This is a genomic window from Burkholderia sp. AU32262 (assembly GCF_020419985.1).
GTDB classification, from domain to species: domain Bacteria; phylum Pseudomonadota; class Gammaproteobacteria; order Burkholderiales; family Burkholderiaceae; genus Burkholderia; species Burkholderia semiarida.
This window is the reverse complement of record NZ_JAIZRS010000023.1, coordinates 57,265-114,284: the sequence shown is the minus strand read 5'-3', so window position 1 is coordinate 114,284 and position 57,020 is coordinate 57,265. Positions and strand designations below refer to the sequence as shown.

General features: G+C 68.8%; 47 protein-coding genes and 3 pseudogenes (1 of these 50 running past the window's edge). 26 read left to right on the top strand and 24 right to left on the bottom strand.

Annotated elements, in window-relative coordinates; translation table 11 throughout:
* From LGN10_RS25265 to LGN10_RS25235, 7 genes are all read right to left on the bottom strand, one after another.
* On the bottom strand, positions 1 to 9,842 hold the 5' portion of the coding sequence (locus tag LGN10_RS25265) for an LWXIA domain-containing protein (RefSeq protein ID WP_226225372.1). Its footprint begins 3,697 nt before the window's first position; only the first 9,842 of its 13,539 coding nucleotides appear in the window; the start codon lies at positions 9,840 to 9,842; its stop codon lies beyond the left edge, outside the window.
* A 276-nt stretch (positions 9,843 to 10,118) separates the two neighbouring features.
* Positions 10,119 to 10,901, bottom strand: a complete 783-nt coding sequence (locus LGN10_RS25260; RefSeq protein WP_059585109.1) for a lytic transglycosylase domain-containing protein — start codon at positions 10,899 to 10,901, stop codon at positions 10,119 to 10,121.
* Positions 10,901 to 11,575 carry a type III secretion system export apparatus subunit SctR gene (gene sctR, locus LGN10_RS25255; protein ID WP_059584725.1) on the bottom strand — a complete coding sequence of 225 codons (675 nt, stop codon included), beginning with the start codon at positions 11,573 to 11,575 and terminating at the stop codon, positions 10,901 to 10,903. Before sctR ends, LGN10_RS25260 begins: the two co-directional genes overlap by 1 nt.
* Positions 11,576 to 11,578: 3 nt before the next feature.
* Complete coding sequence (sctQ, locus tag LGN10_RS25250) at positions 11,579 to 12,736, bottom strand: type III secretion system cytoplasmic ring protein SctQ (protein WP_226225371.1); 1,158 nt, start codon at positions 12,734 to 12,736, stop codon at positions 11,579 to 11,581.
* Positions 12,737 to 13,127: 391 nt separating this feature from the next.
* Positions 13,128 to 13,526 (bottom strand): winged helix-turn-helix domain-containing protein, encoded by a 399-nt coding sequence (locus LGN10_RS25245; RefSeq protein WP_059639757.1) that lies wholly within the window; start codon positions 13,524 to 13,526, stop codon positions 13,128 to 13,130.
* Positions 13,527 to 13,974: 448 nt separating this feature from the next.
* A complete protein-coding gene (locus tag LGN10_RS25240; protein ID WP_059584730.1) occupies positions 13,975 to 16,185 on the bottom strand; it encodes a xanthine dehydrogenase family protein molybdopterin-binding subunit in 2,211 nt (736 codons plus the stop codon).
* Between the two features lie 2 nt (positions 16,186 to 16,187).
* Positions 16,188 to 16,649, bottom strand: coding sequence for a (2Fe-2S)-binding protein (locus tag LGN10_RS25235; protein WP_006480868.1), 462 nt, complete (start codon positions 16,647 to 16,649; stop codon positions 16,188 to 16,190).
* A gap of 180 nt (positions 16,650 to 16,829) precedes the next feature.
* Between LGN10_RS25235 and LGN10_RS25230 the strand changes: the two genes are divergently transcribed.
* The 5 genes from LGN10_RS25230 to LGN10_RS25210 all read left to right on the top strand — a co-directional run bounded on the left by LGN10_RS25230 (position 16,830) and on the right by LGN10_RS25210 (position 21,009).
* A complete protein-coding gene (locus tag LGN10_RS25230) occupies positions 16,830 to 17,753 on the top strand; it encodes an AraC family transcriptional regulator (RefSeq protein WP_226225370.1) in 924 nt (307 codons plus the stop codon).
* A gap of 1,243 nt (positions 17,754 to 18,996) precedes the next feature.
* Positions 18,997 to 19,266, top strand: a complete 270-nt coding sequence (locus LGN10_RS25225) for a hypothetical protein (protein ID WP_179231784.1) — start codon at positions 18,997 to 18,999, stop codon at positions 19,264 to 19,266.
* Between the two features lie 363 nt (positions 19,267 to 19,629).
* Complete coding sequence (locus tag LGN10_RS25220) at positions 19,630 to 19,953, top strand: hypothetical protein (RefSeq protein WP_059585110.1); 324 nt, start codon at positions 19,630 to 19,632, stop codon at positions 19,951 to 19,953.
* A gap of 111 nt (positions 19,954 to 20,064) precedes the next feature.
* Positions 20,065 to 20,655, top strand: a complete 591-nt coding sequence (locus LGN10_RS25215) for a hypothetical protein (protein ID WP_059584733.1) — start codon at positions 20,065 to 20,067, stop codon at positions 20,653 to 20,655.
* A gap of 72 nt (positions 20,656 to 20,727) precedes the next feature.
* The gene (locus LGN10_RS25210) at positions 20,728 to 21,009 is read left to right on the top strand and encodes a hypothetical protein (RefSeq protein WP_226225369.1); all 282 of its coding nucleotides are present in this window, start codon (positions 20,728 to 20,730) and stop codon (positions 21,007 to 21,009) included.
* Here the strand turns inward: LGN10_RS25210 and LGN10_RS33755 are convergent.
* Complete coding sequence (locus tag LGN10_RS33755; RefSeq protein WP_226093905.1) at positions 20,993 to 21,304, bottom strand: hypothetical protein; 312 nt, start codon at positions 21,302 to 21,304, stop codon at positions 20,993 to 20,995. The two genes, LGN10_RS25210 and LGN10_RS33755, sit on opposite strands and share 17 nt — an antisense overlap.
* Here LGN10_RS33755 and LGN10_RS25200 point away from each other — a divergent pair.
* From LGN10_RS25200 to LGN10_RS25185, 4 genes are all read left to right on the top strand, one after another.
* Entirely contained in the window at positions 21,294 to 22,682 is a 1,389-nt protein-coding gene (locus tag LGN10_RS25200) for a chemotaxis protein CheA (RefSeq protein WP_226225368.1), read from the top strand. The genes LGN10_RS33755 and LGN10_RS25200 overlap by 11 nt on opposite strands.
* Before the next feature lie 154 nt (positions 22,683 to 22,836).
* Positions 22,837 to 23,421, top strand: a complete 585-nt coding sequence (locus LGN10_RS25195) for a hypothetical protein (RefSeq protein ID WP_059584737.1) — start codon at positions 22,837 to 22,839, stop codon at positions 23,419 to 23,421.
* Positions 23,422 to 23,585: 164 nt separating this feature from the next.
* A complete protein-coding gene (locus LGN10_RS25190; RefSeq protein ID WP_373453017.1) occupies positions 23,586 to 24,953 on the top strand; it encodes a sigma-54 dependent transcriptional regulator in 1,368 nt (455 codons plus the stop codon).
* A 126-nt stretch (positions 24,954 to 25,079) separates the two neighbouring features.
* Positions 25,080 to 25,586 carry a hypothetical protein gene (locus LGN10_RS25185; protein ID WP_059639752.1) on the top strand — a complete coding sequence of 169 codons (507 nt, stop codon included), beginning with the start codon at positions 25,080 to 25,082 and terminating at the stop codon, positions 25,584 to 25,586.
* 27 nt (positions 25,587 to 25,613) lie between these two features.
* Here the strand turns inward: LGN10_RS25185 and LGN10_RS25180 are convergent, their stop codons facing one another.
* Complete coding sequence (locus LGN10_RS25180; RefSeq protein ID WP_059584743.1) at positions 25,614 to 26,105, bottom strand: hypothetical protein; 492 nt, start codon at positions 26,103 to 26,105, stop codon at positions 25,614 to 25,616.
* A gap of 377 nt (positions 26,106 to 26,482) precedes the next feature.
* Between LGN10_RS25180 and LGN10_RS25175 the strand changes: the two genes are divergently transcribed.
* On the top strand, positions 26,483 to 27,160 hold the full coding sequence (locus LGN10_RS25175) for a response regulator transcription factor (RefSeq protein ID WP_059585111.1): 678 nt from the start codon (positions 26,483 to 26,485) through the stop codon (positions 27,158 to 27,160).
* Between the two features lie 18 nt (positions 27,161 to 27,178).
* Here the strand turns inward: LGN10_RS25175 and LGN10_RS25170 are convergent, their stop codons facing one another.
* A complete protein-coding gene (locus LGN10_RS25170) occupies positions 27,179 to 28,732 on the bottom strand; it encodes a methyl-accepting chemotaxis protein (RefSeq protein WP_089465672.1) in 1,554 nt (517 codons plus the stop codon).
* A gap of 246 nt (positions 28,733 to 28,978) precedes the next feature.
* Here LGN10_RS25170 and panE point away from each other — a divergent pair, with 246 nt between their 5' ends.
* The 8 genes from panE (at position 28,979) to LGN10_RS25130 (ending at position 38,252) form a co-directional block, all read left to right on the top strand.
* The gene (gene panE / locus LGN10_RS25165) at positions 28,979 to 29,926 is read left to right on the top strand and encodes a 2-dehydropantoate 2-reductase (protein ID WP_099317659.1); all 948 of its coding nucleotides are present in this window, start codon (positions 28,979 to 28,981) and stop codon (positions 29,924 to 29,926) included.
* 251 nt (positions 29,927 to 30,177) lie between these two features.
* Positions 30,178 to 31,137, top strand: coding sequence for an AraC family transcriptional regulator (locus tag LGN10_RS25160; protein ID WP_059639749.1), 960 nt, complete (start codon positions 30,178 to 30,180; stop codon positions 31,135 to 31,137).
* A gap of 120 nt (positions 31,138 to 31,257) precedes the next feature.
* On the top strand, positions 31,258 to 32,202 hold the full coding sequence (locus LGN10_RS25155) for a substrate-binding domain-containing protein (protein ID WP_089465670.1): 945 nt from the start codon (positions 31,258 to 31,260) through the stop codon (positions 32,200 to 32,202).
* Between the two features lie 5 nt (positions 32,203 to 32,207).
* Entirely contained in the window at positions 32,208 to 33,785 is a 1,578-nt protein-coding gene (locus tag LGN10_RS25150; protein WP_413227162.1) for a sugar ABC transporter ATP-binding protein, read from the top strand.
* Complete coding sequence (locus LGN10_RS25145) at positions 33,772 to 34,785, top strand: ABC transporter permease (protein WP_059584751.1); 1,014 nt, start codon at positions 33,772 to 33,774, stop codon at positions 34,783 to 34,785. The genes LGN10_RS25150 and LGN10_RS25145 overlap by 14 nt, the downstream gene beginning before the upstream one ends.
* 46 nt (positions 34,786 to 34,831) lie before the next feature.
* On the top strand, positions 34,832 to 35,920 hold the full coding sequence (locus LGN10_RS25140; protein WP_059584753.1) for an alcohol dehydrogenase catalytic domain-containing protein: 1,089 nt from the start codon (positions 34,832 to 34,834) through the stop codon (positions 35,918 to 35,920).
* A gap of 29 nt (positions 35,921 to 35,949) precedes the next feature.
* Positions 35,950 to 37,497 carry an FGGY-family carbohydrate kinase gene (locus LGN10_RS25135; protein WP_226225366.1) on the top strand — a complete coding sequence of 516 codons (1,548 nt, stop codon included), beginning with the start codon at positions 35,950 to 35,952 and terminating at the stop codon, positions 37,495 to 37,497.
* Complete coding sequence (locus tag LGN10_RS25130; protein WP_226225364.1) at positions 37,494 to 38,252, top strand: SDR family oxidoreductase; 759 nt, start codon at positions 37,494 to 37,496, stop codon at positions 38,250 to 38,252. Before LGN10_RS25135 ends, LGN10_RS25130 begins: the two co-directional genes overlap by 4 nt.
* 49 nt (positions 38,253 to 38,301) lie before the next feature.
* Here the strand turns inward: LGN10_RS25130 and LGN10_RS25125 are convergent, their stop codons facing one another.
* The 8 genes from LGN10_RS25125 to LGN10_RS25090 form a co-directional block, all read right to left on the bottom strand.
* Positions 38,302 to 38,442, bottom strand: coding sequence for a hypothetical protein (locus LGN10_RS25125; protein ID WP_012339712.1), 141 nt, complete (start codon positions 38,440 to 38,442; stop codon positions 38,302 to 38,304).
* A 171-nt stretch (positions 38,443 to 38,613) separates the two neighbouring features.
* The gene (locus LGN10_RS25120) at positions 38,614 to 39,198 is read right to left on the bottom strand and encodes an NTP transferase domain-containing protein (RefSeq protein WP_059584758.1); all 585 of its coding nucleotides are present in this window, start codon (positions 39,196 to 39,198) and stop codon (positions 38,614 to 38,616) included.
* A 102-nt stretch (positions 39,199 to 39,300) separates the two neighbouring features.
* Complete coding sequence (locus tag LGN10_RS25115) at positions 39,301 to 39,543, bottom strand: M15 family metallopeptidase (RefSeq protein WP_124859897.1); 243 nt, start codon at positions 39,541 to 39,543, stop codon at positions 39,301 to 39,303.
* A 133-nt stretch (positions 39,544 to 39,676) separates the two neighbouring features.
* Positions 39,677 to 40,072, bottom strand: coding sequence for a type II toxin-antitoxin system VapC family toxin (locus LGN10_RS25110; RefSeq protein ID WP_059585115.1), 396 nt, complete (start codon positions 40,070 to 40,072; stop codon positions 39,677 to 39,679).
* Positions 40,069 to 40,308, bottom strand: coding sequence for a type II toxin-antitoxin system Phd/YefM family antitoxin (locus tag LGN10_RS25105; RefSeq protein WP_021158157.1), 240 nt, complete (start codon positions 40,306 to 40,308; stop codon positions 40,069 to 40,071). The genes LGN10_RS25110 and LGN10_RS25105 overlap by 4 nt, the downstream gene beginning before the upstream one ends.
* 85 nt (positions 40,309 to 40,393) lie before the next feature.
* Entirely contained in the window at positions 40,394 to 41,077 is a 684-nt protein-coding gene (locus LGN10_RS25100) for a Fe2+-dependent dioxygenase (protein ID WP_226225362.1), read from the bottom strand.
* The gene (locus LGN10_RS25095; protein WP_226225360.1) at positions 41,074 to 41,829 is read right to left on the bottom strand and encodes a tetratricopeptide repeat protein; all 756 of its coding nucleotides are present in this window, start codon (positions 41,827 to 41,829) and stop codon (positions 41,074 to 41,076) included. Before LGN10_RS25095 ends, LGN10_RS25100 begins: the two co-directional genes overlap by 4 nt.
* Positions 41,830 to 41,832: 3 nt before the next feature.
* Positions 41,833 to 44,076 carry a TonB-dependent receptor gene (locus LGN10_RS25090; protein WP_226093909.1) on the bottom strand — a complete coding sequence of 748 codons (2,244 nt, stop codon included), beginning with the start codon at positions 44,074 to 44,076 and terminating at the stop codon, positions 41,833 to 41,835.
* A 176-nt stretch (positions 44,077 to 44,252) separates the two neighbouring features.
* Here LGN10_RS25090 and LGN10_RS25085 point away from each other — a divergent pair.
* A pseudogene (locus tag LGN10_RS25085) lies at positions 44,253 to 44,477 on the top strand (hypothetical protein); the annotation flags it as partial.
* Between the two features lie 71 nt (positions 44,478 to 44,548).
* On the opposite strand, the gene LGN10_RS25080 reads toward LGN10_RS25085, so the two are convergent.
* Positions 44,549 to 45,844 carry an aspartate carbamoyltransferase gene (locus LGN10_RS25080; RefSeq protein ID WP_059584768.1) on the bottom strand — a complete coding sequence of 432 codons (1,296 nt, stop codon included), beginning with the start codon at positions 45,842 to 45,844 and terminating at the stop codon, positions 44,549 to 44,551.
* Positions 45,845 to 46,075: 231 nt separating this feature from the next.
* Between LGN10_RS25080 and LGN10_RS25075 the strand changes: the two genes are divergently transcribed.
* Entirely contained in the window at positions 46,076 to 46,210 is a 135-nt protein-coding gene (locus LGN10_RS25075) for an entericidin A/B family lipoprotein (RefSeq protein WP_006485835.1), read from the top strand.
* Between the two features lie 94 nt (positions 46,211 to 46,304).
* On the opposite strand, the pseudogene LGN10_RS25070 reads toward LGN10_RS25075, so the two are convergent.
* The 3 genes and pseudogenes from LGN10_RS25070 to LGN10_RS25060 form a co-directional block, all read right to left on the bottom strand.
* A pseudogene (locus LGN10_RS25070) lies at positions 46,305 to 46,852 on the bottom strand (permease).
* Between the two features lie 201 nt (positions 46,853 to 47,053).
* Complete coding sequence (locus tag LGN10_RS25065; protein WP_226225355.1) at positions 47,054 to 47,986, bottom strand: DMT family transporter; 933 nt, start codon at positions 47,984 to 47,986, stop codon at positions 47,054 to 47,056.
* A gap of 184 nt (positions 47,987 to 48,170) precedes the next feature.
* Positions 48,171 to 48,965 (bottom strand): AraC family transcriptional regulator, encoded by a 795-nt coding sequence (locus LGN10_RS25060; RefSeq protein WP_226225353.1) that lies wholly within the window; start codon positions 48,963 to 48,965, stop codon positions 48,171 to 48,173.
* Between the two features lie 170 nt (positions 48,966 to 49,135).
* Between LGN10_RS25060 and LGN10_RS25055 the strand changes: the two genes are divergently transcribed.
* Both LGN10_RS25055 and LGN10_RS25050 read left to right on the top strand, forming a co-directional pair.
* A complete protein-coding gene (locus tag LGN10_RS25055; protein WP_226225351.1) occupies positions 49,136 to 49,969 on the top strand; it encodes a molybdenum cofactor biosynthesis F family protein in 834 nt (277 codons plus the stop codon).
* A pseudogene (locus LGN10_RS25050) lies at positions 49,966 to 50,776 on the top strand (SDR family oxidoreductase). Before LGN10_RS25055 ends, LGN10_RS25050 begins: the two are co-directional and overlap by 4 nt.
* 95 nt (positions 50,777 to 50,871) lie before the next feature.
* Here LGN10_RS25050 and LGN10_RS25045 read toward each other — a convergent pair.
* Positions 50,872 to 51,564, bottom strand: coding sequence for a dihydrodipicolinate reductase C-terminal domain-containing protein (locus tag LGN10_RS25045; protein WP_226225349.1), 693 nt, complete (start codon positions 51,562 to 51,564; stop codon positions 50,872 to 50,874).
* Between the two features lie 334 nt (positions 51,565 to 51,898).
* Between LGN10_RS25045 and LGN10_RS25040 the strand changes: the two genes are divergently transcribed.
* The 4 genes from LGN10_RS25040 to creD all read left to right on the top strand — a co-directional run bounded on the left by LGN10_RS25040 (position 51,899) and on the right by creD (position 56,473).
* The gene (locus tag LGN10_RS25040) at positions 51,899 to 52,612 is read left to right on the top strand and encodes an SDR family NAD(P)-dependent oxidoreductase (RefSeq protein ID WP_226225347.1); all 714 of its coding nucleotides are present in this window, start codon (positions 51,899 to 51,901) and stop codon (positions 52,610 to 52,612) included.
* 162 nt (positions 52,613 to 52,774) lie between these two features.
* Positions 52,775 to 53,488, top strand: coding sequence for a two-component system response regulator CreB (creB, locus tag LGN10_RS25035; RefSeq protein WP_099317649.1), 714 nt, complete (start codon positions 52,775 to 52,777; stop codon positions 53,486 to 53,488).
* A gap of 15 nt (positions 53,489 to 53,503) precedes the next feature.
* Positions 53,504 to 54,973 (top strand): two-component system sensor histidine kinase CreC, encoded by a 1,470-nt coding sequence (gene creC, locus LGN10_RS25030; RefSeq protein ID WP_226093915.1) that lies wholly within the window; start codon positions 53,504 to 53,506, stop codon positions 54,971 to 54,973.
* Between the two features lie 105 nt (positions 54,974 to 55,078).
* On the top strand, positions 55,079 to 56,473 hold the full coding sequence (creD, locus tag LGN10_RS25025) for a cell envelope integrity protein CreD (protein WP_226225345.1): 1,395 nt from the start codon (positions 55,079 to 55,081) through the stop codon (positions 56,471 to 56,473).
* A gap of 77 nt (positions 56,474 to 56,550) precedes the next feature.
* Here creD and LGN10_RS25020 read toward each other — a convergent pair whose 3' ends face one another.
* The gene (locus tag LGN10_RS25020; protein ID WP_226225343.1) at positions 56,551 to 56,973 is read right to left on the bottom strand and encodes a RidA family protein; all 423 of its coding nucleotides are present in this window, start codon (positions 56,971 to 56,973) and stop codon (positions 56,551 to 56,553) included.
* Between the last annotated feature and the right edge of the window lie 47 nt (positions 56,974 to 57,020).

Sequence of the window (57,020 nt, the reverse complement as noted above, 5' to 3'; positions counted from 1 at the left end):
AGCGTGTTCGCGCCGCTGAAGTCGATCGCGAGCTGCTCGCTGTCCGGTACGAGCTTCGGCGGCAGGAACGGACTGTCGGCGCCCTCGATCTCCGCGATCTTGCGGCGCACGCCGGGATCGGCTTTCGCGAGGCCGCGCTGCACGCGCGTGCCGAGTTTCTGCATCGGCGGCTTCTCGTCGCCGAGCGCCTTGCGCATCTCCGCCGGCGCGAAGCCGCCGTAGCGCTCGACCGTGTCGTGCGCGACGTCCGTCACGACGAATCGCACGCCGCGCCGGCCGCCGGACAGGTTGCGCGCGCGCCGGCGGAACGCGGCGCCGAGATCGCGCGGCGCGATCGTCGCGTCGCCGAGCGAGGTCGATTCGTGATACGTCCAGTCGTGCGCGGCGTTGCGCGTCGCGTAGCCGAGCACCGTGCCGGTTTCCTTGTCGATCGCGTAAAGCGTCGCGCCGTCGCCGGCCGCTTTCGCCGCCTGTTTCGGCCGGCGAAAGCGCGGCGCGTCGGCGAGCGACTTCAGCGTCGTGACGACGTTCGCGTCGGGCGTCGCGCCCGCCTGTTCGGCTTCCCACGCGCGCCCGTCGCTGCGCGCGGTGATCCGCGCGGCGCCGCCGTACTCGCGCAGTTCCGCGAGCGACACGGGCGACACGTAGAAATCGACGTCCGCGCGTTCCGCTTGGCCGTTGTCCTTCAGCGCGCGATAGACCGCGTCGCGGATCGGCACGGCCGGATCGGCGGACGCCTTGTCGACGAACGTACCGTTCTCGTCGGTGCGCATGCTCGCGACGAACTTCGGCTGCGCGTGGCGCGCGTCGATGGAGGCCTCCGGCCGCGGTTCGTGCTCCGCGATCAGCACGTGCGCATTCGTGCCGAACGCATCCTTCATCTGCTGGAGCGACGCGAGCTGCGAACCGTCGATGCGGATCAGGTCGCGCTTGCCGTGCGACGCGAGGTGATCGAGCGCATGCTGGCGGCTTGCGGCGTCCGCCGTCGCCGCGGGCACGGGCGCGTTCGACGCCGGCTGCGGCGCGGGCGCCGGCATCTCGCGCGGCATGCCGAGCGCCTGCATCGCGTCGGCCTGGCTCGCGTAGTACGCGCGATAGGTCGCGTGGCCCGGCACGGACGGCGCGGCGTCGCCGAATGCGGCCGCGAGCCGGCGCAGCCCGGCTTCGTCGCCGGGCAGCACGTGGTCGGCTTCGCGTGCGATCGCGTCGGGCAGGCGGGCGTCCCGCGCGATGTCGATGCCGCCATCGTCGAGGATTTCGCGGCGCACCGCGAACGCGTTCGCCTGCGCGCGCGCCTCGGCCATCAGCGCGCTGTCGGTCAGCGCCTCCGGCGACGAGCGGTCGAGCGCGAGGCGGCGCGTGATCGTCTCGACCGCGTGCTGCGCTTCGTGCGCGAGCGTGTAGACGAGCGTGCCGCTGCCGTGGAACTGCCCGTCGAGCACGATCCGCTGCTTCGCGGTATCGATCCGGCTGCCGCGCCCGGGCCGGCCCACCACGATTTTCCAGCCGGCCTCGCCGGCCAGCGCGACCTGCTGGCGCAACAGGCTCGAGCGGTCGATCAGCGCATGGGCGGCCTTGGGCAGCGGCGCGCCGCCGAAGCGCATGCGCACGCGCGTGATGACGGACGGCTTCTGCACGAACGCGTCGGGCGGCAGGTGTTCGGTGATGCCGGGATGCGCGAGCTCGATCGCACCGCGCGCGATGCCGTCCTCGAGCGTCGCGCGCAGCGCGCCGATCTCGCGGACGATGCCTTCGACGTTCAGCTTCGGCGCATCGGTCATGACCGTCGACGGGTCGCTCAGGTAGAAGTCGCCGTGCGCGTCGAACACGCCTTCGAAGTCGTAGTACAGGCGGTGCCGCGCGGTGACGTCGCGCGCGCGCTCGAGCTGCGCGAATGCGTCGCGGGTGACGCGCGCCGGCAGCACGCCGGCCATCACGTCGTGGCTGCTCAGCGACGCGAACGGCGCGTACATCACGGCCACGCGATCGAATGCCGAGAACGGGCCGCCGACCGTGAGCGTGCGCAGCCCGTGCGCGCGCAGCGCCGCGAGGCCTTCCTGTTCGAGGCGGATCGATTCGATGTGGTCGAGAATCGCGCGATTGTCCGTGCCTTCGTAGAGGCCGATCGCATTGCGGCGACCCAGTTCGAACACGGTCTTCTCGATGCCGGCGCCGGTCGCCGCGCCGGTGAAGCGCTCGACCGGCACGCGCGCGGCCGGATCGCCGCTCACGTGGACGCCGTTGCCGTCCACGTCGAGCGCGCCCAGCTCCGGGCGCTGGTGCGGCGCCGGATCGTAGCGCAGCCATGCGTTCGTGTGGCCGAGCCGCGCCTCGGCGCCGAACCCGACCGCGATCGTCGGCGGTGCGTAGACGGGGCGCTGCCAGACGTTCGCGAGCCATGCGGCGGCGTCGCGGCCGTTGCGTGCAGACAGAATCACCGACGAGCCGGGCAGGCCGAGCACCGAGCGGTGCGCGAGCGTGACCTCGACCGGCGTGTAGGGCCGGCCGTCCGGATCGACGAGGCGGCCTTGCGCATCGGTGACGCCATGCACGATCACGATGCGGCCGTCGCGGTCGTACGACAGCGGGCCCGAGCGGTCGAGCGTCAGCGCGTCGACGCCGGCGACCGGCTTGCCGTCGAACGGCGATGCCTTCACCGGACGTGCGCGCGACCATGCCGTTTCTTCGGCGAGCGTCGCGGCCGTGTCGCGCGGCGCCGGCATCGTGACGCCGGTGCGCCGCGCGGCCTGCGCATGGCGCCGATACAGCTCGCCGTAGGTCACGCCGCCGTCGAGCGACGTCGGGCTGTGCTCGAACGCGTCGGCGAGGCGCGCGAGCGACGCGGCGTCGCCGGCCCGCGCGCGGCCGTATTCGTTGGCGATCGCCTCGGGCAGGGCGACGTGGCGGCCGATGTCGACGCCGAGGTTCGCGCGGATCTCGTCGCGCACCGCGAATGCATTGACCTGCGCGCGCGCCTCGGCGAGCAGCGCGCTGCGCACGTAGCGCTGCGTCGAGCCGTAGTCGAGCCCAAGCGTGCCGGTCGCGGCCTCGAGCGCATGGCGGGCTTCGTGCGCGAGCACGTAGACCATCGATCCGGCCGACTGCAGGCCGCCATCGATCGTGACGCGCCGCCGCCGCGTGTCGATCTTGCTGCCGCCGCCGGGCTTGCCGCGCACGACCTTCCAGCCTGCGTCGGCGCCGAGCCGAAGCTGCTGCGACAGCAGGCTCGACGCGTCGATCAGCCGGTACGCTTCCTTCGGCAGCGGCGCGCCGCCGAAGCGCATCCGCACGCGCGTGATGACCGACGGCTTCTGCACGAACGCATCGGGCGGCGGCGTTTCCGCCAGCCGCGGATGCGCGAGTTCGATGTTGCCGCGCTCGAGGCCTTGCGTCAGCGCGCGCTCGATCACCGCGAGCCGCTCCAGCGCGGCGAAGTGCTCGCTCGCGCCCATGCCGATCGCACCGGGATCGCTCAGCAGGAAATCGCCGCCGCGCGTGAAGAGGCCTTGCAGATCGAAGCCGATGCCCGTGCGTTCGACGATGTCGCGAATCCGCTGGATGTGCTCCAGCGCCGCGCGCGACACCACGCGCGGCAGCGCGCCCGTCTCGAAGCCGAAGCTGTGGAACACGCCGAGCGGCCGGTACAGCACGGCGACGCGGTTCAGCGCGGAGAACGGCCCATCCATCGTCACGGTCTTCAGGCCGTACGAGGCGAGATCGTCGAGTGCGATGCTCTCGTCGATCGCCGCCTCGATCTGACGCGCTTCCGACGTATGCGGGCCGGTGTCGTACACCGCGAGCGCGGCATCGTGGCCGAGCGCGAACACGGTTTTCTCGGCGCCGGCGCCGAGCAGTTCGCCGACGTGACGCTCGACGTCGATCCGCGCGGCCGGATTGCCTTCGACGTGCACGCCTTCGGCATCGGCCGCGAGCGGCCCGAGATCGTGCGGCGCCGCGGGCGCCGGGTCGTAGCGGCGAAACACGCCGGTGTCGAGCAGCGCCGCGCGTTCGCCGACCGCGTGCGGGGGCGGCGCATATACCGGCCGCTGCCACAGATTCGCGAGCCCGGCGGCCGCCGCGTCGCCACCGTGCTTCGCGGACAGCACGATCGAATAGCCGTCCTTGACCAGGAACGACGGCGCCTGGTCGAGCGCGTATTCATGCACGCCGGCCGGCCGCCCGCCCGAGAGCAGCGTGCCGTCCGCCAGCGTATCGGCGTGCAGCATCAGCACGCCCTGGTCCTGCAGCATCGTGAAGTGGCGGCTGCGTGCCGCCTGCAGGTCGGCCACCGCCGGCACGGGCCCGTCGCCGAACGGCGACGCATATTCGGCATGCGCGCGGCTCCATGCCACGCGTTCGTCGAAGCCGCGCACGCCGAGCGGCGCGCCGCCGGTCTCGTGCGTCTGCGGCGCGGGCATCCGGCGCGGGATGCCGCCGCGGCGCTTCTGGCGCGACCAGACGTCGTCGTAGAAGTCGCGGTAGGTCTCGCCGTCGCGGCCCGACACGGGCGCATCGGCGAATGCGTCGACGAGGCGTCCGACCGTGCCCGCATAGTCGTGCGACGGCGCGCGCCACGCGGCGCCTTCGCGCTCGATCGCATCGGGCAGGCGCACGTGCGCGGCAATGTCGCCGCCGCCCGCGAGCTCGATTTCGTAGCGTGCCTCGAACGCGTTGATCTGCGCGCGGGCCTCGGCTTCGAGCGCCTTGCGCGTGAAGCGGCTGCGGTTGCCGTAGTCGAGATTCAGCACGCCGGCCATCGCCTCGACCGCATGGCGCGCCTCGTGCGCGAGCGTGTACGTGATGCTGCCCGGATGCTGGAGCGCGCCGTCGATCGTCACGCGGCGCTTGCGCGGGTCGATGCGGCTGCCGCCGCCGCGCTTGCCGAGCGTCACGCGCCAGCCGGCGTCCTGCAGCATGCGCAGTTGCGTGGCGAGCGTGCCCGACTGCATCGCGAGCGCCTGCGCGGCTTCGGGCAGCGCCGCGCCGCCGAAGCGCATCTGCATCCGCGTGACCCAGCCCGGCTTCGATGCGCCGTGATCGGGCGGGGCCGTCTCGGTCGTTTCGGGGTGCGCGGCGGCGAGGCCGACGTCGTCGTTCGCCGCGGTGCGACGTTCGCCGCCCGCCGGCGCGCGGGCGGCCTGGCCGTGCGCGTCGTCGAGCGCGCGTGCGCCGCGGTCGGCCGCGGTCGTGTCGCGTTGCGCCATTCGCTCGGGCGCGCCGGCGCGTTCCGGCTGGACGAGCACGAGCACGCGGTTCGGCGCGCTGAACACGCCGTCGAGCGCATGGACCGGCTCGGGCGGCGCGGCCGTCCGCGGCATCGCCGGTTCGTTCGGGCCGCGCTTGCCGGCCAGCACGATCACCGTGTCGTCGGCGGCCGCGCGGGGCGACGTGGGCGGCGCTTCGTCGGGCGCGATGCCGTCCGGCAGGCCGGCTTCAGGGGCCGCGGCCGTCTCCGGCGCGGGATCGAAGCGCAGCACGCGCGCGCCCGCGCGCAGTTGGCCGTCCGCACCGAATGCGTCGGGCGCGGCCGCATAGACGGGCTTCTGCCAGCGGTTCGCGAGCTCGGGTGCGAGCGCCGCGTCGTGTTCGCCGGCGACGACGATCACCGGTTCCTGGAGATCCTGCGGGCGCGGCGACGATGGCCGTGCCCCGGGCGCGTCGGGTGTCGCGCCGCTGCGCACCACGTAGACCGTGCGATCGCCGAGCTCCATCGGCTCGGCGCGCGGCCCGCGCGGTACGGCGATGCCGGCCGGATCGGACGTCGCCGCGCGCGTGACGGGCGCGTCCTCCGTCAGATCGACGACCTTCGCGTTGACGCGCGGCGGCGCGCCGTCCGGCTTCGCGCGCGTGCCCGGGCCGGCCGGCTCGTCGGCCGCGACCGGCCGCCAGCGCATCGATTGCGTATCGGCGCTGCGCCGGTTGGCGCTCGCGGTCGTGCTGCGTTCGGCATCGGTCTGGTCGCGCTGCTGCTGCACGCGGGCGCGTTCCTCGCTGGTGCGTCGCGTGCTGCGCGCATCGGCGGACACGCTCGCGGCTTCGCCTTCGGCCGCCGTCTGCGCGAGGCGGCGCGGCGCCTGCGCGCCGGCGGCCGTCTGCCGGTAGGCGTCGCTCGCCTGGTCGAGCACGTGTTGCAGCACGTCGAGCGGCGTCTTCGCGACGATCTTCGGCGTCACGCTCATCTCGCCGTCGGGGCCGAACGACATGCGCTCGCCGGTGCCCGTCACGTCGTCGACGCGCGTACCGTTGGTCCATGCCTTCGGCGACACCGATACCACGGACAGCGTGCCGTCTTCGCCGAGCACCACCGATTTGCCCGGCGGCAGGCGTTTCGCGGATGCGCGGTCGAGCACGCGAATCGGCGTGTTGTCGTAGGTGAGCACCTTGTCGCCCACGCGCAGCGTGCCGTCCGGCGACACCTTGACGGCTTCGCCGTCGAGCGTCACGCGCGTGCGGCCGGCCGCGAGCGACGACGCGTCGCCGCTGTCGAGTATCCGGCCGATCATCTGGCTGTCGACGGCGACGGTCTTGCCGTCGGCCCCGCGAATCGGCACCGGCCGGCCGGTGCGCGTGCGCACCGACGTCACCGCGCGTTCCTTGAGGCCGCCGGCCGCCATCAGCGCGACGTTGGTGATCCCGGACTTGAGCTGCTCGCCGGCCGCCTTCTTGTCGCCCGTGACGAAATAGTCGTAGCCGGCTTCGCCGAACGCCTCGAGCGCACCGCCCACGCCCGTCACGACCGCAGTGGTCCGCGCGCCGGTGGCGAGCACCGACGCGACCTTCGGCGTGCGCGTGAGCGTCGTGACCGCGCGCGTGAACAGCTTGCTGCCGGCGAGCTTCGCGGCGCCCGCCGCGCCCATCGGCACGAGATTGATGAAGTCGGCCCGTGCGCCCGGGTCGGTAAACGGATTGAGGCTGCGCCCGTGGTCGGCGCGGTTGGCCAGATCGAGGCCGGCGCTCGTCATCGTCGCGCCGATCGCCGTGTACATCATCCCCGCGCCGAGGATGTTCAGCGGCACGCCGACGATCGCGCCGATGCCGGTGCCGTCGAGCAGCGTGCCGAGGCCTTCGAGCGCCATCCCGCCGACCATCATGCCGATGTTCAGGCCGGTGCTGGTCAGCGTGTTCAGAAAACTGTCGAAGCCGCTTTCGTGATGCGCGGCCTTCGACACGAGCTGCAGCGTGCCGTCCGCGTTGTGGCCGGTCGCGATGTCGACCGTGCCGTCCGTCGACAGCTCGTTGTTGTCGATGTAGTCGTTGATGTCGTCGTAGTTGCTCGCCGTCTCGTCGACGTACTGCGTGCCGTCCTTGCCGCTGACCTTGAACAGCGCGCTGGTGGTCATGCCGGCCTCCTTGGCGGCGTAGACCATCGGCAACACGCTGACCTGCGTCGTCGCGCCGCCGCCGATCTCCAGCAGCTTGTCGCGCACGCTGTTGATCGTCTTCAGCTTTTCCTTGTCGGTGTAGCGCGCGACGTCGTCCTTCGTCGGCGATACGGGGTCCGAACCGTCGCCCGACGCCGCATCGTTCCGGACGTCCGGCTGCATGCCGAGCGCGACGCCGATCAGGTTGCGCTGTTCGTCGTCGGTCAGCTTGCCGAACGCGATCGTGCCGCCGTTGTTGGTGCTCGCGCTGGCCGCGTCGAGCAGCGAGTTCGACAATTCGCCGCGATGTGCTTCGTAGAAATCGTGCAGCGCCTTCTTGTAGTCGTTCTCCTCGTCCGAGCCGGGCGCCGCGTAGCGCAGCCGTTCGTCGAGGCCGGCGTCGAACCGGTCCATCAGCACCTGCTGATGCGACGTCTCGCTCAGCAGCTGCAGGCGCTGCACCGCGTTGTCGGCCTGCGTGACGGCCGCCTTCGCCTTGTCGAGCTGGTCCTGATACAGGTTCGGGCGCGGCGCCGACGGCGCCGGGATCATGTCGTCGCCCGCGACGGCGCGAAAACGCATGGGCGGCGGATTCGCGGCGGCCCAGTCGTCGTACTGCTTCTGTACCGACTCGAGCGTGCTCTTCGCCTGCGTCTGCTTGATGCGCGCCTGCGACAGCGCGAGCTGGGTCGCGCGCTCGTTGACCGAATCCGACATCCGGCTGTCGGCCGCGCGGATCGCGCCCGCGACGGTCTGCATGCGCTTCACGTCGAGCATCGTCGGGCCCGCCTGCGCGGCGGACGGGCCCGACGATTGCGGCAGCAGGAACGGGCGGTCGAGCAGCGGCGACGCGGGCAGCGACGAGGCGCCGTTGGACCCCGGCAACGTCGGCGAGGCCAGCGGCGACGCGCTCGGCAGCGACGGCGTGCCGGTGGGGGCGGCCGACGCGGCCGTCGACAACGACGACGCGGGCAGGCCCGGCAGGCCGTTCGCGGTCGACAGCGACGGCGTCAGCAGCGGCGACTGGAGCGCGGGTTTCGTGAATGTCGATTGCGCGTTCACCCGCGCCTTGATCTGCGACGCCTGATCGTCGTACTGCTGCGCGAGCGTCGCGCCGTACGCGACGACGAAGCCGTCGTGCGCGATGCTCGCCTGCTGCTTCGCCTGATCGAGCTTCGCATACGCATCGCCGAGGTCCAGATCGACCTGCGGATCCTTGATCATCGCGTGCGGATTGTCCTTGTGCCACGCGTTGGATGCGTCCAGTTTCTTCGTATAGTCGGCCTGCAGCGTGTCGACCTGCCGCTGCGCCGACAGCATCTGCAGATAGCCGCCGCTCGTGTTCGCGGCCGTCTGCGCGCGGGCGAGCGCGGTCTTCGCGTTCGACACCTCGTTCGGGACGATCACCGTCGGCCCTTCCTTGCCGCTGGCCGAATCGTAGCGCTGCTGCGCGTTCGTGAGCGCCAGGCTGTCGTTGGCCGCGCCGTACGCGGCGTTCGCATAGTTCGCATCTTTCGCGGCGGCCGTGACGGCCTGCTGCGCGGCATCCTGCGAAGCGGGGGCGTCGGGCATCGTGACGCGCAGCTCCAGCGGCTGCAGCGCGTCGTTCAACCGCCCGACGCCCGCATCGAGCGCGGCCTTGTAGTCCGGATCGGCGAGGTACGACTGGAACTGCGTATATGCGAGGTTGGAATTCGCGACGTCCGCGAAGTATTTCGACGCGCCCACGGCCGCCTTCGCGCTCGCGGTCTGCCAATCGTCGTAGAGCCGGATCTGCAGCGGATTCTTGCAGTCGCCCGGCTGCGGTACCCAGTTCGGATCGTTCGCATGGCCGGGGAAGGCGGCCAGCAGCGTCTTGAACTGCTGGTCGGCCGCGTGCTGCGCGTCGCCGGGGTCCGTCACCTTGCCGGAGTCGTCGATCTTCATTCCGGCCGGCATGTCGGCGTTCGCCTGTTCGCCGTACAGGATCATGTAGCCGGCGTCGGTCGTCACGTTCAGCTCGCGCTGCGCGGTGTCGGCCGCCGTGCGCGCCTTCGCGTAGTCGGCCTGCGCGGTCTTGCGGTCGTCGGCCGTCGACTCGGGATCGCGGTTGACCAGATGCAGCACGTTCTGCGCGCCCTGTAGCGTCTGCGACGCGTTGTCGTACTTCGTCTGCGCGTCCTGGATCGCTTTCTGCACCGCGCGCGTCTTGTCGTTCTCGACGGTGATGTCGGGCGGCGGCGCCGTATATTGCGCGGCCATGTTCTGGATCAGCGACGTCGCGGACTGGATCTCGGCGTTGGTCGGCTTCGACGGATCGGTGGCCAGCGATGCGGTGACGGGAATCGGCGGGGCGGCGCTCGGGTTCGCGGGCCCGGCCGCCGGATCGTCCTTCTTCGGCGGCGGAGGCGGCGGGGGCGGCGGCGCCACGACCGGATTCAGCGTTTCCGACAGGAAGCGCTGCCAGTTCACACCCAGTCCCAATCCGTCGATCAACAGCATGCTCGTCTCCGTTGAGCCGCGCGACGCGCGGCACGCGCGGCGCCCTGCACGCCGCGACGTGATCGTTCGAGTGTACGGACGCACCCGGCAGCGGGAACACCGCAGTTTCGTAGCGGCAGGAAGCGGCCGGCGCCTGGGCGCCGCGCGGGCTACGAGGTCGACTACGAGGTGGACTACGAGGCCGGCCCGGCGTGCGGCCGCCATGCCGCGCACCGTCGTTCGGACCCCTGAAAGCGGCGCGGGTGCGAGCGCACGGTGCCGCGCGCGATCAAGCGATCACGGGTCGAGACACCGCACGCACAGCCGCTTCGCCTGGCTCGCCGGCAAGCCGCGGCACATCATCACGACCGGGCGCGCATGGCACGACGGCGCATCGGCGGACGCGGCCGGCAACGGCAGCCTGCGCGCGCGTTCGGGCGGCGTGGTCGCGGCCGCGTCCATGCGCCGCTGCCGTGCCGGCGGCGGCACGTCGCGCACGACCGGGATCGGTTCGACGCCGCCTTCGTGCGCGTTGCGCTGCGCGCTCGCGACGACGCGGCTCACGTAGCCGCTCGAGAAACCGGTCGTGAAGTTGCCGCTGTAGTAGCACGACAGCGCCGCGCGCAATGCGGCCTGGGCCGGGCGGCCGGTATTCGACGAGCGCGCGAAGCATTCGGTCAGGATCGCGCCGCCGGCCCGCAGGTTGCGGCACGGCTCGAACATCGTCGTTTCATCGAGCCCGTATTTCGCGAAATTGCGCTCGTTCACCTGCGCGAGCCCGACGCTGTAGCTGAAGCCGCGCGCCGCGAGTTCACGCGCGGTCGCGCGCGCCTCGTCGAGCGACGCCGGCTGGCGCGCCAGGTGGCCGCCGACCACACCGATCGCATACGGATTGAAGCCCGACTCGGTGCGCACCAGCGCGGCGAGCGTATCGGGGTCGACGTTCGGCGCGCACGCGCGCGCCAGTTGCGCGAAGCCGGCGGCGCTGCCGGCCGCATGCGCGACGCCGTGCTGCCCGCACGCGAGCGCGATCAACACGCAAACGCATGCGGCGGCGGTTCGCAGGGCGCGTGCGCGCATCATCCGGCTCCGGCGACCCGATACGACAGCACGAGCCCGTGCACGAGCAGCGACCAGCCGTCGAGCGCGACGAACAAGAGCAGCTTGAACGGCACCGAGATCGTCGTCGGCGAGATCATCTGCATCCCGAGCGCGAGCAGGATGTTCGCGACCAGCAGGTCGACGACGATGAACACGATATAGATCACGAAGCCGATCTGGAACGCCTTCGTCAGCTCGGCGAGCGTGAAGCTCGGCACCAGCACGAGCAGGTCGTCGTCCTTGATGCCGTCCGCGCGGTGCTTCGGCCATACCGAGGTGGCCGTGCGCACGAAGAATTCGCGGTCGCGCTGCCGTGTATGCGACACGAGGAAATCCTTGATCGGCGGCAGCGCGGCATCGGCGAGCGCGCCGATGTCCGAAGTCGACAACTGTCCCGACGCATCGAAGTGGCGCGCCTGCAGCGCGTCGCGGATCGACATCCCGACGGGCGCCATGATGAACAGCGACAGGATCAGCGCGATGCCGTTCAGCACGAGGTTCGGCGGCACCTGTTGGATGCCGAGCGCGGAGCGCAGCAGGCCGAGCACGACCACCAGCTTCGTGTAGCTCGTCACCATCAGCGCCGCGAACGGCGCGATGCCGAGCGCGGCGATCACCGCGATCAGCGCGACCGGATTCGGCAGGTTGCCCATCGCTCAGCGCTCGCGCGGCGCGGGCTGCGTCAGCGTGACCACGCGCACGCCGAGCTTCTGGCCGACCGCGATCAGATGGCCGGTGCCGATCAGCATCCCGTTCGCGACGAGATGGATCACGCTCTGGTTGATCCCTTGCTGCAGTTCGATCACGGCGCCCGGCTGCAGCGCGCTCAGCTCGCCGAGCGGCATCGACGTGGGCGGCAGCTCGAAGCGCAGGTCGACCGCGAGGCCGTCGAGCGAGCGCGGCGCGTCGGCGGGCGGCGCGTCGTGCGTCGTCGGCGGCGCGGAGTCGGTGCGGGTCGGTTCCAAAGGCATCTCCCTGATTCGTTCGACGGTCAGCCGGTTGCCCGACGGCCGTCCGGTGATTTCCCACGCCGGCGCGGCCGGCAGCCGCGCGACGCACAGCAGGTTCTGCTCGTGCGCGTGCCAGCGCTCGATCGCGATGATGTCGCCGCCGACGACGTCGGCCAGCTCGGCCGTCGTCAGCTCGGTGCGGCCGATCTCGAACACGAGCGGCACGGGCAGGTTCGCGTAGGCCGCGCTCGCCGACGTGCGCGCGGCGGGCGCGGCCGCGAAGAACACGGCCAGCGCATCCGGCGCATCGAACAGCAGCGCGCCGTGGCAGCGCCACGCGGCGTCGGCGCGCCGCAGCTCGAAGCGCAGCGCGGCCGGCGACGCGTGCCAGGCCGGTGCGTGATCGGCCGGCGGCAGCAGTTCCACGCGCTGCCGCGTCGCCGCCTGCAGTACGGCCGTGAGCGGCGCGGCGAGGTCGGCGAGCAGCGCCGCGCGGATCACGGCCGGTACGGCCGGGTCGGCCGCCTCGCCGAGCCATTCGGTTTCCGCGACGGGGTCGATCCATAGCGTGCCGGCGGCCGGGCCGACGATGAAGCGGTACGCGTGCGCATCGGCGGCCGGCTCGGCGTCGACGCGCCAGCGCACCTCGTACGCGTGCTCGCCGAGCGTGACCGGAACGGCGCCGGTCGCGCAGTACGCGTGCGACAGCCCGCGCGCGGCGGCGGCGGACAGGCGCGGCAGGTAGGGCGACGCGTCGAGCGCGACCGCGGCCGGCGCGGCGGCCGCGGGCGGTTCGGAGGCGGCGGGCATGGCCCGGGTCGCGGCGTCGCCGGCGTCGGCATTCGTCAGGAACAGCGCAGGCACGGCGGGATCGGGGCGGATTCGGCGTTGGTTCGACGGGTTGTTCTGGGGCCGGCGGCGCCGAGGGGCGCGCGGCTGCTGCGTCGATTGTAGGGACGGCGATGGCCGCGTGCCGCGCCGAAATCCGTAGTCGCGACCGTCGCGCGGAGACGGCGGGAGCAGGACGCTACGAAGCGTGACGAAGTGCGGCGGAGGGCGGTGAAGAGGCGACGCGACGGCCGGCGATCAAAGGCAACCGCCGCCCGGAGGCGGCGGTCGGGGCGCGACTGGCTGGTGGGCCGGGCGGGGTGCAGGCCGCGGCCGGCTGGCAAGCCGCGAGGTAATGTGAATCCGCGCAGCGCGGTGAGGGAAGCGTTGCCGGCGTGCCGCGAACGCGCGGCGCGCGGGTGAAGCGTTACGCGTAGTCGGCGGCCATCGCGGGTTGAGGCGCCGCGCGTACGATCGGCGCCGCGTCGTGGCGCTCGACGTGCGTCATCGCCGCACCGAACAGCACGAGGCGATAACCGACCGCGTAGATCGGGATGATCCGCAGGTTCTTGTCGTGTTCGAGCTGCAGTTTCGAACGGATCCGCGAGATATGGGTGTCGAGCGTGCGCGACGACACGCCGAGCTCGCGGCCCCACACGGCTTCCTGGATTGCCTGCCGCGGCACGATCTTGTTCATGTTGTCGAGCAGGAATTCGACGACGTCGAATTCGCGCGGCGTCACGTCGACGACCTTGTCGTCGATTTCGATCGTGCGGCGGACGAAGTTGATTTTTATGTTGTCGATGTACAGGTATTTGCAATCCATGGTGGCCCTCGCATGTCCTAGAAGGAGTGTTTGCGGGTCCTGTGCTGCAACTTCCGGGCCAGGGGCGGGATCGTCACGTGGTGGCGGCCGCGCGGAGCGGCGCAGAGGGTCCGGCAGCCTTGAATTCAAAAGAATTTTTAACGGGAAGCGTCGGGCAGGCGGTGAAAGGGCCGGATCGACGGTGAAGGATTGTTACGTAGCATCGGCGCGCCGACGTTACGGGCGTTACGTCTGACGTAACGTGGGAGAGGGGATGGTTTACGGGGACGGGCTGGATGATGGTTCAGCCAGATAGCGAACCCTACATCGAACTCTACCGGGTTTGCCTTATTTTATTTTTAAATCAATGGGTTGTATGAAATTCCCGCCGACATCGAACCCTACATCGACAGCGGCGAAACGCCGGCCACGGGGCATGCCCCGTGGCCGGCGCGCTATCGCATCGGGATCAAGCCTTCGCGCCATCCGCCGAATCGAACGGCAGCACGTAATGCCGCTTGCCCGTCGCCGCGAAGATCGCGTTCGCGACGGCCGGCCCGACCGGCGCGACGCCCGGCTCGCCGACCCCGGTGGGCGCCTCGGCCGACGGCACGATATGCACCTCGACCTTCGGCATCTCGGCCATCCGCAGCACGTGGTAGCCGTCGAAGTTGCGCTGCTCGACCTGGCCGTCCTTCAGCGTGATCGCGCTGTGCATCGCCGCGCCGAGTCCGAACCCGATGCCGCCTTCCATCTGCGCGGCGACGATGTCGGGATTGATCGCGATTCCGCAGTCGACCGCGCACACCACGCGCTCGACCTTCACCTTGCCGTCCGCGTCGACCGACACCTCGGCCACCTGCGCGACATAGCTCTTGAACGCCTCGGCCACCGCGATCCCGCGCCCGCGCCCCTTCGGCAGCGGCTTGGCCGGATCCCAGCCGGCCTTCTGCGCGGCCAGCTCCAGCACCGCGCGCATGCGCGGCTCCTTCGCGAGCAGGTCGCGGCGGAACGCGTACGGATCCTTGCCGGCCGCGTGCGCGGCTTCGTCGATGAACGCCTCGACCGCGTAGGCCGTGTGCGAGCTGCCGACCACGCGCCACCACAGCACGGGCACGCCCGTCTTCGCGGTGGTGAGTTCGACCGACACGTTCGGCACCGCGTACGGCAGGTTCGCCGCGCCCTCGACCGACGTCGCGTCGATCCCGTTCTTGACCATGAACGCCTCGAACGGCGTGCCGGCGAGGATCGACTGGCCGACGATCCGGTGACGCCAGCCCACCAGCCGGCCGTCCGCGGTCAGGCCCGCGTCGAGCTTGTGGAAGTACATCGGCCGGTAGAAGCCGCCCTGGATGTCGTCCTCGCGCGTCCATTGCAGCTTGACGGGCTTGCCGTCCGCGCCGAGCGCCTTCGCGATCGACACGGCCTCGACCACGTAATCCGACCACGCGTTCGCGCGCCGGCCGAAGCTGCCGCCCGCATACAGCGTGTGGATCTTCACCTGCTCGGGCTTCAGTCCGGCGACCTTGGCCGCGTTGCCCTGGTCGACCGTCTGGAACTGGTCGCCGGCCCAGATCTCGCAACTGTTCGCCGTCAGCTTGACGACCGCATCGAGCGGCTCCATCGGCGCGTGCGCGAGATACGGGAATTCGTACGTCGCGCTGATCTTGCGCGCCGCGCCGGCGATCGCCGCATCGGCATCGCCGTCCTTGCGCGCGGACGCGCCCGGCTTCTCCGCGAGTTGCCGGTATTCGCGCATGATCTCGTCCGAGCCGCGCTTTTCCGCCTTCGTTTCGTCCCATTCGACCTTCAGCGCGTCGCGGCCTTGTTTCGCGGCCCAGAAGCCCGTCGCGACGACCGCGACGCCGCCCGGCACCTGCACGACCGAGACGACGCCCGGCACGGCCTTCGCGGCTGTCGCGTCGAACGATTTCACCGTCGCGCCGAAGCGCGGCGGCCGCTGCAGCAGCGCGACGCGCATGCCGGGGAATGTCGTGTCGAGCGTGAATTGCGCGGTGCCGTTCGATTTGGCCGACCCGTCGACGCGCGGAATGCGATGGCCGATCAGCTTGAAATCGGCCGGCTGCTTCAGCGTGACCTTGTCCGGCACGGGCAGCTTCGACGCATCGGCGACGAGCGCGCCGTACGTGGCCGTCTTGCCGCTCTTCGCGTGCGTGACGACGCCGTTGGCGGTGGTCAGCTCGCCGGCCGGCACCTTCCAGCGGGCCGCCGCGGCCGACACGAGCATCGCGCGTGCCTTGCCGCCCGCTTCGCGCAGTTGCTGCCACGAGTTCGCCATGGCCGAGCTGCCGCCCGTGCCCTGCATCGTGCCGAACGCGAGGTTCGCATAGCGCTTCGCATCGGCCGGCGCGCTTTCGACGCGCACGCTCGACCAGTCGGCGTCGAGCTCCTCGGCGACGATCGTCGCGATGCCTGTATACGCGCCCTGGCCCATTTCGACGTGCTTCGCGATGACCGTGACGGCGCCGTCGGGCGTGATGCGCAGGAACGCATTCGGCGCGAATTCGCCGGCGGGGGCGGTGGCGGCGAGCGCGCGGCGGCCGAGGCCGGCCCAGTCGAAGCCGATCGTCAGGCTGACGGCGGCGGTTGCCCCCGCGGCTTTCAGGAACGTGCGGCGCGACGGGCGCACCGAACCGGTATTGTCGAGTTCGATCGTCATGGTCAGGCTCCCAGCGTCGCGGCCGCGTCGTGGATCGCGGCCCGGATGCGGGCGTAGGTCGCACAGCGGCAGAGGTTGCCGTTCATCGCGGCGTCGATGTCCGCGTCGGTCGGCTTCGGGTTCTGTTCGAGCAAGGCGGTGGCCGACATGATCTGGCCGGACTGGCAATAGCCGCACTGCGGCACCTGGAGCTTGACCCACGCGGCCTGCACGGCCTGCGCGGGCTTGCTTTGCAGGCCTTCGATCGTCGTGACGTGCTTGCCCGCGATGCCGGCGAGCGGCAGCACGCACGAGCGGACGGCCTGGCCTTCGAGATGCACCGTGCATGCGCCGCACTGCGCCATGCCGCAGCCGAATTTCGTGCCGGTCAGTCCCGCGTGTTCGCGAATCGCCCAGAGGACGGGCATCGACGGATCGGCGTCGAGCGTGACGTTCTTGCCGTTCAGGACAAACGAGGTAGGCATTTTTATGTCTCCATGGGGAAAACCCGCCTTACGGACAGGTTAGCCGGGAGTGTGCGCGAGCAGCCGCTTTTTGCGTCTACCCAATCCTGCAAATTTATTGAACAATCCTGCAAATCCCCGCCACGCCGCGAGCCGTTTCGCTATGCTCGCGCGACACGGGAAATCATTCGAGGATGCGTCATGGACATGACCGATATCGTCGCGTCGCGCGAGTCCGGCCGGCGCGAACTGGCGTCGCTGATCGGCCGCTTCGCGCCGGCCGACGGCTCGCATTCGACGGCCGTGCCGGGCCTGATGCTGCATCGGCACACGCGGCCGGTCGACCTCGGCTGCGGCGTGTCGCGCGCCGCGCTGGTGATCGCCGCGCAGGGCGCGAAGCGCGTGATCGTGGCCGGCCAGGCATACGAATACGACACCCAGAATTGCCTGATTACGTCGATCGACTTGCCGATCCTGTCGCGCGTGACGCGTGCAACGCCGGAGGCGCCGTACCTGTGCCTGTCGCTGACGCTCGATCCGCAGCGCATCGTCGAGCTCGCGGCCGAGATGCGGCTGCCCGAGCCCGAAGCCGGCCCGGAAGGCGAGGGGATCGCGCTCGCCGAGCTGACGCCGCCGCTGCTCGATGCGGCGTTGAGACTGCTGCGGCTGCTCGATACGCCGGCCGACATCGCGGTCGTCGCGCCGCTGATCGAGAAGGAAGTGCTGTACCGGCTGATGACGAGCGGGCAGGGCACGCGGCTGCGGCACATGGCGATCGCCGGCAGCCAGACGCACCGGATCGCGCGTGCGATCGAATGGATCCGCGATCACTTCGCGGAGCCGATGCGCGTCGAGTCGCTCGCGCAGGCGGTCAACATGAGCGTGTCGTCGCTGCACCATCATTTCAAGCACGTGACGACGCTGAGCCCGCTGCAGTACCAGAAGCAGCTGCGGCTGCACGAGGCGCGGCGGCTGCTGCTGCGGCAGGGCGGCGACGTCGGGTCGGTGGCGGCCGTCGTCGGCTACGAAAGCGCGTCGCAGTTCAGCCGCGAATATAGCCGGCTGTTCGGCGCGCCGCCGATGCGCGACGTCGCGCATCTGCGGAAGAAGGAGCTGCTCGGCTGACGGGCGGCCGGCCCGTTGCCGCTCATCAATTCGCGTCGACCGTTGCCTGGCGGAATGCCGGCGCGGCGCTCCGGTTTCACTGACGACCCCGTCGATGCCTGAACGACGCAAGCATCGATCGGTGGCGACCTTCATCGCCTTTTCACCGACACGCCGATTGGCGTGCGGCCGCTACCGCGCATTGACCGTTCGGTATGTACGTTCGTGTTTCGCGCGTGCATGGTGGGGCAGTGACGCGTCCGTGTCGGTCGCAGGATCGATGCGGTCCGATACGACGAGATGCGCGATAAACCAGGCTGTCGCGAGATTGGCGACGTGAGCACCGTTTTGAATCGGCATGTTTCAGTGATGAGAATCAAGCGGATGGTGGATCGAATATGTCGCTTCAATGAATGACCCGTCGGTGCGCCATGGATGAAAGGCGAATCGAATGGAAACGAAAAAATGATGCGCCCGTTTTTGCCAGGATCGCATGTTTTTCCTTTTAAATTTTTATGTCCGCAACGCACCGGACGGCAGCATTCTCGCTGCATGATCGTGTGGCTATTCTCACGGATGAATCAAATCCGTTTCCCATTTCGGAGCGACTCGGTGTTCCGGCCGTATCGGCGGCCATTCGGCGTCGAGCATCGAGCGACTGAATCCGCGTTGTCCGGCGTCATGGAAGGTTTGCCGGCATGCTGCAACACGCGGTTTGCCGGCGCAAGCGCGTGAACCAGCGGCCCTGTCGCGAAACGCTTCTCAACTATGAAACAACCGTTCGCAGGGGTGTCCGGCGTGCCTCGGCGCGCCGAATTCGTCCGCCAAATCAGCGCATTGCGTCGCATTGTTCGAGGATCACTGCCGCGAACGTCCCGTTATCGCGATACATTCGTGAAACAAAAAATGCCGTTTCCGGCGAAATGATCAGGCCTGGCGGCTGTTTTCGGCGCGCAATGCTCGGTGGAATATCGCATGGCATGCGGTTTGCGACACAGGACGCACCGGCGAGCGGTCGACACGATGCAACAACGATGTGGGGGCGGCCAGTTCGTCATAAGCCAGTCGGGGAAGCGGCGATGAACACTATAAGCAGTGGCTTGATCCGCGCGTTTCTTGCGCACCATAGGGGTAGTCCGATTGATCGGGGTAGCGCTTGCGACGCAGTGCCAGCGTCGCCGGTCGCGCCTTGCCGATTTCGCGCCCTCCGCGCGCGCCGCGTGCTGGAGCGGTTGCCGTTGCGCGCCGCAACCCGGCGACAGCGATGCTCGACTTCATCGAGCGTTCCCGGATGGGCCACGCTGTTCATGCCGGACAGCGCGCCGATTCCACTTCAACCGTGCAGAGCCGTTTCGATCGCGCCGGGCCAGTGCCGGCGCCGGCCGGACTAGATCGAACGCGCGTCGGCCGGATTATCCGGAAGGCCTTTCTCCGTCAGCTCAGGGAGCAGACATGTCGTCTGGCTGCAATGCATGCCCGTTATCGCCCGGCTAAAGGGCATATGCGGAACGCGTGCCGCATTTTGCAGTATTAAATACATTCGCGAATTTTCAATTCGGAAAGCGGGTGCCTGGTTTGCGCGTCACTTTTGGATGGGGTATTGAAAATCGCGAGCCGGAAGGATGCGCGCGTCGTTCCGGTTGATGTAATCATGGGTGTTTCAAGAGCGTATCAATGCTCATAAAAATAATAGAAAACACCTACGCATAAATTTTGGAAAAATTGAAAACATAAAACTAGACTTCGGCTGGCCAAAAATAAATGAGAAGGTTTGCAATTCGATAATTATTTCCCGATTTGATAGCAATCCTTATTTTTTGAGGATTGCTCGAGGCAGGAGGATCGATGGCGTGCGATCTTCCATGCTCATTCTCTCCACGCCGTTATGGAGTCGACCATGAAGAAGCTTCTGATTGCAGCAGCAGTTCTGGTGGTTTCGGGTGCAGCGTTTGCCGGCAGCGGCACGGTGTCGAGCACCACTTCGACGAGCGGTGGCCAGACGATGGCAGGGGTCACCGGGTTCGGCCACTTCACCGCGACCGATTCCGGCTCCGCCCTCGGCGCAGCCGGTGCAACGGCGGGCTACGGCGGCAGCGGCTCGATCTCGTACACGAACCACACGCAAACGTCGACGGTCGGCGGCTTCGGCTTCGGCGGCGCACAAGCAGGCGGCAGCAGCGGCGCGAATGCGGGCTCGACCGGCTGGACGTATCACCACTAAGCCGCGACGCGTAGCGTTCGTCATTGGCTGGCGGTGCGGAGGCCGGGCCTTGCCGCGTGCGGGCAGGCTCGGCTCCGCCACCGTCGAACTTCCTCACGGCAAGGGATTGCTATGAAAGCCAAAGTCATTTTAGCGACCGCGCTCACCGTCATTTCGTCCGCTGCATTGGCGGCCGGATCGTCCACGACCAACCAGACGCAATCCGTTGCGGCGGGTGTTTCCGGTTCGGTGCTGGTCGGCTCCGGCAGCTATACCAGCAATTCGACTTCGACGGCCGGCGCGAATGCAGGCAGTACCGTGACACCGGCCGGCTCCGCCGGCACGGCGTCCGCGTATCACAACTCGACTTCGACGGCCAGCGGTTGGGGCACGAACGGGGGCGCGTTCGCGGCAGGCGGCGGTATCGGTGCCGCAGGCTCGTTCGCCGGAAACGGCAGCACGAACGAGAACGCGAATGCGCTTTCGGGAGGGGTGACCGCCACGATCGTACTCGGCGCGAACCACTACACGGCCACGGGCGCGAACGACCACGGCATGGCCAACGCCGGCGCCGCGGGTTGGACGGGCATGGGCGGGTCGGGCGCGATCGCGGGCTCGAATCACACCAACGCGTCGACCGCGTGGAGTACCGGTCCGGCCGGTTCGCCGTCCGCATCGGGCGGAAGCCAGGCCGACTCGAGCGCGACCGGGAGCAGTCATTAGTCAGGTGTGGGGGGGCCAGTTTCCCAGCGACGCTGGTCTCTTTTCCACCTTGTTGTCACGTAAGGAGTTGGCATGAAGCAGAACCTGATTGCCGCCGCGCTGATGCTCGCGTCGCTGACGGCGTATGGCGCCGACCGTGCCGCCGATGGCGGGCAATCGACTATGCAGACGTCAAACAACCGTGACCAGACAACCAAACCGTCAGAACAACAAACGCTTTCGTCGGGCAGCGCGATCGGCGGACCTGACACCCGGCAATGGCAGGGCATGTCGGCCGGCTCGTGGTCCCAGCTGGGCAGCGGCTGGAAGCAGTTCGGGGAAGCAGAGAAATCTGAAGTCATTCAGGGGAATTAGTACGGTTGCCTGGGTCGGAGGTCCAACCTCGTCCGGAGAGTGAAATGAACAGCAACAGGATCAAGGTGGCATGCGCGGCGATGTTCGCGATGACCACGATCGGCGCCCAGGCGCAAACCGCCGATTCGACGTCGAGTGCGCAGTCGACGACGTCGTCGACCGCGATCAGCCAGGGCGGTGGTTCGAGCATGAACACGAACACCACGAGTTCGCGCGGCGGCAATGCCACGAGCAGCAGCGGGGTACGCGGCAGCGGCAATTCGAGCGTGAACGTGAACGTGACGATGCCGTCCACTACGGCCGGCGGCAACGTGGCGCCGCAGAGCACGAACGCACTCGCGACCGGCGCGCCGGGCTCCAGCCCGTACAACACGCAGGCGACGGAAAACGTCAATTACTCGGGTACGCAGACGATCAAGACGAATCCGTCGATCCAGGCGCCCGGCCTCACGACCACGCTGTCCGATACCTGCATGGGCTCGGTGAGCGTCGGCGTGTCGTTCCCGGGGTTCGGCGCGACGGGCGGCACGACGCTGGTCGACCAGGCCTGCGTGCGGCGTCTCGATGCGCGCGAATTCCGTGCGATGGGGTTGACCGACGTGGCGCTCGCGCTGCTGTGCCAGAGCGATGCGAACCGGCGCGCGGTGGAGGCGACCGGGCACCTGTGTCCGGGCACGACCGCGCCGCTCGCGCGTTCGAACGTGGCGCCCAGCGTCGAAGCGACCGTCGCGGACGACATCAAGTATCGCGATCCGATCGTGCGCGACCGGATGGGCCTGCCGCCGCTCGGCTCGACCGTGCCGGCGCCCGCGGCGACGCGCCCGATCGAGACGGCGTCGATGCGCGCCGCGCCTGTTTCGATGCCGGTGCCGGTTCCTGTCCCGACGATGGCGCCCGTCGCCGCCGCGCCTGCCGTCGCGACGCCGTCCGTTGCCGCAGCCGCGCCGGCCGTTGCAGCGGCAGTCCCCTCGGCCGCGGCACCCGTGGCGACAGCCGCGCCTGCGGCCGTCGCCGCGCCCGCTGCGTCGGTCGTACCGGCCGCCGCAATGGCCGCCGTGCCGGCTGCAGCGGTCATTGCCGCACCGGTCGCGGCCGACAAGGCCACGCCAGCGCCGGCCGCACCGGTGGCCGATACGAAGGCGCCGGAGCCCGCGCAGCCGGTCGCCGACAAAGCCTCCGAACCCGCGCCGGCGATTGCCGACAAGACGCCCGGGCCTGCTCCGGCCGCCGCCGACACGGCTCCCGAGCCAGCACAGCCCGTCGCCGACAACGTACCGGAGCCGATGCCGGCCGCGACCGACACGGCGCGGGCTGCGGGCGAGATGGTGGCCGAACCGATGCCGGCGGCTGCCGTCGTCGCGGCGCCGGCAGCCGATGCGAAGGCTGCCGATGCGAAGGCTGTCGAACCGGCGCCGCAGGCATCGGCCGAACCGCCTGCCCCGGAGGCCGCGCCGCCGGCGGTCGCCGCGGCACCGGCCGACATGCCGGCCCCCGTCGCGAAAGTGCCGGACGCGGTCGAACCCGCAGTAGCCGCCGCCGCGCCGCCCGCCGCCGCATCGGCGTTGACCGATCCGGCGCAAGCGTTGTCGCCGGCCACGGTCGACCAGCAGGCCGCACCTGCTGCGCCGGTCGCGCCGGCGCCGACCGTCATCTCGACGAGTACCTCGTCGTAAGCATGCGGACCGGTTTGCCGTGCGACCGGCGCGCCGGCCGCACGGCAGGCGTTCGACCCGATGCCCGATGGTCGTTTCCTGTTTGACGGGTGTTGTTCCGATCCCCGAGGTCAACACCTCTTTTGCGTGACGAGGATGCAAGGAGGCCTCAATCATGAGGATCTTTTTGGTCGCTTTGCTGCTGGCCAGCGTGCAAGCCGCTGCGCAGTCGGTTTTCCAGAATCCCGCGGTCTTCGTCATCCTGAGCGAGCAGACGCTTGCGAACGCCGCGAGCGTGCAGCAGGCGCTGTCGACCCTCGGCCGTCCCGACAACGCGGCATGCGCGCCGATGATGATGATCGGCGATCCGCAGATGATCTACATGATGCCGGAAGCGGGCCACGCGCCATCGTGGCAATCGCCGGTGTACGGCCGAGGCGCGCCGTTCGACGCACAGAGCGGGCCGAGGCCGACCGGCAAGACGGTCGGCGCGATGCAGCACGCCGAGGACATGCGGACGCAACCGTGGAGCGACGGCAGCGCGCTCACGCAGAAGATCGCGGGCGAGCCGGCCGTGACGGCGGCGGACCGGGTGAACGCATGGCGGCACACCGGGCTCGACCGGATCGAAACGGCCCGCGCGTCGGACGTGACGGTAAACGGCAAGACCTACCGCGCCTATCGCGACGATCTCAACGGATCGGCGAAGCCCGTCGTCGAGCCGCAGGTCTACACGCAGCGCGTCGTGTTCTGCCGATGACACGGCATCGATTCGAGGACGGAGCGGCGCCGCGCCGCAGGGCCGCGGGCCCCGCCGGCGCGATCGGGCAACGGCCGCTCCGATACCCACCCTTATGCGGCGAGGCGATCGTGAACCATTGTTGTCAACCGAGCATGTCAGGCCCGCGAGAGGTCGAACGGCAGATGAGCGCGCTGCCGTTCATCGCGGTCCGGCACGACCCCGTCGCGCCGTCGCGCCCGCTCGTTTACCTGTCGCAGCGACACGATGCCGCGCTCGTCGATATGCTCGCGTCGCGCGGCTGGGACGTGCGGCGCGCCAAAACCGTGGCCGATGCGCTGAATCTCGTCAGGGCGAACCGTCCGCATGCGGGCATCGTCGATTTCGACAGTTTCGCGTCGCCGGACGTCGCGTCGTTCGAGGCGCTGCTGCGCGACCCGCGTGTCGGCTGGCTCGCGTTCGCCGGCGGCGAGCGGTTGCGCAACCTCGCGATCGCGCGCCTGATCCGCCGCTGCTGCTTCGACTACGTGCGCAACCCGGCGGCGTACACGACGATCGGCTATCTCGTCGGCCATGCATACGGGATGCTGAAGCTCGCGGACGGCGACCCGGCCGCGGAGGCGCCGCCGCCCGGCGGCGAGATGATCGGCGCGTGCGGCGCGATGCGCCGGCTGTTCGCGACGATCCGCAAGGTCGCGAACACCGACGCGACCGTGTTCATCGCCGGCGAATCCGGCACCGGCAAGGAGCTGACGGCTGCGGCGATCCACCGGCAGTCGTCGCGCGCCGACGCACCGTTCGTCGCCGTGAACTGCGCGGCCATCCCGACGTCGCTGCTGCAGGCCGAACTGTTCGGGCACGAGCGCGGCGCGTTCACGGGCGCGCACCAGCGCAAGATCGGCCGCATCGAGGCCGCGCACGGCGGCACGCTGTTTCTCGACGAAATCGGCGACATGCCGTTCGAGAGCCAGGCGAGCCTGCTGCGGTTCCTGCAGGAAGGGAAGATCGAGCGGCTCGGCGGGCATGCGTCGATTCCGGTCGACGTGCGGATCGTGTCGGCGACCCACGTCGATCTCGAAGCCGCGATGCGGGCCGGGCGGTTCCGCGCCGACTTGTACTACCGCCTGTGCGTGCTGCGGATCGACGAGCCGCCGCTGCGCATGCGCGGCCGCGACATCATGCTGCTGGCCGACGACGTGCTGCGGCGCTATCGCGGCGACGGCTCGTACCGGATTCGCGGCTTCACGCCGTGCGCGATCGAGGCGATCCACAACTATCCGTGGCCCGGCAACGTGCGCGAGCTGATCAACCGGATCCGCTTCGCCGTCGTGATGACGAACGGCCCGCTGATCTCCGCCGCCGATCTCGAACTGCACGCGTACACGTCGCTGCGCCCGCCGACGCTCGCGCAGGCGCGCCGGCAGGCCGAGCGGCACGCGATCGAGGAAACGCTGCTGCGTCACCGGCAGCAGCATGCGAACGCCGCGTCGGAGCTGGGAATCTCGCGGGCGACGCTGTACCGTCTGATGACCGCGCACGGGCTGCATGGCTGACGCGCCGCGGCGGCGGCGCTCAAGACCGCGCGGCGGCAGCCGTTAAAACAGGAAACGGCCCGGCCGGAACGCGCATCGATGGGCGCGCAACCGGCACGCGGCGCATCACGCTTATCCGAGGTCATCGTGGCAGAGTGCAGTCAGTGCGGCAGGACGTTCCTGGTCGGCGGGCAGTCGATCGACGGCCGCCGCTATTGCGGCCCGGCATGCGCGCAGGCGCATCCGGTCGTCGTCGAGGCCGAACGGGTGCCCGACGCGAAGGTTCGGCAGTATGTGGACGACTGGCGCTACGGGCCATGCCCGATCTGCCTGCGCGAAGGGCAGCCGGTCGATATTCACGCGTCGCATCGCGTCGTGTCGCTCGTGTTCGTGACGCGCTGGGCGACGCGGCGCCACGTGTGCTGCCGCCGCTGCGGCCGCAGGAAGCAGGCGCTCGCGCTGCTCGCGTCGGCCGCGCTCGGCTGGTGGGGGCTGCCGTGGGGCATCGTGCTGACGCCGATCCAGCTCGCACGCAACGTGCTCGGCCTGGCCGCGCGCGACCCGGAGGCCGCGACGCCGCAATTCGAGGAACTGGTGCGGCGCAAGCTGGCCGCCCGCCGGCTCGCACGCGCGCAGCGGGGCGCTGGCGCCTGACCGCGCGCTTCGGCGCGCCGCGCGCGCTCAGGCCGGCCGGTCGAAACCCGATGCGACCCAGCGTTCGGCGCTGGCCTTGTTGAGCTTGAACCCGGCCGACACCTTCGCTTCGGCCAGCAGTTCGCCATACGGATCGCATGCCTTGAGCTGCGCATACGGTTCGAACTCGTCCGGCACGATGTCGAGCGTCACCGACACATCCTGCCCGGCTTCGTCCTGCACCGTCACTTCCTTGTGCAGCATCGCGCGCCGCTGCTGTTCGTGGCGCATCAGCACTTCGGTCGCGGTCTTCACGAGCGTGCGGAACGCGTTCGCGTCCATCGGTTTCGGGTTCTTCTTGTCGCGGCCCATGGTCCACGGCCCGACGAGCGCGGGCTCGGACTCGCCGTCCTTGACCATTTCGACGGCCCAGCCGTCGTCGTCTTCGTTCTTGATGATGCGGGCCGTCCAGCCGTTGTCGCGCCAGAGGCCGTCTTCGTGGATGGAGGTGTCGTCGGATTGCAGGTCGGAATCGGTCATGAGGAAAGCGGGCAGTACGGGCAAGCCGGCGAAGGCGCGGGCGCGCGCGGCCGGTGACGGCGCGTCGCTCGCCGCCGGCGGGCCGGGGTGGCATGCAAACGCGCAATTTTACCCGCTGGCCGGCCGCGCGGTGCGTGCGGTCGGCCATCCGGCCGATCCCGCGGCGGCCCATCTGCCGGTCGTCGCGCGTCGAACGCCGCAAATATCAAACCTGTATTACGTTTTCGGCGGCCAATTCGTACGCCGTCCGATATCGCGCCCGGGCGGACATTCATAGAATCGGCATTCGGGCTAAAAATAGCCTGAACGTCATTTCAACGCCCAACCGGTCGCGTGCGCTTCGCGTGGCGGGGCCGGTGAACCACCAGGAACTGCGCATGAGGAAATTCAACGTTCGCATCGTCGTCGCATACGACTGGCCGCTGACGCTGGCCGGTATCGAGCAGATCGCAGACAGCAGCTGCGCGATCGAGCTCGTCGCGGTCTACCGGAGCGCGGCCGAACTGGTCGCGTCGCTCGGCGGCGTCGATTGCGACATCGTGCTGGTCGACTATGCGATTCGCGGCGACGAGCAGATGGACGGCCTCGCGCTGTTCGACTGGCTGCGCCGCACGCGGCCGAACGTCGGCATCGTCGCGCTGGTCGCGAACGAGAACCCGCTGATCTTCCGGTCGATCCTCGCGAACGGCGGCGTGAGCATCGTCAGCAAGCTCGACGAGGTCGGCCACATCGTCACGGCGATCCATTCGAGCTACAGCGGCGGCGCCTACCTGTCGCCGTCCGTGCGGCGCGCGGTCGATGCGCTCGGCACGCGCGGCGACGCGCCCGTGAAGCTGTCGGCGCGCGAGATCGAGGTCATTCGCCTGTATCTGGCGGGCGTACCGATCAAGACGATCGCGCAGCGCCTGAGCAAGGGCAAGCAGACGGTCAGTGCGCAGAAGATCAGCGCGATGAAGAAGCTCGGCGCGAACAACGACGTCGAGCTGATCCAGCGGGCGGCGGGGCTGGGGCTCGGCAGCGCCGAGGCCGCGCGGCGGGCGGGCAGCGCGGCGTGAGCGCAGGGTGGGGCACCGTCAGGCCGGCAACGCGAACCGCGTCACCGCGTCGCGCAGCGCCTCGGCCTGATCGCGCAGCGAATGCGCGGCCGCCGCGGCCTGCTCGACGAGCGCTGCGTTCTGCTGCGTGACCTGATCCATCTCACCCACCGCGCGGTTGACCTGCTCGATCCCGGCGCTCTGCTCGCGCGATGCGTGGCTGATTTCGTCGAGGATCTCGTTCACGCGCCGCACCGATTGCACGATCTCGGCCATCGTCTCGCCCGCGTGCGTGACGAGCGTCGCGCCGTGCTGGACCGTCTCGTTCGACGACACGATCAGCGACTTGATTTCCTTGGCCGCCGTCGCCGAGCGTTGCGCGAGCGAGCGCACTTCGGCCGCGACCACCGCGAAGCCGCGGCCCTGTTCGCCCGCCCGCGCCGCTTCGACGGCCGCGTTCAGCGCGAGGATGTTGGTCTGGAACGCGATCCCGTCGATCACGCCGATGATGTCGCCGATCTTGTGCGAACGGTCGGTGATCTCGTTCATCGTGCGCACGACGTCGTCGACCACCGCGCTGCCGCGCGTCGCGACCTGCGCGGCCTGGCCGGCAAGCGACGCGGCCTGCGCGGCGCTGTCCGCGTTCTGCTTCACGTTCGCGGTCATCTGGTCCATGCTCGACGCGGTCTGCACGAGCGCGGCCGCCTGTTCCTCGGTGCGCTGCGACAGGTCCGTGTTGCCGGAGGCGATCTCGCTCGCGCCGACGTTGATGTTCTCGGTGCCGGTGCGGACGCGCGACACCATGTCGATCAGCCCGCCCTGCATCGTGTGCAGCGCATGCAGCAGGCTGCCGCGATCGTCCTGCTTCACGGCCACGCGCGCGGTCAGGTCGCCCTGCGCGATGCGTTGCGCGGCGTCGAGCGCCACTTCGAGCTCGCCGCCGAGGTTCGCGCGCACGCTTTTCAGCACCAGCACCATCACGGCGGTCGCGATCGCGCCGAGCACGGCCGTCATCGCGAACCAGCGGCCGACGCTTGCGAGCACCGCCGTGCGCACGTCGTCCATGTACATGCCGGTCACCAGATACCAGTCCCACGGCGCGAAGCGCTGCACGGCGCTGGTCTTCTCCTGCGGCTTGTCCGCGCCCGGCTTCGGCCACAGATATTCGACGAAGCCCTTGCCGCCTTCCGCGTTGCCGGCCTTCACGATCTCGACGAACAGGTGCTGGCCGTTCGGATCGGTGAAATTCGACACGTCCTTGCCGTTGAGCTCGGCCTTGATCGGATGCATCACGATCACCGGCTTCGAATCGTTGACCGAGATATAGCCGTCGACGCCATGGCGCATCGCGGCGATCGCCTCGAGCGCCTTCTGCTTCGCATCGGCTTCCGGCAGCGCGTTCTGCTGCGACAGCTTGTAGTAGTGATCGGTCACGCTCGCGGCCTGCGCGACCAGCGATGCAAGCTGGTCGCGGCGGTCCGCGATCATCGACGCGCGGGTCTGCCATGCGCCGAGCCCGGCGATCACGAGCAGGCCGAGCCACAGGATGACGATCATCGACGCGAGTTTTTGATTCAGGGAAAGATTGCGCATGGTGTGAGGTTGGTCAGTCGAGAACGCTTGCCGGAACGGCGTGACGGGATAAGTCTCTTGACGGCGCGCCATGCGTGTCGCCGTAGACGGGAAATCCCTTAGAAGCGGTCATTTCCCGATGTCCGCGACGCGGGCGCGGGCATCTATGCATATGCATAACAGCGGCCGCTATACTGTCGGGCGACGGTCTGCGTTGCCCACGCACGGGCAGCGCGCGGACACCGAACGAAACGAAAGGAGGCAACGATGCGGATTCTGGTGGTAGGGGCCGGCGCGGTCGGCGGATACTTCGGCGGCCGGCTGGCCGCGGCGGGGCGCGACGTGACGTTCCTGGTGCGCGAGGGCCGCGCCGCCGCGCTCGCGCGCGACGGGCTGCTGATCCGCAGCCCGCGCGGCGACCTGACGCTCGCGAACGTGCAGACCGTGCGCGCGGGCGACGCGGGCGCCGGCGTCGCGCCGTTCGATCTCGTGCTGCTGAGCTGCAAGGCGTACAGCCTCGACGACGCGATTGCGTCGTTCGCACCGTTCGTCGGGCCGCGGACGCTGATCCTGCCGATGCTCAACGGGATGCGCCACCTCGACGTGCTGCGCGAGCGCTTCGGCGCCGCGCAGGTGCTCGGCGGCCTGTGCGTGATCGCGGCGACGCTCGATCGCGAGCAGCGCATCGTGCATCTGAACGACACGCACGGCGTGTCGTTCGGCGAACTGGCCGGCGGCGAATCGCCGCGCGTGCGCGCGGTGGCCGACGTGCTCGGCGGCGCGGGCTTCGACGCGACGCTCAGCGACGACATCGCCGCGCGGATGTGGGACAAGTGGGTGTTTCTGGCAACGCTCGCCGCGAGCACGTCGCTGTTTCGCGGGTCGATCGGCGACATTCTCGCCGCGCCGGACGGCCGCCGCCTGCTCGAGACGATGCTCGCCGAATGCAGCGCGATCGCCGAATACAACGGCCATCGGCCCGACCCGGCGGCCGGCGAGCGGATGCAGCGGATGGTGCTGACGCCGTCGCCGCTGACCGCGTCGATGCTGCGCGACGTCGAGAACCATGCGCGCGTCGAGGCCGATCACGTGATCGGCGACCTGCTCGCGCGGCGCGACCCGCAGGCGGCCGATACGCTGTCGCTGCTGCGGATCGCGTACAACCACCTGAAGGCGTACGAGGCGCGCACGGCGCGCGAGCACGCGGCGGCGTAAGCCGGCGCGGGCGATCGGCGCGGACGGCCGCCGCACCATTCCGCGCTGCAACAAATTTGCCTTCTGGCGCCATTTCCGCCCGCAGGCGGCAAAAAAGTATCGAAAATCAGGCGTAAAGTTGGTGGAGCCGCGCGCGCGATCGACCTACATTGCTTCCCATGCGACCGGTCGCGGCGCCGCGCGAGACACGCGGCGCACGCGCGCACAGCCGAACAGGCCGGCCAGCGAACCAAGGGAATGGAGACGCCAACATGATGCACCCCGATCTCGAAGTGGTCGACGTGCGACGCGACGAGTCGTTCAAGGTCTGGTCGCACGGCTATCCGTATCGCACGATCCGCTGGCATTTCCATCCCGAATTCGAGCTGCACCTGATCGTCGCGACGCACGGCAAGTATTTCGTCGGCGATCACATCGGCTCGTTCGGCCCCGGCCATCTCGTGCTGCTCGGGCCGAACCTGCCGCACAACTGGGTCAGCGACATGGCCGCAGGCGAAACCGTCGAGCGCCGCAATCTCGTGATCCAGTTCGATCCGTCGTTCGTGCGGCGCTGCATGGACGCATTCCCCGAATGCCGCGACGCGCAGGCGCTGCTCGACGATGCGCGGCGCGGGGTCGGCTTCGACGCCGCGACGAGCGCCGCGATCGCGCCGTTGTTCGACGAGCTGCTGACCGCGCGCGGGATGCGCCGCATCGCGCTGTTCATGACGATTCTCGAACGGCTGTGCGACGCGGCCGAACGCACGCTGCTCGCAAGCCCCGCCTACGATCAGGCCGACATCACGCCGACGCGGCTCAGCCACGCGCTGTCGTATATCGGCAAGAACCTCGCGTCCGAGCTGCGCGAATCCGATCTCGCGCAACTGACCGGGCAGAGCGTCAGCGCGTTCTCGCGCGCGTTCCATCGCCATACGGGCATGCCGTTCGTCCAGTACGTGAATCGTCTGCGGATCGAATCCGCGTGCCAGATGCTGCTCGCCGACGACGCGAGCATCACCGACATCTGTTTCCAGGCCGGCTTCAACAACGTGTCGAACTTCAACCGCCAGTTCCGCGCGGTGAAGGGGATGGCGCCGTCCGAATTCCGCGCGCTGCAGCGCCTGAACGCGCGCAGCCGCGAGCTGGCGCTGCATGCGGCGCCCACCGGTAACCCGCTGCCGCCGCGCGTGCTGACGCCCGGCGCGCCCGAACTCGTGCCGCAGCCCGGATGATCGTCGGGCCGCCGCCCGCCCGAGCTTTCCCAACCGTTTCACCCAGCCGAATCGCGTCGCTTGCGTCGCGAGGGGCGCATTCACCCACGAAAAAGCCGCACACAATCTGGAGACACCGTCATGACGCACGCATCGCCCGCTTCTTCTTCCCGTCGCGCCGCCCGCCTGGCGGCCGTTGCCGCGCTCGCTGCCGCGGCCCTGTTGCCCGCCGCCGCCGCGCACGCCGCGCCGCTGCGGATCGGCATGACGTTCCAGGAACTGAACAACCCGTATTTCGTGACGATGCAAAAGGCGCTGAACGACGCGGCCGCGTCGATCGGCGCGCAGGTCGTCGTCACCGACGCGCATCACGACGTCAGCAAGCAGGTGAGCGACGTCGAGGACATGCTGCAGAAGAAGATCGACATCCTGCTCGTGAACCCGACCGATTCGACCGGCATCCAGTCGGCGATCACGCAGGCGAAGAAGGCCGGCGCGGTCGTCGTGGCCGTCGATGCGAACGCGAACGGGCCGGTCGATTCGTTCGTCGGCTCGAAGAATTACGACGCGGGCGTGATGTCGTGCGAATACCTCGCGAAGGCGATCGGCGGCAGCGGCGAGGTCGCGATCCTCGACGGCATTCCGGTCGTGCCGATTCTCGAACGCGTGCGCGGCTGCAAGGCCGGGCTCGCGAAATTCCCGAACGTGAAGCTCGTCGATACGCAGAACGGCAAGCAGGAGCGCGCCGCCGCGCTGTCGGTGACCGAGAACATGATCTCCGCGCATCCGAACCTGAAGGGCATCTTCAGCGTGAACGACGGCGGCTCGATGGGCGCGCTCGCCGCGATCGAGGGCTCCGGCAAGGACATCAAGCTGACGAGCGTCGACGGCGCGCCCGAGGCGATCGCCGCGATCCAGAAGCCGAACTCGAAGTTCATCGAGACGACCGCGCAGTTCCCGGCCGACCAGGTGCGCATCGCGCTCGGCATCGCGATCGCGCGCAAGTGGGGCGCGACGGTGCCCAAGGCGATTCCCGTCGACGTGAAGGTCGTCGATCGCGGCAACGCGAAGGGTTTCAGCTGGTGAACGACGTGCGACGCGACGCGAAGGGCGGCGGCGCCGCCGACGCCCTTCGCACGGAGAAGCCGATGGACACGATACTCAGGCTCAGCCACATCACGAAAAGCTTTCCCGGCGTGAAGGCGCTGTCCGACATTCATCTGGAGATCGCGCGCGGCGAGATTCATGCGCTGCTCGGCGAGAACGGCGCGGGCAAGTCGACGCTGATGAAGATCCTGTGCGGCATCCACCAGCCGGATGCGGGCACGATCGAGATCGACGGCAGCGCACGCCATTTCGCCGACTATCACGACGCGGTCGCGGCCGGCGTCGGCATCGTGTTCCAGGAATTCAGCCTGATTCCGCACCTCGATGCCGTCGACAACCTGTTCCTCGGCCGCGAGCTGCGCAACCGCTGGGGCGCGCGCGACCGCAAGCGGATGCGCGCCGCGGCGGCCGCCATCTTCGCGCGCCTGGGCGTGGCGATCGATCTCGATGCGCCGATCCGCGCGCTGTCGGTCGCGCAGCAGCAGTTCGTCGAGATCGGCAAGGCGCTGTCGCTCGACGCGCGCATCCTGATCCTGGACGAGCCGACCGCCACGCTCACGCCGGCCGAGGCCGAGCACCTGTTCGCGATCATGCGCGAGCTGAAGCGGCAGGGCGTCGCGATGATCTTCATCTCGCATCATCTCGACGAGATCTTCGCGGTGTGCGACCGCATCACGGTGCTGCGCGACGGCCAGTACGTCGCGACGACCGAGGTCGCGCGCACCGACGTCGAGCAACTGGTGCGCATGATGGTCGGCCGCCGGATCGAAAGCAGCTTTCCGCCGAAGCCGGCGCGGCCGGCCGACGCGCCGGCCGTGCTCGAGGTCGATGCGCTGCAGATCGAGCGCGACGGCCCGGTGAACCGCTTTGCGCTGCATGAAGGCGAGATCCTCGGTTTCGCGGGGCTGGTCGGCTCGGGGCGTACCGAGACCGCGCTCGCGGTGATCGGCGCGACGCGTGCTCATCGCAAGGAGGTGCGCGTGCGCGGCGCGGCGGCGAAGCTGGCCGATCCGGCCGACGCGCTGCGCGCGGGCATCGGCATCCTGCCGGAAAGCCGCAAGACGGAAGGGCTCGTCACGTCGTTCTCGATTCGCGACAACATCTCGCTGAACAACCTCGGCAAGTACCGGTCGATGCGCTGGCTGATCGACCGGCGAAGCGAGGCACGCACCACGCACGACGTGATGCGGCGCGTCGGTGTCAAGGCGCCGTCGATCCACACCGAGGTCGCGATGCTGTCCGGCGGCAACCAGCAGAAGGTCGTGATCGCGCGCTGGCTGAACCATCACACGTCGGTGCTGATCTTCGACGAGCCGACGCGCGGCATCGACGTCGGCGCGAAAGCCGAAATCTACGGGCTGATGCGCGAACTCACCGCGCGCGGCTACGCCATCATCATGATCTCGTCCGAATTGCCGGAAATCGTCGGCATGTGCGATCGCGTCGCCGTGTTCCGGCAAGGCCGCATCGAGGCGACGCTCGCCGGCGACGAGATCGATCCCGACACGGTCATGACCTATGCCACGGCCGGCACGCGAGGAGCGACCCATGAACCTGCCTGATTCTTCTTCCACGCGTTCGACGACGCTTGCGGCCACGGCCGGAAACGGCGACGCGCCGCCGCCGCGCGCGATGTGGGCGCAACTGCGCCGCTCGACGCTGTTCTATCCGCTCGTCGGCCTCGTCGTGGTCTGCATCGCGATGATGATCGCGAGCCCGAGCTTCCTGTCCGCCGCGAACCTCGAGAACGTGCTGCGCCAGGTGTCGATCAACGCGATCATCGCGGTCGGCATGACCTGCGTGATCCTGACGGGCGGAATCGACCTGTCGGTCGGCTCGGTGATGGCGCTGTCGGGCACGCTCGCGGCCGGGCTGATGGTCGCGGGCGTCAACGCGGTCGCCGCGCTGGCGATCGGCATCGCGGTCGGCCTCGGCTTCGGTGTCCTGAACGGTGTGTTCGTCGCGTTCGCGGGAATGCCGCCGATCATCGTCACGCTCGCGACGATGGGCATCGCGCGCGGCCTCGCGCTGATCTACACGGGCGGTTATCCGATCGATGGGCTGCCCGACTGGGTCGCGTTCTTCGGCAGCGGCAAGGTGCTCGGCATCCAGGCGCCGGTGCTGATCATGCTGGTGGTCTATGCGATCGCGTGGCTGCTGCTCGACCGGATGCCGTTCGGCCGCTACGTGTATGCGATCGGCGGCAACGAGCAGGCGACGCGGCTCACCGGCGTGCGCGTCGCGCGCGTGAAGCTGATCGTCTACACGCTGGCCGGGCTCACGTCCGCGCTTGCCGCGATCGTGCTGACCGGGCGCCTGATGAGCGGGCAGCCGAACGCGGGCGTGGGCTTCGAGCTCGACGCGATCGCGGCCGTCGTGATGGGCGGCACGTCGATCTCCGGCGGGCGCGGCGCGATTCTCGGCACGCTGGTGGGCGCACTGTTGCTCGGCGTGCTCAACAACGGGCTCAACATGATCGGCGTGAACCCGTATGTGCAGAACGTGATCAAGGGCGGAATCATCCTGCTCGCGATCTACATCAGCCGCGAGCGATCGCGGTAACGACGGAAATATCGGTTATCCGAATCATTCAGAGAAGAGACAACTCATGACGACACCCGAAGCCAAACCGCGCATGACCGCGGTCGTCTGCCACGGCCCCGAGGACTATCGCGTCGAACAGGTCGCGATGCCGCGCCCCGGTACGAACGAGCTCGTGATCCGCATCGCCGCGTGTGGCATCTGCGCGAGCGACTGCAAGTGCTACACCGGCGCCAAGATGTTCTGGGGCGGCCCGAGCCCATGGGTGAAGGCGCCGGTGATTCCCGGCCACGAATTCTTCGGCTATGTCGAAGCGCTCGGCGACGGCGCGGCCGAGCATTTCGGCGTCGCGCTGGGCGAGCGCGTGATCGCCGAGCAGATCGTGCCGTGCGGGAAGTGCCGCTATTGCAGGTCGGGCCAGTACTGGATGTGCGAGGTGCACAACATTTTCGGCTTCCAGCGCGAGGTCGCCGACGGCGGGATGGCCGAATACATGCGCATTCCGCCGACCGCGATCGTCCACAAGATCCCGCTCGGCATATCGCTCGAGGATGCCGCGATCATCGAGCCGCTGTCGTGCGCGATCCACACGGTGAACCGCGGCGACGTCCAGCTCGACGACGTCGTCGTGATCGCGGGCGCGGGCCCGCTCGGGCTGATGATGACGCAGGTCGCGCACCTGAAGACGCCGAAGAAACTCGTCGTGATCGACCTGATCGACGAACGGCTCGAACTCGCGCGGCAGTACGGCGCCGACGTGACGATCAATCCGAAGCGCGACGACGCGCGCGAGATCGTCCGTGCGCTCACCGACGGCTATGGCTGTGACGTGTACATCGAGACGACCGGTGCGCCGGTCGGCGTGAACCAGGGGCTCGACCTGATCCGCAAGCTCGGCCGCTTCGTCGAATTCAGCGTGTTCGGCGAGGACGCGACCGTCGACTGGTCGATCATCGGCGACCGCAAGGAGCTCGACGTACGCGGCGCGCACCTCGGGCCATACTGCTATCCGGTCGCGATCGACCTGCTCGCGCGCGGGCTCGTCACGTCGAAGGGCATCGTCACGCACGGTTTCGCGCTCGAGGAATGGGACGACGCGATCCGCGTCGCGAAATCGCCCGAATCGATCAAGGTGCTGCTGAAGCCGGCCCGCTGACGGCCGGCGCGCGCCTCACCGGAGATATCATGGAATACGTCATAGGCGTCGACATCGGCACGCAGAGCACCAAGGCGCTGCTCGTCGACCGGCACGGCACGATCGTCGCGCGGCGCTCGGCCGGCTACCAGCCCGATACGCCGCGCCCGCTGTGGGCCGAGCAGTGGCCGAAGGTGTGGTTCGACGCGGTGCTCGACTGCATCGCGGGCTGCGTGAGCGACGCGCGCGCGCAGGGCGTGCCGGCCGATGCGATCCGCGCGGTATGCGTGAGCAGCCTGTACGGCGGCTCGGGCATCCCGGTCGACATCGACATGCGGCCGCTGCATCCGTGCCTGATCTGGATGGATCGGCGTGCGACCGCGCAAGTCGACTGGGTCAACGAGCACGTGAACGTCGAGCGGCTGCGCGTGATCACCGGCAACGGCGTCGACAGCTACTACGGGTTCACCAAGATGCTGTGGCTGCGCGACCAGCGGCCGGACGTGTGGGCGAACGTGCGCTATTTCCTGCCGCCGAACGCGTACGTGATCTATCTGCTGACCGGCGAAGTCGCGGTCGACCACAGTTCGGCCGGCAATATCGGCGGCGTGTACGACGTCGCGCGCCGCGAGTGGTCGGACGACGCGCTCGACATGCTCGGCATTCCGGCGACGATGATGCCCGAGCGGCTGGTCGATTCGACGGACGTCGTCGGCGGCCTGCTGTCGCAATGGACCGCGCAGCTCGGCCTGCCGGCCGGCGCGCCCGTCGTGGCAGGCGGCGTCGATGCGGCGGTGGCGACCTTCGCGGCCGGTGCCACGCGCACCGGGCAGCACGTCGCGATGATCGGCACGAGCATGTGCTGGGGCTACGTGAACCGGCACGTCGATGCGCGCCACGGTCTCGTCAGCATGCCGCACGTGTTCGACGGGCAGCGCGACCTGTACGTGTTCGGCGGAGCGATCACGGCCGGCGCATCGGTCGCATGGTTTCGCGACCAGTTCTGTCACGCGGAAATCGACGCGGCGCGCCTGCTGCCGCACGGCGATCCGCACATGTTGCTCGAGGAGGCGGCCGAGCGCGTGCCGGCCGGCGCCGACGGCGTGCTGTTTCTGCCGTACCTGATGGGCGAGCGCAGCCCGGTGTGGGATGCGAAGGCGAGCGGCGCGTTCGTCGGGCTGAGTCTCGCGCATACGCGTGCGCATCTTTATCGTGCGGTACTCGAAGGCGTCGCGTTCGCGTTGCGCCACAACATCGAGGCCGGCCGCCGTGGCGCGGCGGCGCTGGACGATCGATTGATCGTCGTCGGCGGCGCCGCGCATTCGGCGCTGTGGATGCAGATCATCGCCGACGTGACGGGTTTTCCGGTGTGGACGATCGAGCAGGACGTCGAAGCTGCAATGGGCGCCGCGCTGCTCGCGGGCGTCGGCGCGGGGCTCGTGTCGCGCGACGACGCACAGGGCGGCTGGGTCACGCTCGTCGAGCGCGCACGGCCCGACGCCGACCGCGCGAAAACGTACGACGCGCGTTTTTCGCTCTATACGGCGCTGTATCCGGCACTCAAGCCGATCATGCACAGGCTCGGGACATCATCATGAACACACGATTCGATTTCAGTGGGTCGACGGTGCTCGTCACGGGCGCCTCGAGCGGAATCGGCCGTGCGTGCGCGGTCGCACTGGCGCATGCAGGCGCGCGCGTCGTCGCGGCGGCGCGCGACATGGCCGCGCTCGACACGCTCGCCGCGGAGATTGCGTGCGAGACGTTGCGCATGGATGTCGGCGGCGACGAACACGCGATCGATGCCGCACTCGCCGCGTACGATGCGTTCGACGGCCTCGTCAATTGCGCGGGGATCGCGTCGCTCGAGCCTGCGCTCGACGTCGAAGCCGCGCATTTCGATCGCGTGATGGCCGTCAATGCGCGCGGTGCGGCGCTCGTCGCGCGGGCCGTGGCGCGAAGGATGATCGAGCGCGACGGACGCGGTGACGCGCACGCGCGGGGCAGCATCGTCAACGTGTCGAGCCAGGCGTCGCTCGTCGGGCTGCCCGCGCATCTGAGCTATTGCGCGTCGAAGGCGGCGATGGACGCGATCACGCGCGTGCTGTGCATCGAGCTCGGCCCGCACGGCATTCGTGTGAACAGCGTGAATCCCACCGTCACGCTCACGCCGATGGCGCAGTTCGCGTGGAGCGAACCGGACAAGCGCGAACCGATGCTCGCCGCGATTCCGCTCGGCCGGTTCGCGCACCCGGACGAAGTGGTCGAGCCGATCCTGTTTTTGCTGAGCGATGCGGCGTCGATGATCAGCGGTGTGTCGTTGCCGATCGACGGGGGATATACCGCGCGCTAGAGCCCGTCACGTAAGTCGCGGTCGAGTTCGCGGCGCGGCCGGCGCGCGGCTAGACGGGATCCTTGCTCGGCGGTCCATCCGGCTGCTGCGGGTTGTCGTGATGGCCGGGCGGCGACGAGAACGGATCGTCTTCCGGGTCGCGGTTCGGGTCGGCCGGTGGCTCGGGCGTCGGGGTCGTGTGGTCGCTCATGGAGAACTCGTGCGGTGCGTGACGGCGGTGGCGCGGTGGACGCGCCTCGTCTTGGTTATAGCCAATCGGGCGCGCGTTTGCAGCGGGTTCTTGCGGCAGGCTGCCGATCGTCGGCGAAATCCGCCTATTGACGGTGTTCGTGCGGAATCTCGCGAGGTCGCGCAATCGAAGTCAGCGCAAGTCCGCCGGTGTATCGACGTCGCGCAGGATGCCGGGATCGTCGATGTCGAGCAGTTGCACCGGCGCGCTGGCGAACAGCGCGCGGGCGCCCGTGTCGCCGTCGAGGGCGGCCAGTGCTTCGAAGTGGTGCGCGGCGAAACCGACTGGATGCCCGCGCACGCCGCGATGTGCGGGCGCGACGATCGATGCGTTGTCGGCTTCGAGCGCGCGTGCGACCGTTTCGTAGGTGGAAGCGGCGATCCACGGCATGTCGCCGAGCGCGACGAGCCAGCCGCTCGCGTCGGGCGTCGTCCGGACGCCGGCCGCGAGGCTCGCGCCCATGCCCCGCAACGCGTCGGGGGCATAGACGACCTGACAGCCGGCTTCGTTCAGCAGAATTGCAAGCGTTTCGGCGCCGGGACGCACGACGGCGATCACGTCGGCGGTGGCTGCCGCGAGACGGCGGGCGGCGGCCACCGCAACCGGCGTGCCGTCGGGGAGCCGGGCGAGCAGCTTGCTGTGCAGGCCGCTCGGGTCGAAGCGTTGACCAAGGCCGCCGGCGAGCAGGACGCCGGTGGCGAGTGACGCATAGGACATCGGCGCGAGGGGAGTGAGGCAGGTGCTGCGATTGTGCGGGAGCACACGGGGATCGGCAAGTGAGGATGTTACCGAATCACGCCTGCCGGATCGGGAAAACTGTCATCGCGCCGCTTCGTCCAGCATGCTTTCGTCGACAGGACCGTAAATTGCGTGCGATTCGTTCTGGATCACGGCCCAATAGCGATCGCCGAACGACCAGTGCCACCATTCGGACGGGTAATTCGTGAAGCCGGCGCGGGTCAGCGCGTCGATGAGGATTTGGCGGTTTCGCGCGGCCGCGCGGCTGATGAACGCGTTGTGCGTGTAGCACGTGCCGGACGATTCCTGGTCGGTGGCGTTCATGATGGCGAGAACGTTTGCGGGCCCCTGGCCGATGTCGAGTAGGGCGGCCACGGTCGTTTTGGTCAGACGAATCGCCGATATGCCAGAGTCTCGTGGAGAATGCGCCGCGATTTGATGCGAGCGCGGGCGACGCTTACCAGAGCGTCTTGACGTGCGCGTACGCGCGGATTTTTTCGTCGCGCGTGACGAGCGGCGCGCCGAGACGCCGCGCGGTCGCGACGATCATGCGATCGGCCGGATCCTTGTGGAACGTGCCGGGCAGGTCGGTGGATTTCGCGGCGATGTCGGCATCGACAGGCACGAAACGCATGCCGTCGATCTGCGCGACGGTGGCGAGCCACGCGTCGACATCCATCGTCAGGGCGAGGCGATCGTTGCGCACCAGCATCGCGATTTCCCACGCGGAGATCGCGGATGCGGCGAGCGCGCCTTCGCTCCGCGCGCGATCGATCGCGCTGCGCGCCTTCTTGCTGAGCGCGGGGTCGCCCGCTACCCACCACACCAATGCATGCGTATCCAGCACGATCACCTCGACGCCTCCCAATCATCTTCCGCAATCGGATCGAGAGGATTGTCGTAGCGCATGACCGACCCGCGCAATATGTCCAACGGCTGGGCTTCGCGCGAGCGATACGGGCGGATCTCGAGCGTCGGTTTGCCGTGGTCGGTGACGATCAGGCTTTCGCCCGACGCCTCGACGAGCCGGAAGTATTCGAGCGCGCGAGCCTTGAATTCGGATTTCGATACGGGAGCGTGCGGCATCATGATATGTTCATGGTCATCGGACTATGGTCATTTTAGCCTCGCATTTCGATGCGGCGCAAGCGCCGTGGGGCATGACCGGCTCGCGCTACGCATCTGCCCACTTCCTCAAAAGATTGTGATAAATCCCGGTCAATGAAATGACCATCGGATCCTTCGCGCCTTTCTCCGCGGAAAGCGCCTGAATCTGCGTATCGAGCTGGAACAGCAGCGTGCGGTCGCCATCGTCGCGCACCATGCTCTGAATCCAGAAGAACGACGCCACGCGCTCGCCGCGCGTCACCGGTGTCACGTGATGCAGGCTCGATGCCGGATACAGCACGAGGTCGCCCGCCGGCAGCTTCGCGCGATGCACGCCGTACGTATCCTCGACGCACAGCTCGCCGCCCTCGTACGCATCGGGTTCCTCGAGGAACAGCGTCGCCGACAGGTCGCTGCGCACGCGGAAATCCGTGCCGCGCAGCAGCCGGATCGCGTTGTCGACGTGCGTGCCGAACGTCTCGCCGCCTGCATAGCGATTGAACAGCGGCGGAAACACCTTGAGCGGCAGCGCCGCGGAAAAGAACAGCGGATGGCGGGCGAGCGCATCCTGGATCGCGTCGCCCACCGCGCCTGCGGCCGGCGAGCCTTCCGGCAATTGCCGGTTGCGTTTCGCGAGCGCCGACTGCGCGCCGGACGTCGCGTTGCCGTCGATCCATTCGGCGCGATCGAGAAGTTCGCGGCATTGCGCGACCTGCGCTTTCGTCAGTACGCCGGGGATGTGAAGCATCATGATACGGATTCCATTGCGTGCGGCGCCAGTTGCATCGCCGCCGACCGAAACGCGTCGAGCGGCGACGACACGAGATACGCGCGCATCTTCGCGATGAACGCGGGTGTCGCGGTGGCCGGCACCCGCGCGAGCCACACGAGCGCTTCGTCGACGCGCCCGCGCTCGGCGAGCAGCCGCGCGTAGTTGAACTGGCCGCGAAAATCGCCGGCAACGGCGGCACGGCGATAGTGGTCGAACGCGGCGTCGATATCGACCGGTACGACCCAGCCGTCCTCGTAGAAGCCGCCGATCAGGTTGATCGATTTCGCATGGCCGAGCGCGGCCGCGCGGCGGAGCCACTCGAGCGCGTCGGCGCGGTTCTCGTCGACGCCGTTGCCGAGGGCGAGTGCGGTCGCGTAGTTGTACATGCCCCAGTCGAGGCCCGCCTGCGCGGCGAGCCGGTACCAGTACACGGCGACCGGCGCGCACGCGGCCGTGCCCCAGCCGAACTCGTAGCAGCGGCCGAGCATGTTCATCGCCATCGGATGATTCGCCTGCGCGGCATGCCGGAACCACGTGAGCGCGGCCGCGGGATCGCGCGGCACGCCGTGGCCGTCGAGCAGGTACTGCCCGTACACGGCCTGTGCATCGACGATGCCGTGCTCGGCCGCCGCCGCGACCCACGCGGCGGCGCGCTCGGGCGGCCCGGCCAGGATGTCGGCGAACTCGCGCGGCGAGACCGACGCGAGCGCCTTCAGCGACACGGCCTCCATCGATCAGTAGCGCGCGTTCAGCGTGACGAACGCCGAGCGGCCCGGCGCGATCGACGCATAGTGCGCCGGATACGCCTGATCGAAGTAGGTGCGGTTGAACAGGTTGTTCACGTTCAGTTGCAGATCGAGCTTCTTGTTGATCCGGTACTGCGCCATCGCGTCGAAGCGCCAGTACGACGGCACGGCGCGCAGGTTCGCGGGATCGCCGAACACTTCCGACATGTAGAACGCGCCGCCGCCGACCGTGAACTTCGGCGTGATGTCGTAGTTCGACCACATCGTGAGGCTGTGCTTCGGCGTGTTCGGGAAGCGGTTGCCGTTGTTCGCGGTGTCCTTGCCGTTGTCGCGCAGTTCGCTCTTCATGTACGTGTAGCCGCCGAACACCTGCCACTGCTTCGTGATCTGGCCCGCGACGCCGAGCTCGAGGCCTTGCACGCGCTTGTTGCCGACCATCGCGTACTGGTTGTTCGGCAGCGTCACGCGCGCGTTCGTCGTGTCGATCTGGAACAGCGCGGCCGTCAGCGACAGCTTGTCGTTCAGCACGTTCCATTTCGTGCCGAGTTCGATGCTGCGGTTCTTTTCCGGAGAAAGCTGATCGGCATTCGGGCCGACGCCGCCGCGGCCCGGCGTGAGCGACTGCGTTTCGCTGCCTTCGCCGAGCAGCATGCCGGCGGGCGTCGACGACGTCGCATACGACGCATAGATGCTGCCGTTCCGCGCGGGCTTGAACACGAGGCCGGCCTGCCAGTTGAACAGCGTGTCGTCGCGCGTGTAGGTCTTGCCGCCATTCGCCTTGGTATCGGTGAAGCGGGTCGAGTAGTCGTCGACGCGCACGCCGGCGTTGACCTGCCAGCGCGGCGTGATCTCGATCGTGTCGAAGCCGTAGATCGATTTCGTGGTGGTGCGCGCATGCGCGTAGTCGTTGTTGCGCGAGATCGAGCCGGCCCACGGATCGCTCGGGTTCGGCGACCACAGGCTCGTGCAGTTGTAGCCGGACGCGGCGCCGATGCCTTTCTGGCAGATCTTGCCGGTGTCGGTCGCGACCGTGTACGAGTCGCGCTTGCCCCATTCGCGCGACAGCTCGATGCCGGTGTTGAAGCTGTGCTTGAACGGGCCCGTGCGGAATTCGCCGAACAGCTCGGTCAGGTTCGCGAGGCTGTTGATCGCGCTGTTGCGGTTGTTGTTGCGGCGCCAGACCTTGCCGTTCACCACGTTGCCCTGGCTGTCGTCCGGCTGCGTCCAGATGTAGTCCTGCGTCGATTCCGTGTAGCGCGCGGTGTTGCGCACCGTGAGGTTCGGCGTGATGTCGTGCTCGATCCTGATCGTGCTGATGTCCGACGTGGTCTTGCGGAAGTCGCGGTCGATCAGGCCGTAGAAGTTGTGGCGATCGACGGGCGCCGGATAGATCGTGCCGACGTTCGCGGGCTTGTTCGACGTCGTATAGAAGTACGGGATGCCGCCGTCGGGCATGTCGTCCGTCTGCAGGTGGTAGTAGCTCGCGGTCACGCGCGTCGGCGTGCCGAGACCGAACGCGATCGACGGCGCGACGCCCCAGCGCTCGTTGTTGACGGCGTCGCGGCCGGCCACGTCGTTGTTGTGGCTCATCAGGTTCAGGCGGAACGCGGCGTGATCGGCGAACTGCCAGTTGCCGTCGGCGGTGAAGCGGCGATAGCGGTCGGTGCCGAGGCCCGCGCTCGCGGCGGCCGTCGTGCCGAGGTGCGGGGCCTTCGTGATCAGGTTGATGCTGCCGCCCGCGCCGCCGCGGCCGCCGTACGCGCCGTCGGAACCCTTGGTGATCTCGACGCGCTCGGTGTTGAAGATCTCGCGCGTGGTGGCGCCCGTGTCGCGCATGCCGTCGACGAACATGCTGCCCTGCGTGTCGTAGCCGCGGATGAACGGACGGTCGCCGAGCGGGTTGCCGCCCTCGCCGGCGCCGAACGTGATGCCGGGCACGGTACGCAGCGCTTCGGTCAGCGTGGTCGCGCCGCTGTTCTGGATCAGTTCCTGCGGGATCACGGTGACGGATTTCGGCGTGTCGACGAGCGGCGCGGTGAATTTCGCGGAAGCGGAAAAGTCGGCCTTGTAGCTGTGCTCGGTCTTGCCCTGGATCTCGATCGGCGCGAGATGGCCTTCGGTGCCGGCGGGCGCCGCGGGCGGCGTGCCGTCGGCGAACGCGGGGCTCGCGGCCAGCACGCTGCAGAGGGTGGTGAACTTGCCGAGCTTCAGCTCGTCGGGACGGGACTTCATGGTGCGCTTCGACCTCGCGGTGTGGCTCCCGGGGCAGTGCGCTGCGGAAATGTGCATGCCGGCGGGGATTATTACGATTTGTTTTCAGGCGGCATTCTATGTAATTTCTTTACGAATGAGAAGCGTTCTTGTTCTCATTTGTCGGGGAATTGTTGACGAATGTTGCGGAGGGGTCGAAGGCTCGTGGCCGGGGGGCGACAGGCAACGCAATGGCGTCTGCCGATGGCTTCGTCGCTGCAATCGCCGCCTCGAACGGTTCGATCGTGGCCACGCGCGACGTCGCGCCGTTCGAAGCAGCAGGCCTGCGTGTGATCGACTCTTGGTTCCGCCGGCGCCGGGTCGGCGGCCGTCACGTCACCGGCGCCGAAAATGACAACGCGCCGTGCAAGTCGGCGCGTTGAATGCGTTACGTCTGCGCGCGGCCCTTGAACTGCAGCAAATTCCCGTTCGGGCGCGCGACACCGGCCGCAGATCAGTCGATTCCGTGAAACACCGCATCCTCCGGCCCCAGGTATGCCGGCGGGCGCCACGTCGCGTCGCGCATCGAATGCTGGACGAGATTCTCGACGCCCAGCAGCACCGCGAAGATCGCCATCCGCACCGGAATGCCGTTGTCGGTCTGCCGGAAGATCGCGAGACGCGGGTCGCGGTTCAGGTCGACCGACAGGTCGTTCGCGCCGGGCCGGCTGTCGCGCGGCAGCGGGTGCATGATCAGCGTGTCGGGCTTGCATACCGAGTCGACGAGCGCCTGGTTGATCTGGAAATCCGGCGTATAGCCCTCGAACGATTCGTCGGTGAAGCGCTCCTTCTGGATCCGCGTCGCGTAGACCACGTCCGCCCCGCGCAAGCCCGCCGCGAGATCGTTCGTCTGCTCGACCGCATGGCCGTTCGTCGAGATCTGGTCGACGATGTACGCCGGCATCTCGAGCGTCGGCGGCGACACGAGCGTGAACTTCAGCCCGCGGTACAGCGCGAGCAGCTTGACGAGCGAGTGCACGGTGCGGCCGTACTTCAGGTCGCCGACCAGCGCGATGTGCGCGCCGTCGACGATCTTGCCGAGCCGCGAAAACTCGCGCTGGATCGTGTAGAGGTCGAGCAGCGCCTGGCTCGGGTGCTCGCCGGGGCCGTCGCCGCCGTTGATCACCGGCAGGTTGGTCGCCCGTGCGAATTCGGCCACCGAGCCTTTTTCCGGATGGCGGATCACGAGCGCGTCGACGTAGCCGGCCATCACGCGGCTCGTGTCGTAGATCGATTCGCCCTTCGCCATCGACGAGAACGTGAAGCCCGTCGTGTCGCACACCGAGCCGCCGAGCCGGCAGAAGGCCGCGCCGAACGACACGCGCGTGCGCGTGCTGGCCTCGAAGAACAGGTTGCCGAGCACGGCGCCTTCGAGCACGCGTGAAATCTTGTGACGCCGCGCGATCGGCTGCATGACGTCGGCCACGCGGAACAGCGCCTCGACCGAATCCCGCGAAAACTGGTCGACCGAGATCAACTGCGGCTTGCCTTCGAACAGGAATTGCTTCGCGAGCCCTTGCTTGTCTACGCTTTGCGTATAGTTCTCGCCATCCGGCGCCGAACGCTCGACGATTTCCGACACGAAGCGCTCGACGATCTCGGGCATCCCGCGCGATTCCTGCGAATCGTCCGGAAGCAGCCACGTATCCAGCGCGCGGCGGCTGACGCCGATGCGATTCGCGAATGCCTCGCGGGTCATGTTGAGGCGGCGCATCGCGTCGCGGAGGAAGGCTTGCTGGGGAACGGTCATCGGCGGCTCCTGGGCGGAAAATATACGCGGTGCGTATATTAGTTTCTGCCGCGATGAAGTCAAGAAAAATCTGTGCGCGCAGGGGTGGCGCGTATGACACTCGCGGGGCCGTACTGGCGCGCGGCGCGCGTCTCCGTATAATCAGGTCAGGCCCCGTGTCCGGCAGCGTGCCGGGCGCCGCGCCGCACACGATTCGCCCGGTCGGGCTTGTTGATTCGAAGGAGAATGAGAATGACGCGTACGATTGCTGCAATGCTGCTGGTGGTGACCGCCGCGCTCGCCGGTTGCAATACCGTCGCCGGCGTGGGCCAGGACATTTCGAAGGGCGGCCAGGCGATCAGCGATTCGGCTGAAAAGGCCAAGTAAGCCGACCGGTTCCGGCATGCAGAAGGCGCCGGGCCTTCCCGCGATGGCGGGGCGGCCCGGCGCCTTTTTTGCGTACGAATCGATGCCGCCGGCGTCAGGCGCGTTCCACGAACGCGTGCGGCCCTCGACCTTGCGCGGCGTGAACCAGCCGTAGTCGGGGAACAACCGGTTGCGGACGAACCAGACATAACCGACCAGCGCGACCGTGATCGCGAGGCTCGGCAGCGCGGCGGACGGATCCCGCCCGAGATCGGCGACGGTCTTCGGCATCTGCAGCAGCGACAGCAGGATGAACGCGTGATATGCGCCGACACGATGGGTCGCGAAGCCCCAGATGAACAGCAGCGACAGCGGCACGGTCAACGCCAGGAAGGCGGTGACCAGGACGCCGCCGGCGCCGGACGCGAGGAAGTAGTACGCAAGCATCAGGCTGATGACCAACTGCGCGATGCCGAGCGCGATCAGGATCCGGACGTGTATCTTGTTCTTGCGGCAGCGTTCAGGGTCGGGGCGCGACGCGATCAGGTGCGCGAGCACGCGATCCTTGAGCCCTTGCCCGGATAGCTCGGCCAGCGCGTCGGCCTTCCTCGTTCCCGCGGACAGCAGCACCGCGATTCTTGTTTTGGCTTCCTTCCTGTTCATTGCGTGGCGGAGTGTTGTTCGATGGTGGTCAAAGGGGCCGGCCACGCGAATATTGCATCTTGCGCAGTCGTGCGCAACGGTTTTGCGGTGCGCGGACACATTCCTACAGTCGGTCGACCGTGTGACGGAAAGGCTGGATCGACGAGCGCTGCGACGTCGACGGAGGCGCCGCCGTCTCCGCGGGGACGCGACGAACGCGAGTCAGTCGGCGGCGGCCTGCGCGGAGAGCGCGGCGCGCAGTTCGACGGGCGGCTCCCGCCGTCGCGTCGCGCCGACGAGCATGCCGGCGACGACGAGCGCGATGCCGGCGACACGTGTGCCGGTCAGCGTTTCGCCGAACAGCGCGACCGCGAACAGCACGGCCGAAACCGGCGCGACCGCGGTGAACAGGGCCGCCTCGGTGCCGCTCGTGCGTGCCGAGCCCGCATACCAGCACAGGTAACCCAGCACGGTCGGAATCAATGCGTAGTAGACGATCGCCGACACGGCGCCGACGGTCCAGCCGCTCGCCACCGCATGCCATTCGAACGCGGCCGGCACGAGTGCGAGCACGAAGCCGAGGCCCGACATCGCGGTGGATAGCGCAAGCGGCGGCAACGGCGCGGCAAGCCGACGGTTGAGCAGGATGAAGACCGCTTCGCATGCGACGGCCGCCAGCACCAGCGCATCGCCAACGAGCGTTTGCAGCGACGGCATCGCATGGCCCGGCGCGAACGCGACGAACAGCACGCCGGCCGTGGCGAGCGCGGCGGCCAGCCAGTCGCGCGGCGTCTGCCGCTCGCGCAGCACGACGGCCGCGATCAGCGTCGACATGGCCGGCAACGTGCCGAGCATCACGCCGGCATCGAGCGGCGACGACAGTTTCGTGCCGCTGATCAGCAGCACCGTATAGCCGACGCCGCCCGCCGCCGCCTGAATGACGAGCAGCACGGCATCGCGTGCGCAAATGCGTGGCCAGCGCATGCGCTGCGCGCGCATCATCGCGAACAGCAACGGGGTCGCGATCAGGAAGCGCAGCGCGGTGGCCGCGAACGGCGGCAGGCCGCCGGCCGCGAGACGGCTCGCGATGACGGTGCTGCCGACGCCCGCCATCGCGGCGGCGAGATAGAGATAGCCGATCAGTCGTGTCTTCATGCGCTGCATCGTCGTGTATGGCGGCAACGTGCGTCTTGAACGAAATTGCAGCCAGGGACTGGACTGACGGTGGTGAGCCGTCCGCTTGCGCTGACGCAACAGGTTGCGGCGGCCTTCGAGGGGGTAGTCGCTTTCGAACGCAGTGCGCCCGGCGCCCGCGGCGCTGCGCGGCCGACGGCGTTACTCAACCCGCGTGCGTGAACCGCCCCGGCGTGATGCCGAACTGGCGCGCGAATGCGCGAGTCAGGTGGCTCTGATCGGCGAAGCCGGCTTCGGCCGCAGCATCGGCGATCGGCAGGCCGCTGGCCAGCAGCGCGCGCGCCAGCCGCGTGCGCGACTGAACCAGGTATGCATGCGGCGTGATGCCGAGCTCGCGCGCAAAGCCGCGCAGCAACTGGAAGCGGCTGACGCCGCTCAGCTCGGCCAGCTCGGCGAGCGACACGGGTGCGGCCGGCGCCGCGTCGAGCCGCTCCCGCGCGACGCGGACCGCCGGCGCGACGCCGGCCGCAGGCAGCGTGTGGCTTGCGTGCCGGGCGAGCAACCCGGCGACGAGCATGACGAGCGCTTCGTCGCGGGCCAGCGGCTGGGTTTCGCCTGCCACGATGCGCGCATGCAGCCTGCCGACGGCGGCCGCAAGCCGCGTGTCGCGCACGGCCGGATGCGCAAGCTCGACGCCGCCGAGGCCTTCTTCCGCCGCGACGCCCGCGACCAGCGCGGGGGCGAGATAGAGCATCCGCCAGCGCCGCCCGGTGCCGGCCTCGAGCGGCGAGCCGTCGTGCACCTCGCCCGGGTTGACCATGATTGCGTCGCCTGCGAGCGCGTCGACCTGACCGCGGCCGCTCCACGACCGGTGCGCACCGCTGACGATCACGCCGACCCCGAATTCGTCGTGCGCGTGGCGCGGAAACGCGCGGTCGGACTCGAGGCTGATTGCCTCGATGCCTTCGCCGGTGCGTCGGTAATGGATGACACGGTGCATGTGCGCTCCTCGCGCCGGGGGCGGCGCGGATCACGTGCACTTTAGCGTGTTCCGGCGCCGCGCGCCCTTCATCCTTTTGGCCGATACCGCGCGGCGCGCGCAGCCCGCACCATGTGCGCATGAGCAGCGTACACGGCCCGCCGGGCCTGAGGCTGCGCGGGAGGCGGCAGGTGGAACGACAGGATCCGGTATTCATTCAGGTGGGTGCGCTCGCGGACGGCTTCGCGCCCGAGGCGAACATCCTCGCATCCGTCGACGCGCTCGTCGGGCGGACGCTGACGCTCGTCGACGCATCGGGCGCGTGGCGCGTCCATACGTTCGAGCCGGGTGCGCTGCAGTGGCGCGGCGCGGTCGCCGATACGGGCGGCCGCGCGCCATGCCGCGTGACGCGGCTGCGCGACGGGCTGTACTTCGTCGACTACATCGATGCCACCGCTCGGGCGACATCGGTCAGCCTCGTGATCGATCTCGACAACGGCGTGTGGACGTCGGTCGTCGGTACGTTGCCGACGGAAGCCGACACGCGCATCGATGCGTTCACGCGCGTCGCGCGCGGGCTGCCGCTGACGGCCGTCGACGCGCAATTCCGGCACGGCACGCTCGGCGGCCACGCCGAGCCGGGCCCGCTTCACGCGCCCACGCGCGAACTGATCGGCAAACGGACGATGTACCGCTACAGCCCGACCGAATGCTACGAGCACATCTACCTGAACGAGAATTTCTACGCATGGCAGTGCCTGCAGGGCGTCGAAGGCGGGCTGGCCGATGTCGACCGCTGTCATTACTTCAAGATTGCGGACGCGCTGTATCTGTTCGTGTGGCGCGAAAAGGTGGTGCCGACGCTCGGCGTCGTGCTGATCGACCTCGCGCAACGCAAGACCGACGGCAAGATCTTCGGCTATCAGGGCGGCGATTTCGGCACGCTGTCGAATTTCCCGGTCGGCGCTTACGCGCAGGTACTGAACGAAACCGTGCATCCGCTCGGCGACGAGGCGCAGCGATGACTGCCGTGCGGGGCAGCGGCCGCCTGCATGCGGATTTCAGCGGGCGCGTCGTGCTCGTCACGGGCGCCGCGCAAGGAATCGGCGCGGCGATCGCGCGCCGTTTCGCGGAATCCGGCGCATTCGTCGCCGTGGCCGACCTGAACGGCGACGCGGCGGCCGTGCAGGCCGGCGCGCTGGCGAGCGCGGGCGGCGAAGCGCGCGCGTATCGGGTCGATGCCGCGAGCCGGGACGAACTGGATGCGCTCGTCGCGGCGGTCGAGCGCGACGGCGGCCGGCTCGATGTCGTCGTTCACAATGCCGCGTATTTTCCATTGACGCCGTTCACGCGAATCGACGAGCCGACGCTCGAGCGCACGCTGTCGGTCAACCTGTCGGCGCTGTTCTGGCTTGCGCAGGCCGCGTTGCCGGCCTTCGAGCGCGCGGGGGGCCGGGCGGCTGCTCGTCACGTCTTCGGTGACGGGGCCGCGCGTCGTCTATCCGGGGCTCGCGCATTACGCGGCGTCGAAGGCCGGCGTGAACGGCTTCATTCGCGCGGCGGCGCTGGAGTTGGCGCGCCGCAACGTGACGGTCAACGGCGTCGAACCGGGGATGATCCGCACGCCGGCGGCCGGCAATCTCGGCGACGCGTCCGTCGCCGCGCAGATCGCGCGCGACATTCCGCTCGCGCGGATGGGCGAGCCCGAGGACATCGCGAACGCGATGCTGTTTCTCGCATCGGCCGACGCGGCGTACATCACCGGGCAGACGATCGTCGTCGACGGCGGCGCGACCTTGCCGGAGAGCGGGGCGGTGCTGGGCAACGGGTAGCGGTGAGCCAGCGCGGGCATCGGTTTCGGCGAGGCCGTGCGGGCATCTGCGGACGGCCCGTATCATGAGGGCACGTGCCGCACGCCGTGCCGCGACTACAGCCAGCCGTTGCGGATGAACTCGACGATCGAATAGCGGCGATGCTCGAGATCGTGCTGCCGGACGGCTTCGACGATGCGCGATACGCCATCCGCATAGGGTGTCGCGCCGGATACGCGCGATTCGAACTGCAGGCTGCATGCGCCGTCGTCGATGCGTATCCGGTGAACCGCATGGCGGCCGAGCCGATCGTCAGGGATGCCGAATTCGCTGCGCTGCACGGCCGGGTCGCGCACGGAGCGGATGTCTTCCGGCCGTACGCCGAGCGATTGGGCGATACCGACGGCCGTGCCGGGGACGGACGTCTTGCCGGCCTGATGCGACTCCGTCACACCGATCTCGCAGTCGCGAAACAGGTGGCCGCTGGCTTCGAGCATGCACATGAACTTCAGCATCAGGATGTTCGTGTTCGGGCACAGCACGACCGGAAAACCGTACGTCCCCGTTTCGAGGTCGGAGCCGGTCGACAACTCGACGAGCGGCGACGCGGTGGCCTGGCAGAATGCGATCGCGTCGGGGAGTTCGCGGCCCGAGCCGGCATGGACGACGATCGTTCGGGCGTCGCTACGTCGGGCGTCGGTTCGCGCGCTGTCCGGCCACGGCATCACGTGGCAGGCGGCCGGGTCGAGCGTGTGCGAGCCGAGCAACTCGTTGGCGAGCTTGCCGGTTCCGATGACGAGTACTTGCATGGGATTGACGGTTGAGATTGGGGAGGCGAGTCGGCGGTGGTACGTGCCGTCGGGCAGGCGGGCTTGGTTGTCGTGCCGCGCGCCGCGCCTGGCGGGCATCGCGCATTATGCCCGGCCGTTCGACTGCGCGCTTGTCGAGCCACGTCGCGCCGTCTCGCGACGCATGAGCCGCGATCCGTCTCGCGATGCCGCCGGCCGCGCTTGGGCCCGCGACCGCGGCGAAACGACAGGGACGCCGCGCTGCCGCACCCTCATCGCCGTGCGCACGAACGCGTGAACGGCGCTACGCTGTCGGCATTTCAACCCATCACCCTCGGTCCAGGAGAACACATCGATGGAATACCACCTGAAAGGCAAGGCAGTCGCGATCACCGGCGGCTTCGGTCATCTGGGCGTCGCGACGGCTATGTGGCTCGGCGAGCGCGGCGCCCGCGTCGCGCTGATCGGCCGCGGCGCGGCTCCGGCGGCGCAGGCGCTGCCCGGCGTGCCGGCCGATGCGTTGCGCATCGGCGGCATCGATCTCGTCGATCCGCGGGCCGCCGTGCAGGCGCTCGAAACGGTCAATCGCGAATTCGGCCGGGTCGACGCGCTGCTGAACATCGCCGGCGCATTCGTGTGGCAGACGATCGCCGACGGCGATGCCGCCACGTGGGACCGCATGTACGAACTGAACGTGAAGACGGCGCTGAATGCGTCGAAGGCCGCGCTGCCATACCTGGTGGCGAGCCAGGCCGGCCGCATCGTCAACATCGGCGCGGGCGCGGCGTTCAAGGCCGGCGCGGGGATGGGCGCGTATGCGGCCGCGAAGGCGGGTGTCGCGCGGCTCACCGAGGCGCTCGCGGCGGAGCTGCTCGATCGCGGCGTGACCGTGAACGCGCTGTTGCCGAGCATCATCGACACGCCGCCGAACCGCAAGGACATGCCCGACGCCGACTTCTCGCGCTGGGTCCGCCCGGAACAGCTCGCGGCGACGATCGGATTCCTGCTGTCGCCCGACGCGCAGGCGATCACCGGTGCGTCGATTCCGGTGAGCGGGCGCGTCGCGTAGTGCGCCGGGGAGGGCTCGCCGGGTCCGGCCGTGCGTACAATGTCGCACCGGATCGCGCGACCCGAACCCGAGACCCGAATCCGAGACCCGAATCCGAGACCGAATCCGAGACCGAATACGAGACCGAATACGAGACCGAATACGAGACCCGAATCCGAGGCCATGACCCAGCCCACCATCCTGATCGTCGAAGACGAACAGGCGATCGCGGACACGATCGTCTATGCCCTCGGCACCGACGGCATGCAGACCATGCACTGCACGCTCGGACAGGCGGCGCTCGATCAGCTGCGCGCTACGCGTGTCGATCTCGTGGTGCTCGACGTCGGCCTGCCGGACCTCAGCGGCTTCGAGGTATGCCGGCGGCTGCGCACGTTCACCGATATTCCGGTGATTTTCCTGACCGCGCGGCACGACGAGATCGACCGGATCGTCGGGCTCGAGATCGGCGCCGACGATTACGTCGTCAAGCCGTTTTCGCCGCGCGAGCTGGCGGCGCGGGTGCGCGTGATCCTGCGCCGCTTCCGCCGGGCGGCCACGCCGGAACCGGTGCCCGCGCCCGTGCCGGCCGATGCGTGCGCACCGGTTGCCTCCGGCTTCACGCTCGACATCGACGGCGCGCGCGTGTCGTGGCTCGGCCACGCGCTGGACCTCACGCGCTACGAATTCGGGCTGCTCGCGCTGCTGGTCCGGCATCCGGGGCGCATCTACTCGCGCGAGCAACTGATGGATCTCGTGTGGCACGAAGCGCTCGATTCGGCCGACCGCACGGTCGACACGCACATCAAGACGCTGCGCGCCAAGCTGCGCGCGATCGATCCCGAGCGCGACCCGATCCGCACGCATCGCGGGATGGGTTATTCGCTGCAACCGTAACGATCGGCTCCGCCCATGCATATCGGCCTGCGCATCTTCTTCGGCTTTTTCCTGATCGTCGGCCTGGCCGCGCTGATCACGCTGCGCGTGTTCGTGCAGGAGGTGAAGCCCGGCGTGCGCGAAGCGATGGAGGACACGCTCGTCGACACCGCGCAGGTGCTGGCGACGCTGGCCGCCGACGACATGGCGAACGGGCATATCGCCGACGGCGCGTTCGCGCGGCAGCTCGGGAAACTGCACGAGCGCCCGGTCAGCGCGAACGTGTGGGGCATCCAGAAGAACGCGATCGGCTACCGCCTCTACATCACCGACGCGCACGGCATCGTGCGCTACGACTCGTCCGGCAGCGCGGTCGGGCAGGACTATTCGCGCTGGAACGACGTGTACCGGACGCTGCGCGGCGAATACGGCGCGCGCAGCACGCGCAGCGATCCGAACGACGACGGCAGCACCGTGATGCACGTGGCGGCGCCGATCCGGCGCGGCGACGAGATCATCGGCGTGCTGACGATCGCGAAACCGAACCAGACGGTCGCGCCGTTCATCGCGCGCAGCCAGCGCAAGATCATGCTGTACGGTGCGTTGCTGATGGGTGGCGCGATGCTGATCGGCGTCGCGTGCACGGGGTGGCTGGTGCTCGGGCTGCGGCGCCTGCAGCGCTATGCGCGCGCGATCGCGGCCGGCGAGCGCGCGTCGATGCCGCTGCAGGGCGCGAACGAGCTGGCCGAGCTCGGGCGCGCGGTGGAAAGCATGCATCAGCGGCTGGAAGACCGGCAATACGTCGAAACCTACATCCACACGCTCACGCACGAGATGAAGAGCCCGCTGGCCGCGATCAGCGGCGCGGCCGAGCTGTTGCAGGAGGACATGCCGGTCGCGAACCGCCGGCGCTTCACCGAGAACATCCGCCGCCAGGCCGGCCGCTTGGAACAGATGATCCGCAAGCTGCTCGCGCTGGCCGAGGTCGAGCAGAAGCAGCGCCTGTCGGTGCACGAACCGGTCGCGCTGCGGCCGGTGCTCGAACAGCTCGTCGACGATATCGAGCCGCGCGCGCGGCAGCGCGGCGTGAGCTTGCGGATCGACGCGAATGGTGCGGCGGATGCGGCCGATGGAGCCGATGCGGTGGTCGTCGACGGCGATCCGTTCCTGCTGCGGCAGGCGCTCGGCAACCTGCTCGACAACGCGCTGGATTTCGCGCCGCCGGGCAGCACGATACGCATCGCGCTCGAGCGGCAGCCGGCGGGCAGGGCGCACGTCGCGGTCGTGCGCGTCGCGGACGACGGCCCCGGCGTGCCCGACTACGCATTGTCGCGCGTGTTCGAACGCTTCTATTCGCTGCCGAGGCCCGACGGGCAGGATCGCAGCACGGGCCTCGGGCTGTGTTTCGTCCGCGAGGTCGCGATGCTGCACCGCGGCCAGGTCGCGCTCGCGAACCGCGCGGAAGGTGGCGCATGCGCGACGCTCACGCTGCCGTCGGCCGGCTGATCGCGCGCTTCACGCCCGCCACACATTCGCTTCACATCGGCTTCAATCGCCCTTCACCGGGGCCGCTCATGCTGACCGTACCTTCCACTCCCGTACCTGTCAGCAATGAATCGAGTCCTGTTGTTCAAGTCCATGATTACCGCGTTTCTCGCGCTGGCGATCCTGATCCCGCTGCAGATGGTCCAGAGCATCGTGCGGGAACGCGCCGACTATCGGCAAAGTGCGCTGGAAAGCATCTGGGCGAGCTATGCGGGGCCGCAGACGGTGACGGGGCCGGTGCTCGTCGTCCGTTACACGGAAGTCACGCGCGTGAGCGACGACGTGCGGGCCGGCGGCAAGGCGAAAACCAGCCTGAAAAGCGAGGCGAAACGGCTGCTCGTGTTCCCGAAGACGTTGAACGTCGACGGCACGCTGTCGGTCAGCACGCGCTATCGCGGCATTCACAAGGCGCTCGTGTACGCGCTCGACAGCCGGATGACCGGCACGCTGCCGCTGCCGGACCTGAAGAAGCTGCCGCAGGCCGACGGCCACGTGAGCTTCAAGGTCGACGGCGCGTACGTCGCGCTCGGCATCGGCGATCTTCGCGGGCTGAAGGCGCAGCCCGACCTGCGCATCGGCGGCACGCGGATCGACGTGGAGCAGGGCACGCGGCTCGACAGCCTGCGCCAGGGCGTGCATGCGAACGTCGATCTCGCGGCGCTGGCGGACGCAAACGCGGGGGCGGCGGTCGTGCCGTTCAGCATCGCGCTGCCGCTGGCCGGTGCGGAGTCGGTCGCGTTCGCGCCGGTGGGCGACCAGAACGACTTCTCGCTGAAATCGACGTGGCCGCACCCGAGCTTCGGCGGCGAATTCCTGCCGGCCGAGCGCACGGTCGATGCGCGCGGCTTCGTCAGCAACTGGCGCGTGACGTCGTTCAACACGAAGGCGCGCGAGCAAGTGGCGTCCGGCAACGGCAACGGCGACGGTGGGATCGAGAGGGCATCGGTGTCGGTGATCGAACCCGTGAACGTCTATCTGCAGGCCGAACGCGCGACGAAATACGGTGCGCTGTTCGTGATGCTCACGTTCGCGAGCTTCTTCATGTACGAACTCGTGAAGCGGTTGCGCATTCACCCGATCCAGTACACGCTGGTCGGCCTGTCGCTCGCGCTGTTCTTCCTGCTGCTGCTGAGCCTGTCCGAACACATTGCGTTCGGCTATGCGTATCTCGTGGCGAGCGGCGCATGCATCGGGCTGCTCGGCTTCTACCTGTCGTTCGTGCTGCACAGCGTGAAGCGCGGCGCGACGTTCACGGCGCTGCTCGCGATGCTGTACGCGGCGCTCTACGGGCTGCTGCTGTCGGAAGACAATGCGCTGATGCTCGGCTCGCTGCTGCTGTTCGCGATCCTCGCCGGCATCATGACGCTCACGCGCCGCGTCGACTGGTATTCGCTCGGCGCCGCGTGGCAGCCGCTGGCCGACAAGCCGGACGTGGTGAAGCCGGGCACGCCCGCGAAGTAGGCGAGCGGGTGCGAGCAAGTGCGCGCCGGTCGGGAATGCCGCGACCGGTGCGCGGTTTCAGGCGGGCAGGATGCCCTTCATGCGGCCGTCCCGGGGCGACGAAACCGCGCCAGCGGAATCTCGGCGATGGTCGCGATCTCGATCAGCAGGTCGGGACGGTAGAGACGCTCGACCTGGACGGTCGTCGTCACCGGGTAGGGTTCGGCGAAATAAGCGTTGCGGATGTCGCCGGCGTGCATGAATGCGTCGATGTCGATGGCGTAATGGACGAGCGAGATCACGTCGCGCATTTGCCCGCCCAGTGCGGCCAGCACGTCGCGGATGTTGTCGAGCGTTTGCCGGACCTGGGCGCGCATGTCGCCGGCGCCGACGACCTGCCCGGCGCGGTCGAGCGCGACCTGACCCTTCAGATGCACGATTCGGCCGTCGCCCTGGATCACGGCCATCGAGAATGCGCCGAACGGCGCCCAGACTTCCGGCGGATTCACGGCTTCGGCCATCGCGCAGCTCCTGTGGGGGCGGAAATGGGGTAACGCAGCGGCGTGCC

What these genes read in the sequence shown, in the direction of transcription:
- panE (WP_099317659.1), top strand. Translation starts at nt 28,979, where the DNA reads ATGCGGATTCTGGTGGTAGGGGCCGGCGCGGTCGGCGGATACTTCGGC.
- LGN10_RS25100 (WP_226225362.1), bottom strand. Translation starts at nt 41,077, where the DNA reads ATGATGCTTCACATCCCCGGCGTACTGACGAAAGCGCAGGTCGCGCAA.
- LGN10_RS25200 (WP_226225368.1), top strand. Translation starts at nt 21,294, where the DNA reads ATGCCGTCCACTACGGCCGGCGGCAACGTGGCGCCGCAGAGCACGAAC.
- LGN10_RS25125 (WP_012339712.1), bottom strand. Translation starts at nt 38,442, where the DNA reads ATGAGCGACCACACGACCCCGACGCCCGAGCCACCGGCCGACCCGAAC.
- LGN10_RS25175 (WP_059585111.1), top strand. Translation starts at nt 26,483, where the DNA reads ATGAGGAAATTCAACGTTCGCATCGTCGTCGCATACGACTGGCCGCTG.
- LGN10_RS25095 (WP_226225360.1), bottom strand. Translation starts at nt 41,829, where the DNA reads ATGGAGGCCGTGTCGCTGAAGGCGCTCGCGTCGGTCTCGCCGCGCGAG.
- LGN10_RS25075 (WP_006485835.1), top strand. Translation starts at nt 46,076, where the DNA reads ATGACGCGTACGATTGCTGCAATGCTGCTGGTGGTGACCGCCGCGCTC.
- LGN10_RS25210 (WP_226225369.1), top strand. Translation starts at nt 20,728, where the DNA reads ATGAAGCAGAACCTGATTGCCGCCGCGCTGATGCTCGCGTCGCTGACG.
- LGN10_RS25215 (WP_059584733.1), top strand. Translation starts at nt 20,065, where the DNA reads ATGAAAGCCAAAGTCATTTTAGCGACCGCGCTCACCGTCATTTCGTCC.
- creC (WP_226093915.1), top strand. Translation starts at nt 53,504, where the DNA reads ATGCATATCGGCCTGCGCATCTTCTTCGGCTTTTTCCTGATCGTCGGC.
- LGN10_RS25135 (WP_226225366.1), top strand. Translation starts at nt 35,950, where the DNA reads ATGGAATACGTCATAGGCGTCGACATCGGCACGCAGAGCACCAAGGCG.
- LGN10_RS25105 (WP_021158157.1), bottom strand. Translation starts at nt 40,308, where the DNA reads ATGATGCCGCACGCTCCCGTATCGAAATCCGAATTCAAGGCTCGCGCG.
- LGN10_RS25170 (WP_089465672.1), bottom strand. Translation starts at nt 28,732, where the DNA reads ATGCGCAATCTTTCCCTGAATCAAAAACTCGCGTCGATGATCGTCATC.
- LGN10_RS25155 (WP_089465670.1), top strand. Translation starts at nt 31,258, where the DNA reads ATGACGCACGCATCGCCCGCTTCTTCTTCCCGTCGCGCCGCCCGCCTG.
- creD (WP_226225345.1), top strand. Translation starts at nt 55,079, where the DNA reads ATGAATCGAGTCCTGTTGTTCAAGTCCATGATTACCGCGTTTCTCGCG.
- LGN10_RS25090 (WP_226093909.1), bottom strand. Translation starts at nt 44,076, where the DNA reads ATGAAGTCCCGTCCCGACGAGCTGAAGCTCGGCAAGTTCACCACCCTC.
- LGN10_RS25040 (WP_226225347.1), top strand. Translation starts at nt 51,899, where the DNA reads ATGGAATACCACCTGAAAGGCAAGGCAGTCGCGATCACCGGCGGCTTC.
- LGN10_RS25065 (WP_226225355.1), bottom strand. Translation starts at nt 47,986, where the DNA reads ATGAAGACACGACTGATCGGCTATCTCTATCTCGCCGCCGCGATGGCG.
- LGN10_RS25240 (WP_059584730.1), bottom strand. Translation starts at nt 16,185, where the DNA reads ATGACGATCGAACTCGACAATACCGGTTCGGTGCGCCCGTCGCGCCGC.
- LGN10_RS25160 (WP_059639749.1), top strand. Translation starts at nt 30,178, where the DNA reads ATGATGCACCCCGATCTCGAAGTGGTCGACGTGCGACGCGACGAGTCG.
- LGN10_RS25195 (WP_059584737.1), top strand. Translation starts at nt 22,837, where the DNA reads ATGAGGATCTTTTTGGTCGCTTTGCTGCTGGCCAGCGTGCAAGCCGCT.
- LGN10_RS25225 (WP_179231784.1), top strand. Translation starts at nt 18,997, where the DNA reads ATGCTCGACTTCATCGAGCGTTCCCGGATGGGCCACGCTGTTCATGCC.
- LGN10_RS25235 (WP_006480868.1), bottom strand. Translation starts at nt 16,649, where the DNA reads ATGCCTACCTCGTTTGTCCTGAACGGCAAGAACGTCACGCTCGACGCC.
- LGN10_RS25230 (WP_226225370.1), top strand. Translation starts at nt 16,830, where the DNA reads ATGGACATGACCGATATCGTCGCGTCGCGCGAGTCCGGCCGGCGCGAA.
- LGN10_RS25145 (WP_059584751.1), top strand. Translation starts at nt 33,772, where the DNA reads ATGAACCTGCCTGATTCTTCTTCCACGCGTTCGACGACGCTTGCGGCC.
- creB (WP_099317649.1), top strand. Translation starts at nt 52,775, where the DNA reads ATGACCCAGCCCACCATCCTGATCGTCGAAGACGAACAGGCGATCGCG.
- LGN10_RS25060 (WP_226225353.1), bottom strand. Translation starts at nt 48,965, where the DNA reads ATGCACCGTGTCATCCATTACCGACGCACCGGCGAAGGCATCGAGGCA.
- LGN10_RS25140 (WP_059584753.1), top strand. Translation starts at nt 34,832, where the DNA reads ATGACGACACCCGAAGCCAAACCGCGCATGACCGCGGTCGTCTGCCAC.
- LGN10_RS25190 (WP_373453017.1), top strand. Translation starts at nt 23,586, where the DNA reads ATGAGCGCGCTGCCGTTCATCGCGGTCCGGCACGACCCCGTCGCGCCG.
- LGN10_RS25115 (WP_124859897.1), bottom strand. Translation starts at nt 39,543, where the DNA reads ATGAACGCCACCGACCAGGAATCGTCCGGCACGTGCTACACGCACAAC.
- LGN10_RS25245 (WP_059639757.1), bottom strand. Translation starts at nt 13,526, where the DNA reads ATGGATTGCAAATACCTGTACATCGACAACATAAAAATCAACTTCGTC.
- LGN10_RS25180 (WP_059584743.1), bottom strand. Translation starts at nt 26,105, where the DNA reads ATGACCGATTCCGACCTGCAATCCGACGACACCTCCATCCACGAAGAC.
- LGN10_RS25220 (WP_059585110.1), top strand. Translation starts at nt 19,630, where the DNA reads ATGAAGAAGCTTCTGATTGCAGCAGCAGTTCTGGTGGTTTCGGGTGCA.
- LGN10_RS25080 (WP_059584768.1), bottom strand. Translation starts at nt 45,844, where the DNA reads ATGACCGTTCCCCAGCAAGCCTTCCTCCGCGACGCGATGCGCCGCCTC.
- LGN10_RS25045 (WP_226225349.1), bottom strand. Translation starts at nt 51,564, where the DNA reads ATGCAAGTACTCGTCATCGGAACCGGCAAGCTCGCCAACGAGTTGCTC.
- LGN10_RS25120 (WP_059584758.1), bottom strand. Translation starts at nt 39,198, where the DNA reads ATGTCCTATGCGTCACTCGCCACCGGCGTCCTGCTCGCCGGCGGCCTT.
- LGN10_RS25020 (WP_226225343.1), bottom strand. Translation starts at nt 56,973, where the DNA reads ATGGCCGAAGCCGTGAATCCGCCGGAAGTCTGGGCGCCGTTCGGCGCA.
- LGN10_RS25130 (WP_226225364.1), top strand. Translation starts at nt 37,494, where the DNA reads ATGAACACACGATTCGATTTCAGTGGGTCGACGGTGCTCGTCACGGGC.
- sctR (WP_059584725.1), bottom strand. Translation starts at nt 11,575, where the DNA reads ATGGGCAACCTGCCGAATCCGGTCGCGCTGATCGCGGTGATCGCCGCG.
- LGN10_RS25260 (WP_059585109.1), bottom strand. Translation starts at nt 10,901, where the DNA reads ATGCGCGCACGCGCCCTGCGAACCGCCGCCGCATGCGTTTGCGTGTTG.